This is a genomic window from Stenotrophomonas sp. 05L413 (genome assembly GCF_056397945.1).
In genome coordinates, this window is sequence record NZ_JBFTOL010000004.1 from 173,285 (window position 1) to 229,531 (window position 56,247).

Consider the following 56,247-nt stretch of genomic DNA (forward strand, 5'->3'; position numbering starts at 1 on the left):
CCCCGAACGGCCGCCTGCCGGAGATCTGGATGCCCGATATCGAGGCCATCGCCGACGACACCCGCGCGCTGTTCAACTGGGCGCATGCCGCGCTGACGCAGGTCGCCAAGGGCAAGCCCGAGGATGCCGCGCGCGAACGCCTGCAGCGCAACCTTGGCATGGCGCTGGAGATGATCGAGCAGCAGCACAATCTGTGGACCGGCTGGCGCCGCGAAGACAAGGAGGGCCAGCCGCCGACCGCGCGCTGGATCACCCTCTCGCGCGATGGCGACCTGGTCCTGCATGGCTCGCCGGTCTCGGCCGCGAACGTGCTGCGCAAGCTGCTCTGGGATGAAGTGGATTCGGTGGTGATGACCTCGGCCACGCTCACCGGCGGTGGCGATTTCCAGGCGCTGGCGATCGACAACGGCATTCCGGCCGAAGCCGAGATGGTCTCGCTGGCCTCGCCGTTCGATCTGCCCAACCAGGCCCAGCTGATCGTGCCAGCGTTCCCGGTGACCCCGGATGACAAGGAAGGTCACCCCAAGGAAATCGCGAAGTACCTGGTCAAGGAGCTGGACTGGGGCAAGGGCAGCATCGTGCTGTTCACCTCGCGCTGGAAGATGGAGAAGGTGGCCGAGCTGATGCCGGCCGCGCAGCGCAAGCACGTGCTGGTGCAGGGCGAGACCGCCAAGCAGAAAATGATCGACGAGCACCTGCGGCGCACCTCGGCCGGGGAGGGCTCGGTGCTGTTCGGGCTCAATTCCTTCGGCGAGGGCCTCGATCTGCCCGGCGAGGCCTGCACCACGGTGGTGATCACCCAGGTGCCCTTCGCGGTGCCGACCGACCCGCAGACCTCCACGCTGAGCGAGTGGTTCGAAAGCCGTGGCCTGAACGCCTTCAACCTGATCGCGATCCCGCACGCCCTGCGTACGCTGACCCAGTTCTCCGGCCGCTTGATCCGCACCTCCACCGATACCGGCCGCGTGATCATCCTCGACTCGCGGCTGCTGACCCGCCGCTACGGCAAGCGCATCATCGATTCACTGCCGCCGTTCAAGCGGGTGATCGGGTAGCGGTACACGACACTTGCAACGGGGCGTTGCGTTGCGAAACGGTAGAGCCACGCCATGCGTGGCTGCTCTCCGATCAGAACGCGCCGCAGCCTGAAACTGCACCCATCCACGCGTGGCGTGGAGCTAGTCCTCCAGTTTCGCAAGGTCGCGCACCGCGCCCTTGTCAGCACTGGTGGCCAGCAACGCATACGCCTTCAGTGCACCGGTGACCTTGCGCGGACGCGCCTCGCGCGGCTTCCAGCCGAGCGCGTCCTGTTCGGCGCGGCGTGCGGCCAGCGTGGCGTCATCGAGCAGCAGATCGATGCGCCGTGCGGGAATGTCGATACGGATGCGGTCGCCGTTGCGGACCAGGCCAATGGTGCCGCCCGAGGCCGCTTCCGGCGAGGCATGCCCGATCGACAGGCCCGAGGTGCCACCGGAGAAACGGCCGTCGGTGAGCAGGGCGCATTGCTTGCCCAGGCCCTTGGATTTCAGATAGCTGGTCGGGTACAGCATTTCCTGCATGCCCGGGCCACCGCGCGGTCCTTCGTAGCGGATCACCACCACATCGCCGGCGACCACTTCATCGGCGAGGATGCCCTGTACAGCGGCGTCCTGGCTCTCGAACACGCGCGCGTTGCCTTCGAACACGTGGATGGATTCATCGACGCCGGCGGTCTTCACCACGCAGCCATCAACGGCCAGATTGCCGCGCAGCACCGCCAGCCCGCCTTCGGCCGAATAGGCATGCGCGACGGCGCGGATACAGCCTTCGGCACGGTCCACGTCCAGCGTCGGCCAGCGCGTGGCCTGGCTGAACGCGACCTGGGTCGGGATGCCGGCGGGCCCTGCGCGGAAGAAATCGTGGACCGTCTCATCGGTGCTCACCGCGACATCCCAGCGCGCGATCGCCTCGGCCAGGGTGCGGCTGTGCACGGTCGGCACGTCGGTATGCAGCAGGCCACCGCGCGCGAGCTCGCCGAGGATGCCGAACACACCGCCCGCGCGATGCACATCCTCCATGTGGTACTTCGGTGTGTTCGGCGCAACCTTGCACAGCTGCGGCACACGGCGTGAGAGTTCGTCGATGGCATGCAGATCGAAGTCCACCTCCGCTTCCTGCGCCGCGGCCAGCAGATGCAGGATGGTGTTGGTGGAACCGCCCATGGCGATGTCCAGCGTCATCGCATTCTCGAACGCTTCGCGGGTGGCGATGCCGCGCGGCAATGCACCCGCTTCTTCGCCCCCATACCAGCGATGGCACAGCTCCACGATCAGGCGCCCGGCGCGGCGGAACAGCTGCTCGCGGTCGGCGTGGGTGGCCAGCGTGGAGCCGTTGCCGGGCAGCGACAAGCCCAGTGCTTCGGTCAGGCAGTTCATCGAGTTGGCGGTGAACATGCCCGAGCACGACCCGCACGTGGGACAGGCGCTGCGCTCGTACTCGGCGACCTTCTCGTCGCTGGCGCTTTCATCGGCGGCGATCACCATCGCATCGACCAGGTCCAGCTTGTGCTCGGACAGGCGCGTCTTGCCGGCTTCCATCGGGCCACCGGAGACGAACACCACCGGGATGTTCAGGCGCAGCGCGGCCATCAGCATGCCGGGGGTGATCTTGTCGCAGTTGGAGATGCACACCAGCGCATCGGCGCAATGCGCGTTGACCATGTACTCCACCGAGTCGGCGATGATCTCGCGGCTGGGCAGCGAATACAGCATGCCATCGTGGCCCATGGCGATGCCGTCATCCACCGCGATCGTATTGAACTCCTTGGCCACGCCGCCGACCTGCTCGATCTCGCGCGCCACGAGCTGGCCCAGGTCCTTGAGGTGCACGTGGCCGGGCACGAACTGGGTGAACGAGTTGGCGACGGCGATGATCGGCTTGTGGAAGTCGCCATCGGTCATGCCGGTGGCGCGCCACAGGGCGCGGGCGCCGGCCATGTTGCGGCCGGCGGTGGAGGTGCGGGAGCGGTATTCAGGCATGGTGGCTGGCAGGATCTGGCGGGCCGTGGGGGCGCATTTCAGCTCGATTCTGCCGAAAAATTCCGGTTGCGTTTGCAACCACCTTCGCCGCTGCCGCGGCCCCGCCCAGAGCGAATGCTGAAACGCTGTTCATGTTTTGGACTTTGCCGGTTTTGGTTGTTCGCCCCGATCAGGCATGATTGGGGAGATAACCGTACTAGGGGGCATGACGCCATGAAACGTTCCAGGACTACTGCGCTGCTGCTGATGAGCGCTGCGCCGCTGCTGTTCACCGCCTGCCAGAAGAACGAGGCCGTGCAGGTGCAGGAAGGGCTCTACACCTCGGTGCAGGCCTGTACCGAAGCCACCGGCGATCCGTCCAGCTGCCGCAACGCGTTTGCCGAGGCGCAGAAGCAGTCGGCCGATGCCGCCCCCAAATACGCCACGCGCGAAGCCTGCGAGGCCGAATACAACGCCGAGCAGTGCGTGGAACAGAAGACCTCCACCGGCCATTCGTTCATCGGCCCGATGATGATGGGCTTCTTCATGTCGCAGATGCTCAGCAACCGTGGCGGCGCGGGCCTGGCCCAGCAGCCGGCGGCGAGCCCGGCCTATCAGGACAAGGCCAAGGGCTGGGCACGCCCCGGTCCGTCGACCGGCGGCATGAACACCGCCAGCGGCATCGGCGCCGGCAAGGCCGGCCTGGCCCCGGTCAATGCCACCCCGAACCGGGCGGTCACCGCCAGCCGCGGTGGCTTCGGCAACACCAGCAGCAACCGCAGCAGCGTCGGCGGCTGATCGATGCAGCGCGTGCGTATCGCCGAGCGCAGCCAATGGCGCGCTCGGGCCGAAGAGTCGGGTTTCCGTTTCCACACCATCGATGGCCTGCCGTACTGGGATGAAACCGCGTACTACGCCTTCACCCTGCGCCAGATCGAACAGGACATCGAAGACCCCAGTGCCGAGCTGCATGCGATGGCGATGGACCTGGTGGACGAGGTGGTGGGCAGCCAGCAGTTGATGGACCAGCTGGCGATCCCGCCGCTGTTCCGCGACTGGATCGCTGACAGCTGGCGCCGCCGCGAGCCGCACCTGTATGGGCGGCTGGATTTCGCCTACGACGGCACCGGCCCGGCCAAGCTCTACGAGCTGAATTACGACACGCCCACCTCGCTGTTCGAAGCGTCGTTCTTCCAGTGGCAGTGGCTGGAGGACCAGCGCAACCAGAACCGGCTGCCACCGCATGCCGATCAGTTCAACGCGATCCATGAGGCGCTGGTCGAACGCTTCGGCGAACTGGCCGCGCAGCTGCCGCCGCCGCTGTATTTCAGTGCTGTCGGTGCGTCGGAGGAAGACCAGGGCACGGTCGCCTACCTGCGCGACTGTGCGGCCCAGGCCGGCCTGCGTGGCGACGCGATCGCGATCGAGGATATCGGCCTGTCCGAGGACGGGCGCTTCACCGCGCTCGACGACACCGTGATCGGCAGCCTGTTCAAGCTGTATCCGCTCGAAGACCTGATGACCGAGTCGTTCGGCCAGGCGCTGCCCGCTTCGGGCGTGCAGCTGCTGGAACCGGCATGGAAGGCGATCCTCAGCAACAAGGGCGTGCTGCCGCTGCTGTGGCAGCGTCACCGCGGCCACCCGAACCTGCTCGCCGCCGAGTTCGACGATGGCAGCGAGCTGCCGCGCGGCTGGGTCCGCAAGCCGTTGTTCTCGCGCGAGGGCGCGAACGTGGCGATGCACCTGGCCGATGGCAGCTGGCAGGAAAGCGAAGGCCCGTACACCGGCCCGGCGATCCGCCAGGCCGCGCATCCGCTCACCGCGTTCGATGGCGGTTATCCGCTGATCGGCAGCTGGATCGTGGGCGACCAGGCCTGTGGCATGGGTATCCGCGAAGACAACAGCCGGATCACCCGCGACAGCGCCCGCTTCGTACCGCACGCGATCATCGATGAAGCGCCGACGCGCATCTATCTCTGATCGTTACAACAACCCATCCCGCTTGACCGCCAGGTAGCGTTCCACCAGCGCGCCAGGCAGGGCCTCGGCGGTGACATCCAGCACCATCACCCGGTGGCTGCGCAGCGCGTCATGTGCGTCGCTGCGCTGCTGCAGGTAACGTGCGATCGCACCGGCCTGGGCAGCGTCCTGCAGGCTCTCCACCGGCTGGGCCAGCGCATCGTCCAGCGCGCGCTCGCGCAGGCTGGCCACGCAGACTAGATGCTGGCGCTGCAGCAGGCGCACGGCCGCGAGCAGATCTTCAATGTCCTCATCGCGCACGTTGGTGACCAGCATCACCAGCGAGCGACGGCGCTGACGCAGTGAAAGCTCGGTGGCTGCGGCGAGGTAATCGGTGGCGACCGGCTGCGCCTGCAGATCGTAGCTGGCGCGCAGCAGGGTATCGATGGTGCCCATGCCACGTTTCGGCGCGACCCAGCGGCTGTCGCCCCCGGCCGCGAACAGGCCCACGCCGTCGCCTTGGCGCAGCGCGAGGTAGGACACCACCAGCGCCGCATTGAGCACATGATCGAAGTGCGACAGCCCGCCTTCGCTGGCCATCATGCGCCGGCCGGTGTCGATCATCAGCACCAGCTGCTGGTTTTTCTCGTCCTGGTATTCGCGGGAGATCAGCTTGCGCGCGCGGGCGGTCGCCTTCCAGTCGACCTGGCGCAGGCTGTCGCCGACGCGGTACTCGCGCATCTGGTGGAAATCGGTGCCTTCGCCGCGGCGGCGCTTGAGGTGCGCGCCGACCAGGCGCGAGGCCTGTTCGGCACTGAACAAGGCGAAGCGCGTCAGCGGGGCGAAGTTGGGGTAGACGCGCACCGTCATCGCCGGCGGCAGCTGCCGCCGTTGATGCCACAGCCGCCACGCACTGTGCATGCGCAGGTGCACCCCCTCGAACACGAAACGGCCACGCGCGGTCGGGGTCAGTCGGTACGCCACGCTGCTGGTGACCAACGGTTTGAGCGCCAGTGACCGTGGCAGGCCCTGCAGGCTCCAGCCGCCGGGCACCAGATCGAATACCTCCACGCGCTGGTGCCGGCTCGATTCCAGCCGCAGCGTCGCCTCACGCTCGACATTCAGTGCCAGCGACTCCGGCAGCTCGCGGTGCACACTCGGCGAGGGTTGGCGACGCAGGCGCAGCAGGTCCACCAGCGCGATCAGCGCCACGCCACCACCGATCGCCCACCAGACCGCGTGCGGCCATGCGCCGATCACCACCGGCACGCCGAGCAGGCCCCAGCCGGCCAGCAATGCCAGCAGCAGTGCGCCCGGCCTCATGCCGGTCGCTCGCGATGGAGGACGCGCCCACTCATTTGCGCGGTGCGTCCACCTTGGCCAGCAGCGCGGTCAGCGCGTCGTCGGCGCTCTGTCCTTCGATCTGCAGTTCCGGCGCGAGCGCAATGCGATGGCGCAGCGCCGGCCTGGCGATGTCGCGCACGTCATCGGGGGTGACGAAATCACGGCCGGACAGCACCGCCTGCGCACGCGCCGCACGCACCAGCGCGATGCTCCCGCGCGGGCCGGCACCCAGCGCGATACCCGGCCATTGCCGCGTGGCGGCGACGATCCGTACCGCGTAGTCGATCACTTCCGGGTCGACCGTGATTGCAGCGGTCGCCTGCTGCAACGCGACCACCTCGGCCGCGTTCAGCACGCGTGGCACCTGCGACAGATCGAAATCGGCGGCGCTGCGGCCGGTGGTGATCGCATCGACCATGCGCTTCTCATCGTCCAGCGTCGGGTAGTCGATCAGCACCTTCAGCAGGAAACGGTCCAGCTGCGCTTCGGGCAGCGGGTAGGTACCTTCCTGTTCGACCGGGTTCTGCGTGGCCAGGGTCAGGAACGGCGGGGTCAGCGCGAACGCCTTGCCTTCGATGGTGACCTGGCCTTCCTGCATCACTTCCAGCAGTGCCGACTGGGTCTTGGCCGGGGCGCGGTTGATTTCATCGGCGAGCAGCAGGTTGGTGAACACCGGGCCGCGACGGATCTTGAAGCTCTCGGTCTTCGGGTCATACACCGCATGGCCGCTGACATCGCTGGGCATCAGGTCCGGGGTGAACTGCACACGGCCGTAATCCAGCTCCAGCGCCTGGGCGAGCGCGCGCACCAGCAGGGTCTTGCCCAGCCCGGGCACACCTTCGATCAGCACGTGGCCGCCGGCCAGCAGCGCGATCAGGATCTGGTCCAGCACCTCGGGCTGGCCGATGAAGGCGCGGCCCACGGCCTCGCGCACGGCATCGACGCGCTCGGACAACGGCGACGGCGATGGCGACGGCGTCACGGCGGGAGGGGACAGCGGCGGCGGAAGCGTCGGCTCGGTCATAGCAGGTTTCTCATCTGGATCAGCAGGCGGATGCGGTCGCGCAGGCCGGCGACGTCGTGGGAAGCGGGTGGAGTCAAGGCGGTCTGCACGCGCTCGTTCGACCACTGCAGCAGGCTGGCGACGGCCTGCACCCGGGCCTCGCCGGTCAGTGCGGCCGCACTCGGCGAACGCCGCCGCAGACGCGCCAGGAACGCGCGGCGGACCGCGTCATACAACAGCGGTGCCTTGCCGAAGCGCAGCAGGTGTTCGCCGCTGGCGCGGATGTGTTCGAGCAGCGAGCGGCGTTCCGCGGCAGGCGAGGGCAGCTCACTGCCCAGGCGCTGCGCGCGCTGCCAGAGCCAGCCGAGCAGCGCCAGCAGCAACGGCGCCCACACCGGCCAGCCGAGGTAGAACACGCGGTTCCACAACGACGGCGGGCGCGAGGCGTAGACCAGCCACATCGTGCCCTTGCCATAGTTGGGCGCCAGCACGTAGCGGGTCAGGTCGCGGTGGGCCTTGTCGTGCAGCCCATCAACGAGGGCGTTGGCGGCGTTCGGCGGGGCGGCCGGGTTGGGCCGGCCCTTGCCCTGCATGAAGGCCATGTCGGCCAACACATCGATGTGCCCCCGGCCGTGGCGCAGGCGGGCGAAGACCAGGTCGGCCGCGGTGCCCCACTCGCGCTCGACCGCCATGCCCGCGGCTGGCTCCACCGCGAAGCGACGGCCGGTGCAGAACTCCACATGCTGCGGGTCATCGCGCACGTGGAACTGCTGGCAATAGCTCCCGTAGCCCGCGCTGTCCACGCCGAGCGCGTCCAGCAGCGGGCCATTGCGGGCGGCGTCCTTGCCCACCGGTGGCGTGCGCACGATCAGGTGCCCACCACGCTCCACCCAGGCCATCAGCGTTGCTACGGCAGGTGCGGGCACTTCCGCGCTGTCCTGCAGCAGCACCACGGTATCGCCCGGTTCCAGCGGCATCCGGGTCAGGTCCAGGCGTGGCCGCGACTGCACGGTCAGCCCGTCCGCACGCAGCGCCTGGCCGAGTACGTACAGCGGGTTGTAGCTGGCTTCGCCCTGTGGCGGCAGGTGCTCTGTGTGCGTCACCCGCTCGTGGGTGCGCAGGAACAGGATCGCCAGCGGCACGCCGATCACCAGCAGGCCCAGGACGATCAGCAGCCAGCGCAGACGGACGCTCACGCGCGCCACCCGAACTGGGCCTGCAGAATCGTGGCCAGCGCATTGAAGTCTTCATCGCTGGGCAATCGGCCGGCATACGCCGCGTACTGCCAGATCCGCACGATGCGCGCGAACAGGCTGCGGTCGGCCTCGACCGGCATCCGACGCGAGGCACGCAGGCACTGCGCTTCGGTGGCACCCGGCGGAAGCGTGATCCCGGCGCGCTCGCTCATCGATTCCACACTGGCGCGGTACAGCAGCGCCAGCGCCTGGCGGGGGCGTCCTTCCTGCCACAGGGCACGCGCACGCGACGCCGGATCGGGCGGCACGACGTCCGGTATCCGGATTGGTTCTTCGATGACCGCTGCGGCCTTCGCACGACGGCGCTGGCCGGAGCCGCGCAGCCACGGCAGCCAGCGCGGTGCGGTGGCCAGCAGCAGCAACACCAGGACCCCGACCACCGCCCACAGCGTCCATTCGGCGATCCGGGCCGGCAACAGCGGCCCTTTGCTGCCGCGTTGGCCAGTGGCCTTGGCCGCAGCCTCACGTTTTGCCTTCTCCGCTTCGGTTGCATCGCTTTCGATGCGCGTCCACTCGGTGACCTCGCGGGTCGGGCTCTGCAGCGGGTCTTCATACGCGCGCTGCACGGCTTGTCGGAAGCCAGCCGTATCCACCGCTTCAGCGCCAAAGATGACCGGGGGCGTGTTGTCCGGATCGTTGTCGTACGTACGCGGCGGGTCATCGGCGTCATCGTCTTCGCTACCGTCGGCGTCCGAAGCCGCATCGGCGTCTTGCGCAGGTGACGGAGCGTCCTCGGCCGGCACCGGCAACGCACCCTTGGTGTTCGACTGCGTCGGCGCCTGTTGGGCGTGCAGTGCCGCGCCTGGCCAGACCAGCACGAGGGCCAGGACCAGCAGCGGCGCAGCGCGCTGCAACCGTGCATGCAGGCGCCGGAAGGCGATCTCCACATCCCATGCTTCCATCTGCGTGCGCCGGTCCAGGTACAGGCCGAAGCCGGCACCGACATAGAACGGCCCGATCAGCGTGGCGGCCAACCAGAACAGCAGGTTCACGCCCAGCTGCATCCAGGCCGGCATGTCCTGCTTGGCCAGCTCCCACGCCGCGCGCCAGGACTCGGACAGCAGGTCCACCGGAATGAACAGGAACACCGCGGCGATGCCGCCGACCACCAGCACGATCTCGAAGACCATGCACACCAGCGTCAGCAGGACGGCATGGCCCATCGCACCCCCGGCGATGGCGCGCCGACGTTGGCGACGATGTGCCGGATCCGCGCCTTCCAGCAGATTGACCGGCAGCAGCACCGAACGCAGCGGGCTCAGGCGCCGCCAGCCGAGATAGCCCCAGAAGCCCTCCCAGCCCCACGTGCGCTGCGCGCGCAATGTCTGCGGGGTGGTGGACGCATCGCCGAACACCCCGCGCGAGATCACATACAACGCGATGCGCTCGAACAACGGCTTGAGCCACCACATCGCCAACCAGGCCCAGCCGAAACTGTGGGTCCACCAGGCCAGCGCGTTGAGCAGCACGAATACCGGCAGCGACACGATGACCCAGGGCGCCCAGATCGCCGCGGCATGCCGGCGCACCAGCGCCATGCCCAGCTCCATGGCTTCCCAGCCCGAGCGTGCGCGCAGCACGACGTTGAGGCGATCAATCTGCATCGGCCGCTCCGCGTCCGCCGCGCCACAACCACACGAACACGGTGGTCCACAGCACGGCCGCCACGCTGTATTTGCCCCACGCCGGAACCGCGGCGATCGAGGACCAGAACGCTTCGATGAAGGCGGCGATCAGCAACATCGCCGCGACCCCCACGCACAGCCTGGCCCCGATCACGCCGCCCTCGACCAGCGCATCGATGCGCCGCCGGCGGCCGGGCGCGAGCAGTTTCATGCCCAGCTGCAATCCAGCGCCGCCGGCGATCACGATCGCCGTCAGCTCGAAGGCACCATGACCGGCCACGAAGCGCCAGAACGGATCGCCGTGGCCGACGTGCTGCAGATGGCCGGCGACCGATCCGATGCCGACGCCGTTGAACAGCATCACCAACACGGTGCCGACGCCGGCAATCAGCCCGAAGGCGAACGTGCGCAGGCCGATGCTGATGTTGTTCATGATGTAGTAGCCGAACATCGTCCAGTTGGTGCCGCTGTCGCGGCCCAGGTTCGGTGAGGCCGGGTCGTACATGCGTTCGAATTCGGCGATGCGCGCGTTGTCCATCAGCAGATGGATCAGTTCGGGGCGCCACAGGATCAGCGCGAAGCTGCCCACCAGCGGCACCACGAACAATGCGGCGGCCACCCACATGCTGCGCGCCTGGCTGCGCACCAGCTGCGGGAAATCGGCGAACAGGAAGGCGAGTGCGCGCTGCCACTGCGGACGTGGCGTGCGATAGAGCGACGTGTGGCCCTGCTGCATCAACTGCTGCAGGCGTGCGACCAACTGCGGGCTGTAACCGCGTCGGCGCGCCAGCGCGAGCTGTTGGCACAGGCGGCGGTAGCGCTGCGGGAAATCGCCATCGTCCAGGCCCTCGTGGGCCGGCTGCCGGCGCGCCTGCCGCGGGCGCTCACCGCGCTGGGCCAGCCAGTGTTCCAGCGCCTGCCACTCGGCCTGGTAGCGGGCGACGAACTGCTCCTGTCTCATCGCCGTCCCAGCAGCCAGTTGGCCATCGCATACAGGCGCAGCACGCCGACCTGGCCGTGGCTCCCGGTCAGCGGCGAGGCGATGTCGGCCAGTTCCTGCTGGCGCGGCACCGACAGCCGCGGCGCGCGCTCGGCGAAGGCGACCACGGCGGCCTGTTCGGCCGGCTGCAGGGGCTGCGGCGGGGCCAGCACGCTGCCGACCGGTAGGGTACCCCCCAGCGGCGCTGCGCCCTGGTGGATCACCACGGTTCCCGCGACCAGGTCACCGAGACGGCGGCCATGGGTATCGAACAGACTCGACAGCAGTCCCAGCGCATAGCCGAACGGCAGCATGTCCACGGTGCGCAGCAGGTTGCGGGTGATCGCGCTCATCCAGCCGATGGGGCCGCCATCGCCCGCCACCACGCGCAGGCCCATCGCGCGCTTGCCCAGCGTGCGGCCCCAGCAGGCTTCCTGGACGATGGTGTAGGCCCACATCAGCAGGAACATCAGGCCCAGGTAGAGCCCTTGGCCGAACCCGCCGAGGAACGCCAGCGGAATGCTCAGCATCATCAACGCGCCAATGCGGATCACGAAGTCGATGGCCCAGGCCAGCGCACGCGGCAACGGCCCGGCCACGGGCAGGTGCAGAGGCACGCCTTCGGGGGTGATGACCTCCCGGTAGGTATCCAGCATGGGCGCGCTCATCGGCGGCGCATCACGGTGGATCGTACGGAAGGCCACAGGGGACGCCGGATTCCTCTCCGGTCTGCCAGCGGGGGCATGCGGTTCTCGACTGCTTCCTGGTCGGCTGAGGACTTTACCGCGCACGGATCCCGATGCCCAGCGGGGTGGCCGCAATCAACCCCGGTACTGGTCCTTCAGGCGCACGTAGTGATCGGCCGAGTAATGCAGCGACTCGATCTCCTTGTCGCTGAGCGTGCGCGCCAGCCGTGCCGGGTTGCCCAGCCACAGCTCGCCTTCGCCGACCACCTTGCCCGGGCCAAGCACCGCGCCGGCGCCGAGGAAGCCGTGCGTGCTTACCTGCGCGCCATCCAGGATGCAGGCGCCCATGCCGATCAGGCAGTAATCGCCGATCGTGCAGGCATGGATGATGGTGCCGTGGCCGACCGTGACGCCCTCACCGATGATCGTCGGGTAGCCGCCCTTGTTGAACGGGCTGTGGTGGCTGACGTGGATGATGGTGCCGTCCTGGATGTTGCTGCGCGCTCCGATCCGCACGTGGTTCACATCGCCGCGGATCACCGTGCCCGGCCACACCGAGACGTCATCGCCCAGCACCACATCGCCGATGATCGTGCACGCCGGATCGATGTAGACGCGCTCGCCGAGCATCGGCAGTGTGTCGAGGAAGGGGCGGATCGGGGACATGCGCAAACTCCGGCAACGCAGGGCTGGGACGCCGCCTGCAGCGTTGTCCCGGCCCCCGATGATAGCGCGGGTGCGCCCGCCGCCTGCCGATGGTCCGTACACCACCGGTCGGCTCTACCGGCGGTCGGTGCCGTGTTACGCGGCGCGGGTACGGCGCGCGCGCTCCAGGTGCACCAGCAGCAGCGAGATCGCCGCCGGGGTCATCCCGGGGATGCGCTGGGCCTGGCCGAGGGTCTGCGGCCGCACGCGCTCGAGCTTCTGTTGCACTTCCGCCGAGAGACCGCGTACGCCGGCGTAATCGAAATCGGCCGCGATCGCGGTGTTCTCGTGACGCTGCTGGCGCTCGATCTCGTCGCGCTGGCGGTCCAGGTAGCCGGCGTACTTCACCCCGATTTCAACCTGCTCGGCGACCTTCGCATCGGCCACGGCCGGGCCGAGCGACGGCACCTGCATGAGCGTGGCGTAGTCCAGTTCCGGGCGCTTGATCAGATCCAGCACGTTGGTTTCGCGGCTGACCGCCACCCCCAGCGCAGCTTCCACCTCGCGGCCCAGCGCGTTGCCCGGCGTGGCCCACAGTGCACGCAGCCGTGCGGTTTCCTGCGTCACGGCGTCCTGCTTGGTCTGGAAGGCCGCCCAGCGGCGGTCGTCGACCAGGCCCAGCTCGCGGCCCAGGCCGGTCAGGCGCACATCGGCGTTGTCCTCGCGCAGCTGCAGCCGGTACTCGGCGCGGCTGGTGAACATGCGATACGGCTCGTTGGTGCCGTGGGTGATCAGATCGTCGACCAGCACGCCCAGGTACGCCTCGTCGCGGCGCGGGCACCAGCCGGCATCGTCGCGGGTGTAGCGCGCGGCATTGAGCCCGGCCAGCAGGCCCTGCGCGGCGGCTTCTTCATAGCCGGTGGTGCCGTTGATCTGGCCCGCAAAGAACAGGCCGCTGACGGTCTTGGTCTCCAGCGTGTTCTTCAGCCCGCGCGGATCGAAGAAGTCGTATTCGATCGCGTAGCCGGGGCGGGTGATGTGCGCGTTCTCGAAGCCGCGCATGCTGCGCACCAGCTCCAGCTGCACATCGAAGGGCAGCGAGGTGGAGATGCCGTTGGGATAGATCTCGACCACGTCCAGCCCTTCAGGCTCGACGAAGATCTGGTGGCTGGCCTTTTCGGCGAAGCGCACCACCTTGTCCTCGATGGAGGGGCAGTAACGCGGGCCGATGCCTTCGATCTGGCCGCTGTACAGCGGCGAGCGGTGCAGCGCATTGCGGATGATCTCGTGGGTGCGCTCGCTGGTGTGGGTGATCCAGCAGCTGACCTGCGCCGGGTGCTCGGCCACGCTGCCGAGGAAGGACATCACCGGGCGCGGATCGTCGCCGGGCTGTTCCTCCATGAGGCTGTAGTCCAGCGAGCGGCCATCGATACGCGGCGGGGTGCCGGTCTTGAGGCGGTCGATCACGAACGGACGCTCGCGCAGGCGCGCGGCCAGCGTGGTCGCCGGCGGGTCGCCCATGCGGCCGGCGGCGTACTGGGTCTCACCCACGTGGATCTTGCCGGCCAGGAAGGTGCCGGCGGTCAGCACCACGGCGGCCGCGCTGAAGCGCAGGCCGGTCTGGGTGATCGCACCGCGCACGGCATCGCCTTCGATGATCAGGTCATCCACCGCCGCCTGGAAGACGGTCAGGTTGGGCTGGGCTTCGACGATCTGGCGGATCGCCATCCGGTAGAGATTGCGGTCGGCCTGGCAGCGCGTGGCGCGCACGGCCGGGCCCTTGGAGGCATTGAGCGTGCGCCACTGGATGCCGGCGCGGTCGGCGGCATGCGCCATCGCGCCGCCCAGGGCATCGATCTCCTTGACCAGATGGCCCTTGCCGATCCCGCCGATGGCCGGGTTGCAGCTCATCGCGCCGATGGTTTCCACGTTGTGGGTCAACAGCAGGGTGCGCGCGCCACTGCGCGCGGCCGCCAGCGCCGCTTCGGTGCCGGCGTGGCCGCCGCCGATGACGATGACGTCGTAGCGATAGAAGGAGTCAGTCATTGGCGGGAGGAACTCGGGACGGGGCCGGGCGGCCCAGGGTCAGCCCTGGAGGCAGGGCGCGGGTGGCGATTTTAGCGCCATTCGTCGGGGGCGATGAAATCCACCCTCAAGTTGGCACGTTTTCTGCAGATAACCCAATAGCACCCAGGATGGCATGCGCCTTGTGCGTAACGGACCGGAATTGGAACAGGGGCCGGTCCAAGCGCATCGTGGGGAAGCAGAGGGGCCGGTAGTCGGGGGACTGCCGGCCCTGTTTTTTTGCCGGCGCGCGGCGGCTGGCTGGGCGCCAGATACAAAAGGCCCCGCCATTGGCGGGGCCTTCTGCGTTGTAGGTGCCGACATCCGACAGGGCCGGAACAGGGGGGATCCAGATGTTCCTGGCGGATATCGACATAGAGCCGAATGTGACGTCACTTGTCGCTTTTGGCACTTTGTGACCGTCACTGTCACTGCCCGACTAGAGTGAACTGCCGGGCGCGTGAAAATCAAGCCATCTCACGGCTCAACTGTGCGTTGGTTCGCATTGTTGAGATTCCGCCACGGGGAACCGTTCATCCTCGGCGCAGAGGGACGCGGGGCCTGGGCCGGGCGTGCCTGGGGCGGTGGGGATGGGCGCTGCTGTTGCTGCTGCTGCGGGCGGCGCGGGCCACCCACCGAATCCATGTTCCGCCACGGCGAGCCGCCGTTGTTCGGACGCGGGCGATCCGGCGGACGGGTGGGGTTGCCGTTGCCGTTGCCGGGGCGCGGCGGCGGCCGATGATTGTGCGGCGGGCGATAGTTCGGGTACGGGCGATACACCGGATAGCCGTAACCACCGCCATACCCGCCGTAGCCGTAATAGCCACCGCCGCCGTAATAGCCGCTGCCGTAGCCGTAGGGATAGCCGGCCGGGTAGCGATACTCGACCGAGGGTGCGCCGTGGTAGTAGCCATTGCCGCCGCCACCGCCGACATAGTCGTACGTCGCGCAGCCGGACAGGGCCAATAACAGGCCACCGGCAAGAACAAGGCGCATTTTCATGATGGGGTCCCCCCAAAGGGCTGTAGGGCCAGCTTCAGCCCAGGGCATTGAATCGGCCCTTAACTCAGCCCGATCCGAATGAATGGTTGCCATGCTGACACGTTCATCCGGACGGGTGTGGGCATGGGGCATACGTTAATCTTGCGTCATGAGCGATTCACCCTTGCCCTGTGTTGACGACGTGCTGGCGGCGGCGGCGCGCATTGCCGTGCACGCCTGCGTGACGCCGGTACTGCGCTCGCGCACGCTGGATGCGATGACCGGCGCCACTGTGTTCTTCAAGGCCGAGCATCTGCAGCGCAGCGGGGCGTTCAAGTTCCGCGGTGCCTGCAATGCCGTCTGGGCGCTGGAGGAGGCGCAGGCCCGGCGCGGGGTGGTCACCCACTCCTCCGGCAACCATGGCGCGGCGTTGGCGCTGGCTGCGCGCACCCGCGGCATCGCCTGCCACGTGGTCGTGCCCGAGGGCGCGGTGGCCGCCAAGCTGGCCAACATCGGCCGTCACGGGGCGACGCTGTGGCGCTGCGATGCCTCGATCGCCGCGCGCGAAGCGATGTGCGCCCAGGTCCAGGCCGAAACCGGGGCGACCCTGGTGCATCCGTATACCGACCCGCAGGTGATCGCCGGCCAGGGCACGGCGGCGCTGGAGCTGCTGCACGCCAGCGAGGGCCTGGACATGATGGTGGTGCCGGTGGGCGGCGGCGGCCTGGCCTCGGGCACGCGGCTGGCGCTGCAGGCGGTCGCCCCGGCAACCGGGCTGGTTCTGGCCGAACCGCTGGGCGCGGCCGATACCGCACGCTCGCTGGCGGCTGGCGAGCGCCGCATCGACTTCACCCCCGACACCGTCTGCGATGGCCTGCGCGGGACGCTCGGCGCGCCCAACTTCGCCCTGCTGCAGGGCGCGGCGCAGGTCATCACCGTCGCCGATGAGGCCACCGTCGCCGCAATGCGGCAGATCTGGCAGGTGCTCAAGCAGGTGGTGGAACCGTCCTCGGCCATCGCCCTGGCGGCGATCCTCGCCGAACCGGCGCGCTTTGCCGGCAAACGGGTCGGCGTGGTGCTGTCCGGTGGCAATGTCGATCTGGATGCCCTGCCGTGGGGTGCGGCATGAGCCGGCGCACGCGGGTGGGTGTGTTCGGGTGGCTCTGGCGGCTGTGCATCGTGCTGGCGGTGTGGCTGCTCGGGGTCACCGCGTGGATCGTCTGGATCGGCGAGCGCGACCAGGCGCAGAAAGCCGATGCGATCATCGTGCTCGGCGCGGCGGCCTATGACGCCAAGCCGTCGCCGGTGTTCGAAGAGCGCATCCGGCACGGGTTGGACCTGTACCAGCAGGGCTATGCGCCGCTGCTGATCTTCACCGGTGGCTACGGCGGCACCGGCGCGCGCTTTTCCGAATCGCAGGTGGCGCGCCGCTATGCGCTCAAGCAGGGCGTGCCCGACGATGCGATCCTGATCGAGACCGCCTCACGCACCACGCGGCAGAACCTGATCGAGGCGCGGCGCTTGATGGATCAGCGCAAGCTGCACCGCGTGATCATCGTCAGCGACCCGCTGCACATGGCCCGCGCGCTGCGCCTGTGCCGCGAGCTGGGCATCGATGCGCTGGCCTCGTCCACGCCGAGCACGCGCTTCCGCAGCTTCCACACCAGCTGGCGGTTCCTGGCGCAGGAAATCTACTTCTTCCATCGCGATCTGTTCCCGTCGTAGCGCCGACCCGTGGTCGGCTCTACGCGATCAGTGCGGTCGGCTCAGGGCGTTTTGCGGCGGATCGGAATCGCCGAGACCGGCACCGTGGCAACATCGCGCCCGCGCTCGCGGATCGGCGCGCCGCCTTCCGGCGCCCAGGCGTGTGCGTAGATCACTTCCCAGCTGCTGGGCAGCGTGCCGTCTTCGCGCCGCAGCGGCTCGTAGGCGGCCCGCGCGGCATCGAAGCGCCCGCGCCCGGTCAGGGTGTGGCGGCGGTCCTGGCGCGCGTTGGTGGCGCCGATCGCCTGCAGCTCGCGCATCAGTGCGGTCAGGTCGTCGTAGGTCAGGGTGAACAGGTCGCGGTCCAGCACCGGATCGCGGAAGCCGGACATCATCAGCGCATCGCCGAACTGTGCGATCGGTGCGAAACGGCTGACATGCGGCACCTCGTCGGCGGCGGCGAACGCATCGCGCAGTTCGATCAGGGTCTCCGGCCCGAACGTGGAGACCAGCAGCAGGCCCCCGGGCTTGAGCGCGCGGCGGAACCCGGCGAACACCGCCGGCAGATCCTCCACCCACTGCAGGCACAGGTTGCTGAAGATCACATCCACGCTCTGGTCCAGCACCGGCAGCGCCTGCGCATCGCCGCACACGCGCGAGAACGGCTTCCACCAGCCCGCCTGCTTCTTCGCCTCGCGCAGCATCGGCTGGGCCAGATCCAGCGCGATCACCTGGGCCTTCGGCCAGCGCTTCTTCATTACAGCGCTGGCATGGCCGGTGCCGCTGCCGACATCGAGCACCACCTGCGGCTGGCGGTTTTCCAGGTAATCCAGCGATTCGAGCAGGCGCTTTTCCACCTCGCGCTGCAGTGCCGCGGCGGCGTCGTAACTGCTGGCGGCGCGCGAGAAGGCGCGGCGGACGTGATGGGGATCGAAGCTGGACGTCATGGGGTACTCACGGCTCAAAACGGTGGTGCGGTGGACTCAGAAGGTGCCCGGGTAGGCGCCGCCATCGATCAGCAGGTTCTGCCCGGTGATGTAGCCGGCCTGTGCGCTGCACAGGAAGGCGCAGGCGGCACCGAACTCATCGGCGGTGCCGAAGCGGCCGGCGGGAATATGCGTGCGTTTGCGCTCGGCAAGCTGGCCGGCATCGATGCCCTGCTGCTGCGCCAGGTACGCGAAGTTGCCGCGCAGGCGATCGGTATCGAACTGGCCCGGCAGCAGATTGTTGAGGGTGACGTTGTGGGCGACGGTCTTGCGTGCCAGCCCGGCCACGAACCCGGTCAGGCCGGAGCGCGCGCCGTTGGACAGCCCGAGGATGTCGATGGGGGCCTTCACCGAGGAGGAGGTGATGTTGACCACGCGGCCGAAACCACGCTCGATCATGCCATCCACCGTGGTGCGGATCAGCTCGATCGGGGCCAGCATGTTGGCATCCAGTGCGGCAATCCAGTCCCCGCGGGTGAACTGGCGGAAATCGCCCGCCGGCGGGCCCCCCGCGTTGTTGACCAGGATGTCGACCTGCGGGCAGGCGGCCAGCGCGGCGGTACGGCCTTCCGGCGTGGTGATGTCGGCAACCACGCCGATCACCCTGCGTGCGCCCGGCAGGCCCTGCAGTTCGAGCACGGCGCGTTCCAGGGCCGCTTCACCGCGCGCGGCGATGACCACGTTGACGCCCTCGCGGGCGAGTGCGCGTGCACAGCCCAGCCCGAGGCCTTTGCTGGCGGCGCAGACCAGGGCCCAACGGCCGGCGATTCCAAGATCCATGGGGTCAGTCCTGTGGAGAAAGGCAGGCGTACATGATCGGCGATGCGCGGCCGGAACAGGTCAAGGCAGCGCGGCAACAAAGTGTTGCAGCTGCGCGGCCACCTCGTCGGTATGGCCGAGGAAAGGGGCATGCCCGCCCTGGGCGATCACATGCGCCTGCGCGCCCGGCGCCAGCGCGGCGGCAGCCTGCATGGCGCGCGCCGAGACCAGCCGGTCGCGCTGGCCGGCCAGCCACAGGCTGGGCTTGCCCAGCTGGGCCAGGGCGCCGCGCAGATCGGTGTTCTCCAGCAGGCGCAGGCCTTCCTGCAATGCGCGTGGGGTGGGCTCACCGCGCGCGACGAGCATCCCGCGCAGCGTGCGCAGTTCCTGCCGGGCGTGTTCGGAGCCCATCGCATCCAGCGCGAGGAAGCGCTCCAGCGTGCCGCGATAATCCTGCGCGAGGTCCTGACCGAACTGTTCGAACACCGCCGGCTCCACCGCATGCGGCCAGTCGTCGCCGCGCACGAAACGCGGCGTGGCGGCGATCATCGCCAGCGCACGCACCTGGGGCAGGGTCGCGGCAGCATGCAGCGCGAACAGACCCCCTAGCGACCAGCCGCACCAGACCGCCGGCGGCGTGGCGGCGGCGATGGCATTGACCACGTACGGCAGGCGCAGCGGCGTGGTGTCAGCGCGGCTGGCGCCGTGGCCGGGCAGATCCACCAGGTGCAGCTGGAAGTGCGCCGACAGGCGGTCCACCAACGGTGCGAACACGCCGCCGTGCAGGGCCCAGCCGTGGATGAGGACCAGCGCGGGGCCCTGGCCGATGACATCGATCTGCATGCTCAACCCAGCGCTGTCACGCGGTCACGGCAGTCAGCGATGGCGGCTGCACCACAGTGTCGCGGGCGTGCGCGATCGCATCGACCAGTGCGCGCACCTCGGCAGGTGTGTGCAGGGCGGACAGGGTCACCCGCAGGCGCGCCTTGCCCTCCGGTACGGTGGGCGGACGGATCGCGCTGACCAGGAAACCGGCGGCTTCCAGCGCGGCCGACATGCCCATCACCGTCGATTCGGCGCCGCACAGCAGGGGTTGGATCGGGGTATCCGATGGCATCAGTTCCAGGCCGTGCTGGCGGGCGCCGGTGCGGAAGATGCCAATCAGTTCGGTGAGCTTTTCGCGGCGCCAGTCATCGCGGCGGGCCAGCTTCACCGCGGCCAGGGCGGCGGCCGCCTGCGCCGGCGGCACGGCGGTGGTGTAGATGTAGGGGCGCGCGGTTTCGGCCAGGTGCTGGATCATCGCCTCGTCGCCGAGCACGACCGCGCCGCTGCCGCCGAGCGCCTTGCCGAGCGTGGCCAGCTGCAGCGGCACATCGTTCACGCCCAGGCCCGCATCGGCCACGCAGCCGCGGCCGTGTTCGCCGACCACGCCGATGCCGTGCGCGTCATCGACGTACAGCAGCGCTTCCTGCATGCGCGCCACCAACGACAGGGAACGCAGCGGGGCAATGTCGCCGTCCATGCTGAACACGCCGTCGGTGGCCAGCATCGCCGCGCCGTTGGGCGCGTGCTTGAGCTGACGCAGCGCGCCTTCGGTATCCAGATGCGGGTAGCGGCGCAGGCGGCAACCGGCCAGGCGCGATGCATCGAGCAGGCTGGCGTGGTTGAGGCGGTCCTGTACGCACACATCGTCTTCTTCGCTGAGCAGGGCCTGCTGCACCGCGAGGTTCGCCGCGAAGCCACTGCCGAACAGCAGCGCCCGCGGATAGCCGAGCCAATCGGCCATTTCCTGTTCAAGCGCTTCATGCAGCACGTGGTGGCCGCAGATCAGGTGCGATCCGGTGGCGCCGGTGCCTTCGCGCGCGGCCGCATCCTGCAGTGCGCTGACCACGCCGAACTGCTGCGACAGACCCAGATAGTCATTGCTGCAGAAACCGGTGAGCCACTGGCCATCGACGTCCAGCCGCACGCCATCGCGCCGGCTCACCACGCGGCGCACGCGAAGGCGCCCCTGCGCGTCGCGGAGCTTGCGCAGGGCCTGGATGCGGTCGTGCAGGTCAGGACGGGCCATTGTCGTCAGGGGGTCCGGGTGGGCCGTTAGCGTACCCGGTTGCCGGGCCCGCTGCTCGGGGCTCAGGCCGCCCGCCCGCAGCCGCCGCCGGCGGTGATGTCGGCGTGCACCGTGCCCGGGTGGTCGTGCCCGTCGGCATCCACCGTGACCGGCATCGGGCGCAGGCCCAGCCGCGCGAACAGGGCCAGGTCGCGCCCGGTGTCCGGGTTGCCGGTGGTCAGCAGCTTTTCGCCATGGAAGATGGAGTTGGCCCCGGCCAGGAAGCACAGCGCCTGCAGCTCGTCGCTCATCGCCTCGCGTCCGGCCGAGAGCCGCACCATTGCACGTGGCATCACGATGCGGGCCACCGCGATCATCCGCACGAACTCGAAGGGGTCCAGCTCGGCGGTGCCATGCAGCGGCGTGCCGGCGACCTGTACCAGGCGGTTGATCGGCACCGAATCCGGGTGGGCGGGCAGGGTGGCCAGCGCCAGCAGCAGGCCGGCGCGGTGCTCGCGGGTCTCGCCCATGCCGACGATGCCACCACAGCAGGTCTTCAGGCCGGCATCGCGCACGTGCGCCAGCGTGTCCAGGCGGTCCTGGTACTGGCGCGTGTGGATGATCGAATCGTAGTAGTCCGGCGCGGTGTCCAGGTTGTGGTTGTAGTAGTCCAGCCCGGCCTCGCGCAGGGCGGTGGCCTGCGCGCCGCTGAGCATGCCCAAGGTGGCGCAGGTCTCCAGGCCGAGTGCCTTCACCTCGCGGATCATCGCCGCCACCTTGGGGATATCGCGGTCCTTGGGCGAGCGCCAGGCCGCACCCATGCAGAACCGGGAGGCGCCGGCGGCCTTGGCCTGGCGGGCCTTGGCGACGACATCGTCGGTGGCCATCAGCTTCTGTGCGTCCACCCCGGTGCTGTAGCGCTGCGCCTGCGGGCAGTACGCGCAGTCTTCCGGGCAGCCGCCGGTCTTGACCGAGAGCAGGGTCGAAATCTGGACTTCCGCTGGATCGAACTGCTCGCGGTGCACGCTGGCCGCGCGGTGCAGCAGCGCCGGGAAGGGCAGCGCGAACAGCGCCAGCAGTTCCTCGCGGTGCCAGTCGTGTCGGATGACAGAAGCCATGGGAGTGTCCTGACAGATAGTGGAACGAAAGGGCGGCAGTCTGGTGAGGCCGCCCTCATCTGTCAACCATATGGGCTTATCAAAAGTTTACGGCACCTTGGGCTGGCTGGGCTGGCAGATCCTCCCGCTGCGCTGCCTGGTCTGCGAGTGCCCGGGCGCGGACGGGATGGATCTGTGCCGCGCTTGTCATCAGGCGCTACCGTGGAACGACCGCGCCTGCCGTCGCTGCGCCCTGCCGTTGGCGGCGACTGATCCCGGTGATGCAGCGGGGGACCACTGCGAGCGGTGCGTGGACGAGTATCCCCGCCAGGCGGCGGCCAGTGCCGCGTTCCTGTATGCGCCGCCGATCGACCGGTTGCTGATCCGGTTCAAATTCCATCAGGACCTGGCCGCCGGCCGGCTGCTGTCACAACTGATGCTGCAGCGCGTGCCGCCCTTTCTGGCCGGGCCGCTGCAGCCGATGCCACTGCACCGCCGCCGGTTGCGTCTGCGCGGCTACAACCAGGCGCTGGAGCTGAGCAAGCCGCTGGCGCGCGGGCTGTGCTGCCCGCTCTGGAACGGGCTGCAACGGACCCGCGAGACCGCGGCGCAATCGAACCTGGACGCGGATGCCCGGCGCTGCAACCTGCGCGATGCGTTCGCGGTACGCGGCCATCCACCGGCCGGGCTGACCATCGTCGACGATGTGATGACCACCGGGGCAACCACCGATGCCGCGCTGCGCGCGCTGCAGTACGCCGGTGCCGGCCCGATGCAGGTCTGGGTCTGTGCGCGCGTGCCGTGAGCGCCGTTGCCGCGCCTTGCACGCTGCGAGGACGTACCATCGGGGTGTCATCACCCTCGCAAGGACGTCCCATGAACCTGCCGCCGGATCCGCGCACCTCCCCGCTTCTCACTGCGATCGGCCGCAGCTGGTGGGTGCTGATGCTGTACGGCGTGGTCGCCGTGGTCTTCGGTCTGGTCGCGATCGCACGGCCGCTCTCGGCCGCCACCGCACTGGCCTGGGCGATCGGCGTGATGGCGCTGGTGGAAGGCCTGATCAGCCTGTTCGCGCTGTTCGGCCGCAGTGGCGTGCCGCGCGGGTGGCTGCTGGTCTACGCGCTGGCCTCGGTGGTATTCGGTGTGCTGGCCGTGCTCAACCCGCTGGCCACGGCCAGTGTGCTGATCCTGTTGCTGGCCGCCTGGCTGATCGTCGCCGGTATCTACCGCATCGTGTTCGCGATCCGGGTGCGCAAGGAAATCCAGGGCGAGTGGCTGCTGATCCTCAGTGGCGTGCTGGCGATCGTGCTCGGCGCGATGATGGTGGCCAACCCGATTGCAGGCATTGCCGTCACCACGCTGTGGATCGGCATCGGCAGCCTGCTCTACGGCGTGCTGCAGATCGTGGTCGCCTGGCGCATCCGCCGCCTGCGCTGAGCACGCGCAGCGGCGATACTCGTGTCCTTCCTGATGCAGAGATACGCATGCGCAGCACCCTTTTGATCGTCACGATGGCGCTGGCGTCCGGCCTCAGCGCCTGCACCCAGGCGCCGCCTGCACCCGCCGCGCCCGAGACGCCGGCGGGCGTCGCACCGTTGGCGAACGCACGCATCCAGATGCGGGAGGTGGCCGAGGATGCCCAACGCCCCGGCGTCACCACGCTCAAGGACCGCGACGGCAACGCGCTGCCCTTGATCGAGCCGGCCTTCATCACCACGGCCGACATCGCCACGGTGGCCGTGGGCAGCGACGGTCATACCGGCCACGGGACCCTGATCCTGCGCTTCACGGATGACGCGGCACCACGCATCCTTGCGGCGACCGAAGCGCGCGTCGCCAAGCGTGTGGCGTTTACTGTCGGCGATCAGGTCCTCAATGTCGCCGTCATTGCCGGCCCCTTCGCCCAGACCATGCAGGTGAGCGGGCTGGACAGCACGGAAGAAGCGCACCGGCTGTATACGGAGATCACGGGCAAGGCTCCCTGAGCCCCAAGTCGGGCTGCGGACCGTTCAGCGGAAATTCGCCTCGATCTGCTCCAGCGATTTGCCCTTGGTCTCCGGCAGCCAGAACGCGGCGATCAGGAAGTACAGCAACGTACAGCCGGCCCAGAAGAAGAACATGCTGGCGTAACCATGATGGCCGACCGTGGGCAGGAAGATCGCGGCGATCACGGTGGAGACGAACTGGTTGATCAACAGGGCGATGCTCATGCCGTTGGAGCGGATGCGGGTCGGCATCAGCTCGGACAGCGCCAGCCACACGCACACGCCCGGGCCCACCGCGAAGAACGCGACGAACAGCAGAATGCAGCCGGCGACCAGCCAGCCGTGGGTGGGCGAGGGCACCGGGCCGATCACCGCACGTTCGATCACCAGCGGCGCGTTGGCGGCCTGCGCCGGGTCCGGGAACGGGTTGAGATGCAGCGTGCGGAAGAAACGGCCGATCACGCTGTCGGCCGACACCGCGTCTTCGCGACGGATCTGCAGCGTGGCGTCGATCGGGTTGTCGCTGCGTAGTGAGCGCACGTTGCTGAAGCCGCCGTAGGCATACGACACGGTCAGCTGCTGCGGCGCGGCGCCGGCGTTGCCATCCAGCCGCTGCCATTGCGCGGCATCCAGCGGCAGCGACAGGGTGGTGCCGCTCACCTGCTGCTGAAGCGTGGCGTGCACGTCCAGCCGCCCACGCTCGCTCTGCACGAACAACACTGCAGCCGCCAGCAGCGACAGCGTGATGCCGCCACTGCCCAGCATCAACAGGAACTTGCGGCCTTTGCGGTCCACCAGTACCAGCGCGACCACGGTCATCACCGCGTTGAGCAGCTTGATCGCCACATCGGCGCCGTTGGCCACCGAGCCGGGCAGGCCGGCCTGGTTGAGGATGTTGACGGCGTAGGCCAGCACCGAGTTGATGCCGGTGGCCTGGGTGAAGGCCAGCACCAGGCAGGCCAGCACGAACGGCCACACGTAGCGGCGGCTGAGCAGCGGGTCGCGCTTGCCGTTGCGGCCGATCTGGAGCTCGTCCGGCGCCTGCATGCGCTGCAGGGTCGGCTCCACGTCGCCCGCGGCGACGGTACGCTGCAGGGCGTGGCGCGCCTTGTCGATGCGGCCACGGTGCACCAGCCAGCGCGGGGATTCACTGATCAGCAGCACGCCGCCGGTGAATACCAGGCCGGGCAGCAGGCAGCTCCAGAAAATGGTACGCCACGCATGGTCCTTGACGTCGAACAGCAGGCGCTGCTGCTCCGCACCGGGTAGATGGCGCACGGCGGCGGTCGCGGCATCCACGGCATGCGCGTGGTACAGCCCGATCACCGCGGCCAGCACCAGGCCGATGGTCAGCAGCAGCTGGAACATCGCCGCGCCACGCCCACGTCGTTCCGGGCTGAGCACTTCGGCCAGATACAGCGGTACCACCACGCCGATCAGCCCGCCACTGATGCCCTGCAGCAGGCGCCCCATCAACAGCGCGCCATAGCCATCGGACAGGGCCATCACCGGAATGCTGGCGGTGAACAGCACGCCGGCCAGCAGCATCGCGCCACGGCGGCCGATCAGGTCGGCGAGCATCCCGGCGAACAGTGAAGACAGCACACTGCCGAGCAGCACCGCGGCCACCACGAAACCCAACTGCTGGCTGGTCAGGTGCCAGCTCGCGGTGGCGGTGGCCTCCAGATAGGGCAGGGCGCCGGCGATGATGCCGATGTCGATGCCGTAGAGCAGCCCCCCCATGCCGCCGATGAACAACAGATAGCGTACCGGCCAGCGTGGCGCGGAGGCGCCTGCGTGCACGGGCATGGCTGCGGAAACATCGTTCATCGTGCCGGTCCTGTCTGCAAGTGCGTGCGCCATGGCGGCGCGGGAGTCAACGCTCAGTCGAGCGCGATGTCATCGCCTTCCACCACCACGCCGCGCACGCGCAGGTCGTGATCGAGCACCACAAGGTCTGCCCAGGCACCGGTCGCGATGCGGCCGCGGTCGTCGATGCCGAGGTAGTCGGCCGGGTAGCGCGACAGGCGGTGGGAGGCATCGGCGATGTCCAGGCCGAGCGAGACCAGATTGCGCAGCGCCTGGTCCATGGTCAGTGCACTGCCGGCCAGCGAGCCGCTCGACAGCCGCACGCAGCCCAGGCATTTGTGCACGCGCTGTACGCCAAGCGCGTATTCGCCATCGGGCATGCCAGTCGCCGCAGTCGCATCAGTGACGCAGTACAGGCGCGGGATCGCGCGCAGCGCGGTGCGTATCGCGCCGGGATGCACGTGCTGCAGATCGGGAATGAGTTCAGCGTACTGCGCATGCGCGAGCGCGGCGGTGGCGATGCCGGGTTGGTAGTGATCCACGCCGGTCATGCCGTTGAACAGGTGGGTGAAGCCGGCCGCACCGGCGTTCAATGCAGCCACGCCGTCTTCGTAGCTGCCGGCACTGTGGCCGAGCTGCACGCGGATGCCGAGCGCGCTCAGCGCGGGAATCAGCGCCAGGTGCTGGCCTATCTCCGGAGCAAGGGTAAGCACCTTGATCGGGGCGATCGCATGCAGGCGCTGCACGTCGGCCAGCGTCGCCTCGACCACCAGCGGTGGCTGGGCGCCCAGGCGCTGCGCACTGATGAACGGCCCTTCCAGGTGCACACCGAGCACGCGGGCCATGCCGGGTGCGCGCGTGGCGATCGCGGTGGACAGGCCCTCAAGCGCGCGGGTGATGTCGTCTTCCTGCGCGGTCATGGTAGTGCCCAGCAGCGCCGTGGTGCCGTGCCGGGCATGTGCGCGTGCCACCGTCTGCGCAGTCGTCCCGCCCTGCATGATGTCCACGCCGGCACCGCCATGCACATGCAGGTCGATGAAGCCGGGCAGGATCAGCGGGACTTCGTCGTCATTCCGCGGATCGGCGTGCGCGGTATCGATGGCGGTGATGCGCTGGTCGAAATGGAGATCGCCGCGGACCCAACCGGTGTCGGTGAGCAGGCGGCCGTGCAGGGAGCGGGACTCGGTCAAGGCGGGGACTCGGCAATGATCACTTCGACGCCCAGCCGTTGCAGCCCTTCCAGGTACTCAGGCTCGATGCTGCCGTCGGTGATGATGGTATGGACCTGGTCCAGCCGCGCGATGCGGTGCAGGCTGACCCGGCCGAACTTGGACGCGTCGGTCAGCACCACGATGCGGCGCGCGCGCTCGACCATGCGGTGATTGAGGCTGGCTTCGGCCTCATGGTGGGTGGTGAGGCCGAACTGCAGGTCCAGGCCATCCACGCCCAGGAACAGCGTGTCGAAGCTGTAGGTGTTGAGGCTCGCCTCGGCCTGGGTGCCATGCAGTGAGAGCGACTGCTTGCGCAGCAGCCCGCCGGTGAGCAGCAGCTCCACCCCGGGCGCGTTGGCCAGCTCCCAGGCGATGTTGAGTCCGTTGGTCATGACCGTGACATCGCGATGCCCGCGCAGGTGCCGCGCCAGGGTCATCGTGGTCGAGCCGGAGTCGATGATGATGTTGTCGCCGGCTTTGACCAGCTTGGCCGCCTCGATACCGATACGGTCCTTCATCGGCAGGTTCAGGGCGTCCTTTTCATGGATGTCCTGTTCCTGCGGCGGCGTACGCACCAGCGTCGCGCCCCCGTGGGTGCGCGTGGCCAGCCCCTGCGATTCGATGTGGGTCAGGTCGGCGCGGATGGTGACCGCCGAGACCGCAAAGCGCGCCACCAGCTCGCTGACCTGCACGTTGCCGTGCTCGACCAGGGTCTGGAGGATCTGCTGGCGGCGCTGCCGTGTGTTTCGCATGGGGGCGATTCCGTTCGAAAGGGAAAGCCGAAGCTTACCGTTCCGAAAGCTCCTTGGCCTGCCGGGTTTCGTTATCCGCCCCTGAGCGGTTGCGATTGCAGGCCCGGGCATACTCGGCCAGGCGCAGCGCCACCTTGTGCTGGATCAGCGCCAACGGCGACGGCTGCAGCTCACCGGCCTCGATCGCCTTGAGCTGCTCGGGCATGAACTGGCTGAGCAGCATCTGCGGCGGCGCGTGCGCGGTGAGATTGGCGACCAGCGTGTCCAGCGCCGCCTGTACCGCCGGCTCGCCCCAGTAATAGCGGCTGCGGTCGCTGAGCGAGTACGCGCGCAGCAGGCGCAGTTCGTGTTCGTCGCCCTGGTAGTAGCTGCGCCAGCTGGCGGGCTTGTCGACCATGCAGCGGTCCAGCACCTCGATCAGATGCGAGCATTGCGCGGCGGGCAGCAGTTCGCGCTCGATCATCGCCAGCGCGAACACCGCCTCGCGGAACGCATAGGTCGCCGCCGGGCCGACTTTCAGGATCGCGAAGTGATCACGGACCAGTGCATGCAGGCCGGCTTCGGTCTGGTAATCGGTGGAGTGTGCTTCGAACACGATGCCCGGCTGCTGCTCGACGAAGGCCGACAGCTCCGCGGCGGCGGCCGGGTCGTAGTAGTGCACGCTGCTGTGGTCGAAATCCACGCCGGGCTGCACCACCATCGCGATCACGCGCTCCCAGGCCGGCAGCAGGTCCGGGGCGGAGAACGCCTCGCGGTGAATTGCCAACGTGGTCGCTGCGGCCGCCGGCGTGGTCACCTGCAGGCCGCCGGCCAGCGAGGCTTCACCGCCGGGAATCGGTACCTCGGTGCCGATCACGTAGACCGGTGGCGGCAGCCCGTGCTCGGCGGCCGTGCGCTCGGCAATCCGCGCCAGTTCGGCCGAGCGTGCGGCGACGATGGCGTCCGGCAACGGGGTCGGGTCATCGGCGCAGGACATGCTGCAGTCCAGGTGGATCTTGTGGAAACCGGCGGCGACATAGGCGGCGATCAGGTCACGCGCGTTCGCCATCGCCGTTGCTGCCGGGCCCTTCTGCCAGGCGTTGGGACCGAGGTGGTCGCCACCGAGCACCAGCCGCTCGGCCGGGAAGCCGGCATCGCGCGCCAGCTGCAGCACGTAGTCGCGGTACTGCGGCGGGGTCATGCCGGTGTAACCGCCGAACTGATCGACCTGGTTGGAGGTTGCCTCGATCAGCAGCAGGGTGTCGTAACGCTGCGCGACCTGCATCGCCGCCAGCAGCACCTGCGCGTTGCTGCAGCACACGCTGTACAGCCCGACGGGGTGGCCCTGGCGATGGGCGGCGATCAACGATTGGACGGCGGACATGGCAACTCCAGTAACAACGGTGTTCAGGGGGAGGGAGGGTGCTGGCGCGCGAGCAGGGCCGCGCCCCGCGCACCGCCGGCATCGCCGAAGGTGGGCGGCAGGATCGGCGGCACGCGTATGCCGTCGAACAGGTAGGGCGCGATCGCGGCCGGCAGATCGCGGTACAGCTGCTCCAGTTTGGACAGCCCGCCGCCGAGCACGATCACGTGTGGGTCCAGCGCGAGGATCAAGCTGGCGAAGCTGTAGCCCAGTAGATCGCGGTGGATGACCAGCGCCTGCTGCGCGATGGCATCGCCGGCCTGCGCGCGTGCGACCACCTCGGCGGCATCCAGCGCGTCGCCACCGCGGCGTTCATGGATCATCGCCAGGCCGCTGCCGGACACGTAACGCTCCAGGCAGCCGCGCAGGCCGCAGCCACAGTCCAGCACCGGCAGGTCGTGGCGCTGCTGCAGCGTGGCGGGCAGGCTCCAGTGGCCCCACTCGCCGGCGATGCCGTTGTGCCCGGCGATCAGCCGGCCGCCGACGCAGAAGCCACCGCCCGCCCCCGTGCCGAGGATCGCCCCGAACATACTGGGGTAGCCTGCGGCGGCGCCGTCATGGGCTTCGGACAAGGCGAAACACTGCAGGTCATTGCCCAGCTCCAACGGGCGCTGCAGGCGTGCCTGCAGGTCCGCACCGACCGTCTGACCGGTCAGGCTGGGCACGTTGGCACTGAGCTGGCGGCCGCTGACGCGATCACGCACGCCGGGCAGGCCGATGCCGACCCCCAGGCCGCGCAGGCCGAGTGCGGCGTCTGCCGCCTCGACCAGATCGACGATCGCCTGCAGGAACGCGGCGTAGTCGCGGGTCGGCGTCGCCACGCGTTGGCGGTGATGGACCCCCAGCGCGGCGTCGCACGCGACCAGTTCGATCTTGGTGCCGCCGATGTCGATGCCGTACCAGGTCTGCATGCGTGCTCAGCCGTGGGGGTGGATGGTCACGCCCTGCACCACACGGTTGACCGTGCCGTCGGGGAAGGGATTGTCCGGGGTCATGCCGAGCGCGGCCGAACGCTGCAGCGCATAGCACTGCGGCACCAGCAGCCACAGCGGGGCCAGCCACGGATCCGGCAAGGCGGGTGCGGCGAGGACGAAGTCGCCGTCGGCGCGGTCCGCATCCTCCGGCCCGATCGACAGCACGCGTCCGGCGATGCCGTCGCGGCGCAGTTCGTTCAACAGGTCCTGCTCGTAACGGCGGGCCAGCGGCTGCGCGCTGCGCAGCATCACCACCAGGGTCTCGCCGTTGAGGGTGGACTTGGGCCCATGGCGGAACCCCAGCGGCGTATTGGCCAGCGCCAGCAAGCGGCCGGCGGTGAGTTCGAGCACCTTCAGCGCGGCCTCGCGGGCAACCGCTTCGAGGGGACCGCTGCCGAGATAGATGACACGCGAATACGGCGCCTGGGCGAGGGTGGCCACCGCGCCATCCCAGGCATCCAGCGCACGCTCGCCCTGGCTGGCCAACGTGCGAAGACGCTCCAGGCGCGTTGCCCACGGGGCGCTGTCGAACGCACTCAGCGCGGCCAACAGCATGCAGCTCAGGCTGCTGGTCATGGCGAAGGCGCGATCACAGCTGGCCGGCGGCATCAGCAGCGAAAACGTATCGCTGCGGCCGTGGCCACGCGTGGCGAGTTCGCCTTCGGCATTGCAGGTGATATCGACGAAGCGCGCGTGCTCCACCTGGTCGCGGACCAGATCCACCGCGGCCACGCTCTCCGGGCTGGAGCCGCTGCGCCCGAACGACACCAGCAGGGTCGGGCGGTCGCGGCGCAGGTACAGCGCCGGATGGGTCAGCAGGCTGGTGGTATGCACGGCGCGCACCTCGGCAGGCCACTGCGCATTGATCTGGTCGGCCACCATCTCGGCAATGAAGCCCGAGCTGCCGGCACCGGTGAAGATCACCAACTGGCTGGGATCGCGCAGGGCCTCCCCGAGGAAGCCATCGATGCGCACCTGCGCAGCCTCCAGCAGGCTGGCCAGCGCGGCCCACACGCGGGGCTGCTGGGCGATTTCTTCGGCGGTATAGGCGCCACCGAGGCGCTGCCACGTGGGCAAATCAGGGAGCAGAGAAGCGTCCATTCGCAATTCCTGTTGGGCGACCGCACCTTCTTCGTTTTCTTTCGAAATGTCAAATATCGAAAGATAAAGAAAAGGTCGGTGGGTCACAGTTTTCGCTGTTCGATCGGTGTCTGAACGCCATGGGTGGCCGTGGATGCCGCGCTGCACCAAGGTTTCAGGCGGCAACAAACGCGTATTCAGGTGGCGTTTGGAAAGTGTCGCGCCGCCACATCTTTCGTTTATGTTTAAATATCCTTCCTTTTTCTTTGCAATTTGTTGACATCTTTCGAGACCCTGCCCTAGAGTCGGCCGCACTGGTTTCAGTTTCCCGCTGACCGCGGGCTTGGGGGCAAGGTGGACTTCCGGTTTCGACGCACTGGTCTGACGATCGCACTGCTTACCGCAGTAGCTCTGGCTGCCACTGCCAACGCTGAGCCGGTGGGCAACCTGCGTGCGATCAGCGCCGCCCCCGCCAACGACGGCACCGCCGGCTGGACACTCAGCACGGATACCGGCGCCACCCTGCGCGTGGAGTTGCTGCGCGATGACGTGCTGCGTGTGCGCGCCGGCCGCAACGGCACGCTCACCGATGCCAGCGACAAGGCTGCCCCGATCGTACTGCCGCAGCCGGCCGCGAAGGTCGCCTTCGAGGTGGAGGAAGATGGCAACGAGGTGCGTATCCGTACCGACGCCCTGGTGCTGCGCATCCAGCGCCAGCCACTGCGCCTGTCGCTGGATCGCCGCGACGGCGAACGCGATGTCGCGTTGTGGCACGAACTGCAGCCGCTGGACCTGGACAAGGACCAGAGCGTGCAGGTGCTCTCCAGCGAAGGCGATGAGCACTTCTACGGCGGCGGCCAGCAGAACGGTCGCTTCGAGTTCAAGGGCCGCGAACTGGAGGTCTCGTATTCCGGTGGCTGGGAAGAAGGCGATCGCCCCAACCCGGCGCCGATGCTGCTGAGCTCGCGGGGCTGGGGCATGCTGCGCAACACGTGGAGCGACGGCACCTATGATCTGCGCCAGGCCGACCAGGCCACGCTGCTGCACCGCGAAGACCGCTTCGATGCGTACTACTTCGTCGGGCCCAGCCTGCACACGCTGCTGGACCGCTATACCACGCTGACCGGCCGCGCCGGCCTGCTGCCGCGCTGGGCGTTCTCCTATGGCGACGCCGACTGCTACAACGATGGCGACAACATCAAGAAGCCCGGCAGCGTGCCCGAGGGCTGGAGCGACGGCCCGACCGGCACCACGCCGGATGTGGTGGACAGCGTGGCCCGGCAGTACCGCGACCACGACATGCCCGGCGGCTGGATCCTGCCCAACGATGGCTACGGCTGCGGCTACAAGAAGCTGCCCGAGACCGTGCAGGGCCTGGCCAAGTACGGCTTCAAGACCGGCCTGTGGACCGAGAACGGCGTCGACAAGATCGCCTGGGAAGTCGGTACTGCGGGCAGCCGCGTGCAGAAGCTGGACGTGGCCTGGACCGGCAAGGGCTATCAGTTCGCGATGGATGCCAACCAGTCCGCGTTCAACGGCATCCTGAACAATTCCGACTCGCGCCCGTTCCTGTGGACGGTGATGGGCTGGGGCGGCATCCAGCGTTACGCGGTGGCCTGGACTGGCGACCAGAGCAGCAGCTGGGATTACATCCGCTGGCACATCCCGACCCTGATCGGCTCGGGCCTGTCCGGCATGGCCTACGCCAGTGGCGACGTGGACGCGATCTTTGGCGGCAGCGCTGAGACGTTCACCCGCGACCTGCAGTGGAAGAGCTTCACCCCTGTGCTGATGGGCATGTCCGGCTGGTCCGGCAATGCGCGCAAGCACCCGTGGTGGTTCGATGAGCCCTACCGCAGCGTCAACCGCGACTACCTCAAGCTGAAGATGCGCATGACCCCGTACATGTACGGGCTGGCACACGATGCGGCGACCAGCGGCGCGCCGCTGCTGCGCGCGCTGATGTGGGACTACCCGCAGGACCCGCAGGCCTATACCGAAGCACACAAGTACCAGTTCCTGCTCGGCCGCGAGCTGCTGATCGCGCCGGTGTACCGCAGCCAGGCCGCGAGCCGTGGCTGGCGCCGCGACATCCACCTGCCGCAGGGCCGCTGGATCGACTACTGGGACGGCCGCCAGCTGCTCGCCGGCGCCGAGGGGCGCTCGCTGGATCGCCCGGTCGACCTGGCCACGATCCCGGTGTTCGTGCGCGCCGGGGCGATCATTCCGATGTACCCGGCGATGCTCTACGACGGTGAGAAGCCGCTCGACGAAGTGACCTTCGATCTGTACCCGCAGGGCACCTCGCAGTACACGCTGTACGAAGATGATGGTGCCACCCGCCGCTATGAGAAGGGCGAATCGAGCACGCAGGCGATCACGGTGCAGGCCCCGGCACAGGGGACTGGCCCGGTGCAGGTGCGCATCGAGGCGGTGCAGGGCCAGTACGCCGGCCAGCTGCCGCAGCGCCGGTATGCGCTGCGCGTGCTCAGCCGCCAGCGCCCGGCGGCGGTGACGCTGGACGGCCGCGCGCTGCCGATGCTGGCCGACCCGGCGGCGTGGCAGGCCGCGGGCGAGGGCTGGTACTTCGATGCGGCCGAGCGCCGCGGCACCCTGCACGTGCGCACCGCACCGACCGACATCCGTCAGCCGCTCGCACTGCAGCTGGAGCTGCCGATCGCTGCCGCACCGGCCGACGATGCCTTCCCGGCCGCACCGGAACTGGGCCGCGCGCTGCCCTCGGACAGCCTGCTGGTGGTCAACCGCCCGGCCGAGGAGCAGGGCTACGAGATGGAGAAGGCCTTCGACGATGACCCGGCCACGTGGTTCCGCACTGTGCGCAACCAGGCGGTCAAGACCGGTGCGCACGAGTGGGTGCTCGGCTTCGGCGAACGCAAGCTGATCGACGGCATCGAACTGGCGCCACGCAACGACCAGCATTGGAAGAGCGGGCAGATCCGCGATTACGAAATCTACATGGCCGACAGCAATGGCGAGTGGGGTGAGCCGATCAAGCGTGGCCGCCTGACCCTGCAGCAAGGCATGCAGCAGATCGATTTCCCCGCCCATGCCGGCCGCCTGCTGCGCTTCCGCGTGCTCAGCACGCAGAACCCGGAAGGCGACGGTGCCAGCGCTGCCGACCCGATGGTGACCGCGGCGCAGGGCAGCGTGGCGCGTGCGGTGGATGCGCTGCAGCCCCGCGATGTCGGCCCGATCGTGCTGTCCACCTTCCACGTGCTGGAGCATCCGCAGCCGGAGGGTCCCGCGCAGCAGCTGTATCTCTCCGCGCTGCGCATGCCGGCCCCGGTGAAGGCCAGCGTGGCTGCCGACCGCGCCCTCGGTGGGCAGGCGGAGATGCGCATGAACGGGCTGCATTTCCGCCGCGGCCTGGGCGTCAACGCCAACAGCCGGATCGATCTGAAACTGACGGGCAGCTGGCGCCTGCTGCGTGCCGACCTGGGGATCGATGATCAGTGCCGCACCGCCGGCGGCATGCAGTTCCAGGTGTGGGGTGACGGTCGGCTGCTGTACGACAGCGGGCTGGTCACCGCACCCGGCGTGGTCAAACCGGAGCTGGACGTGCGCGGCCTGCAGCGGCTGAGTCTGCGCACGCTCGGGGCGCAGGGCGATCACCCCGCGCAGGTCTGTGGCAACTGGGCCAATGCCGCCCTGATCGGACAGGAGGGCGATACCGCCAGCATCGTGTCGCCGTAACCGAACCGCCTGTCGAAACACCGCTCTCTCCCGTTTCCCGTCTGCGGCCGTCTGGCCGCGGCACGGGGGACGTTTGCCCGAAAACACCCATCCACCGCCAGCCCCACGCTGCGGATCGAACAAGGAGCCAAAGATGTTGACCGAACGCCATCGCCATCGCCGCATCACCGCCACCCCCTTGTCCATCGCACTCGGCCTGGCCGTCGCGGTGGTCGGCAGTGCCAGCGCCCAGGACGCATCACCCGATACGAAAGCCACCGAGCTGTCGCGCATCGAGGTGACCGGCTCCAACATCCGCCGCAGTGATGTGGAAACCGCCTCGCCGGTGCAGGTGATCAGCAAGCAGGACATCGAGAACATGGGCGCGCGCACCCTGCTGCAGGTGCTCGACAACCTGCCCGCCGCGCGGCCGGGCCAGCAGGACTCGCGCTCGCTGTTCACCGGTTCGGATGGTGCCTCGCAGGCCAACCTGCGTGGCCTCGGCGCACAGGGCACGCTGGTGCTGCTCAATGGCCGCCGTCTGTCCTACTACGGCGCGCCGGCCGGCTTCCAGACCCAGTTCGTCAACATCGATGCGATCCCTGCCGCAGCGATCGAACGCATGGAAGTGCTGACCGACGGCGCCTCGGCCGTCTATGGCACCGATGCGGTGGCCGGCGTGATCAACGTGATCACCAAACGCTCCTACCAGGGCGCGGAGATCAACCTCACCACGGACAAATCCTCGCGGATCAGCTCCTACGGCGAGCACCAGGGCAGCATCACCGCCGGCTTCGGCGATCTGGATGAAGACCGCTACAACGTCTACGCCTCGGTCAACCTGTATCGGCGCGATGCGATCCCGCTGAGCGACTTCTACGACAAGCGGCCCGACCAGTACTACGTCAACAACCCCAACTACCTGCCCAACCTGCGCCTGGGCACCGGCAGCAAGCCGGGTGAGTTCAACCCGGGCAGCTACTTCGCCTTCGATCCGGTCACCGGCCGCCGTGTGCAGGAGGCCGCGCCGGGCTGCAACAACGTGCTCACCAGCGAAGCGGCCGGACCCCGCTGTATCTGGGAAACTTGGATGAACAACGAGATCGACGCCGGCGCCAAATCCGAGCGCAACACCGCGTACGTCAACGCCCACTTCCTGATCGGCGACAGCACCGAAGCCTTCGCCGAAGCGACCTACACCGACATCGACCTGACCGCCAACGGCGGTACGCCGCGCGCCTACGGCACCACCACCGGCAACCCGACCAGCTGGTTCTCGCGCAACACCGGCACCACGGTCAACCAGTTCCTGTATCCCTACCTGGGCCCGAACAACGAATACAACAACGCCTCGCCCGAACTGAAGGCACTGATGGGCGGCGTGGTCGGCCTGCAGTACCTGCTGCAGGACGTGGGTGCCAACCACTTCGGCCAGCGCAACACCGACCAGAGCTACCGCGTGGTGGCCGGGCTGCGCGGTGACATCGGCGACTGGAACTGGGAAACCGCGTTTGCCACGGCCGGCAGCCACTCGGTCACCTACCAGACCACCAACGTCAACCTGGCCGGCTTCGAGAAGGCCTTCGGCCCGTACTCGGTCGATCCGGGCACCGGCCGTGTGATCATTTCCGATCACCCGGCGTACAAGTTCGGTGAGATCAGCGAAGCCAACGCCGCCCTGATCCGTGAAGCATTCCCGACCTTCGACATCCAGTCCTGGACGCGCCTGCATACGCTGGACGGCAAGATCGAAGGCCCGCTGTTCCAGATGCCGGCCGGTGAAGTGCGTGCGGCCTTCGGCTTCAACGCCAGCCGCGAAACCTTCTACACCCCGGGCAACCCGGATGCGGCCAACGGCCTGATCACCCAGCAGGGCGGCTCGTGGTTCGACGGCAAGCGCAATACCTATGCGCTGTTCGCCGAGACGGTGGCGCCGCTCACCGAGAAGCTGGAGCTGGACGCCGCGCTGCGCGTGGACAAGTACCCGGACTTCAGCGCCAACCTGGCCCCGAAGATCGGCCTGAAGTACCAGATGTTCGATCAGCTGATGCTGCGCGGCACCTACTCCACCGGCTTCCGCGCCCCCAGCCTGGCCGAGTCCGGCAACGGTGGCGTGTTCGCCCAGTTGGGGGGCTACCGTGATGAAGTGCGCTGCAACGAGACCAACGCCATCGCCAACCTCCTGCTGCGGTCGCAGCGCGGCGGGGACGTCGACCTCGGCAACTCCCTGCTCAATACTGATTGCAGCCGCACGGTGGCGCGCATGACCCAGCCCAACCCGGACCTCAAGCCGGAGAAGGCCAAGATCACCACGCTCGGTTTCGTCTACGAGCCGACCCAATGGTTGTCGGTGTCGGCCGATTACTGGTTCATCTACCGCAGCAATGAAATCGTCGCCCCGGATTTCACCCGCGACGAAGACATCATTTCCTCCACGCGTTCGCCGATCACCGAAAGCGACCGCGCCAACCTGGCCGCCCTGGCGGCGATGTGCGCCGACCCGGCCAGCGGCGTGGCCTGTCCCGGCACGCTGCCCGGCTACAGCGTGGGCAACGTGGCCAGCGTGGTGGGCCAGTACAAGAACCGTGGCAAGACCCTGATCGACGGCTTCGACATCGATGCGCGCAGCCGCTTCTCGCTGGGCGAGTGGGGCAACCTCAATATCGGTGTGGCCGCCACCATCGCCAACCGCAACCGCTCCTACCTGGATGATGAAAGCGGCTGGTACTACGGCGACCTGGTCGGCTATTACAACAACCCGAGGCTGCGCGCCACGTTGAACGCGGACTGGAGCTACAAGCAGGTCACCACCAGCGTCTTCGTCAACTACGTGGGTGGCACCAAGTGGGCGCTGCAGCAGATCGACGAGGAGGACAACAATCCGCAGACCTGCACCGCCGGCTACCTGCCGGTGGAGCAGAGCAAGTGCGATGGCGCCCCGTCGTGGTGGACCGCCAACCTGAGCGTGGCCTGGCGCCCGGATGCGCATTGGAACGTCGGCTTCACCATCAAGAACCTGTTCGACCGCCTGCCGTTCTATGACCCGAACAGCTTCCTCGGCGATTCCAGCGATTACGCCACCATCTTCGGTCGCGGCTACAGTCTCACCGTCGGCTATAAGTTCTGATGCTTCCCCCGCGCCGGTCCCGGCCGGCGCGATCTTCACACGAGGTACTGTCCATGAAACGCAGAGAATTCATCGCCGCCAGCGCGGCCGTCGCCGCCACCAGCCTGCTGCCCAACACGCCCGCCTGGGCACGCGCGCGCAAGGTGCGGCTGGGCCTGATCGGCACCGGCATGCGCGGCCAGGTATTGCTGAAGGAACTGGTCCGCCGCGATGACGTGGAGGTGGTCGCGCTGTGCGACATCGAGCCGATCATGCTCAAGCGCGGCATGGACATGGTCGCCAAGGCCGGCAAGCCGGCGCCCAAGGCGTACGGCCAGGACGGCGACGTCAACGCCTGGAAGCGGCTGATCGAGCAGCGCGGCCTGGACGGCGTGATCATCGCCACGCCCTGGGAATACCACGCGCCGATGGCGATCGCGGCGATGCAGGCCAAGGTCGCGGTGGGCTGCGAAGTGGTCGCCGGCATCACCCTGCAGGACCACTGGGACGTGCTCAAGACCCAGCTGTCCACCGGCACGCCGTACATGCTGCTGGAGAACGTCTGCTATCGCCGCGATGTGATGGCGGCGCTGCAGATGGTGCGCCAGGGCTTGTTCGGGGAACTGGTGCACCTGCAGGGCGGTTACCAGCACGACCTGCGCGGGGTGAAGTTCAATTCCGGCGATCCCAGCCAGCCGTATGACAGCGGCGTGGAGTTCGGTGCCAAGGGCTGGTCCGAAGCACGCTGGCGCACCGAGCATTCGGTGAAGCGCAACGGTGAGCTGTACCCCAGCCACGGCATCGGCCCGTGTGCGATGTACACCGGCATCAACCGTGGCAACCGTTTCACCCACATCAACGCGTTTGCCAGCAAGGCGCGTGGCCTGCACGAGTACACCGTGGCCAAGAGCGGGGGCACGACCCACCCGAGCACCAAGGTGGCCTTCAAGCTCGGCGACATCGTCACCACCACGCTGGCCTGCGAGAACGGCGAGACCATCCTGCTGCAGCACGACACCTCGCTGCCGCGGCCGTACTCGATGGGCTTCCGCGTGCAGGGCACCAAGGGCCTGTGGATGGACGTGAACCAGTCCATCCACATCGAAGGCCGCAGCCCGCCGCACAAGTGGGAACCGTTCCAGACCTACCAGGACCAGTACGAGCACCCGCTGTGGAAGCAGCATGCCGATACCGCCGCCAGCGCCGGCCACGGTGGCATGGACTGGTTCGTCATCCATGCCTTCGTGGAAGCCCTCAAGGCCAAGGCACCGATGCCGATCGACATCTACGACGCGATCACCTGGAGCGCGATCACGCCGCTGTCCGAGCAGTCCATCGCCAACAGTTTCCAGACGCTGGAATTCCCGGATTTCACCGCCGGGCTGTGGAAACAGCGCAAGCCGATCTTCGCGTTTGATGGGACGTACTGAGGAAGGCTGACGTCCCAGGGCCGGTACCGATGTGTACCGGCCATTCCGTGCGCGCGTTCACCCGGTCGGCCAGGCGATGGCGCGGCCCAGCCTGGGCGCGGTCAGCGCAGGCAAAGCAATGAACACGGGGAAGTGGCGAGGATGGTGCGCCCGGAGGGATTCGAACCCCCGACCAATGGCTTCGGAAGCCACTACTCTATCCGGCTGAGCTACGAGCGCGTTGTGTCCTGCGTCCCGCCGGGCCGCCTGATGGGGCCACGAACCGCCAAAGCGGCGCGGGAGGAGCATTCTATCCGTAAACGCCGCGCAGGTCTGCCCCCTGCACCGATGCGCCGGGCGGCGGCGCGCCCGGCCAGCCCAGGCGGTATCCTTTACCGATGGCTTACGAACGTTTTGAAGCGCCCGAGGCGGCGCCCCCGTCGCGCTGGCGGCACTACTGGAAGTTGATGCGCGCCGACCGCCCGATCGGCACCCTGCTGCTGCTCTGGCCCACCTGGTGGGCGCTGTGGCTGGCCTCCGGCGGGCTGCCGCCGCTGTGGACGCTGTTCGTGTTCACCGCCGGCGTGTGGCTGACCCGCTCGGCCGGTTGTGTGATCAACGATTACGCCGACCGCTGGCTGGACCCGCACGTCAAGCGCACCAAGGACCGCCCGCTGGCCAGTGGGGCCGTGTCCGGCCGTGAGGCGCTGGCCCTGTTCGCCGGGTTGATGATCGTCGCCTTCGCCCTGGTGCTGACCCTGAACTGGCTCACCATCGGCATGAGCTTCATCGGTGTGTTCCTGGCCGCCAGCTACCCCTACCTCAAGCGCTACACCCACCTGCCGCAGGTCTACCTCGGCATGGCCTTCGGCTGGGGCATCCCGATGGCCTTCGCCGCGGTGCAGGGCGAGGTGCCGGTGATCGGCTGGCTGCTGTACGGCGCCAACATCCTGTGGTCCACCGCGTATGACACCTGGTACGCCATGGTCGACCGCGATGACGACCTGAAGATGGGCTCGCATTCCACCGCGATCCTGTTCGGGGATCTGGACCTGATCATCCAGGGGATTCTCTACGCGCTGTTCCTGGGCACGATGGCGCTGGTCGGCCTGCGCGCCGGGCTGGGCGTTTACTACGGCCTGGGCGTCGGCGTGGCCGCCGGGCTGATCGCCTACGAGTTCTGGATCGCCCGCAAGCGCGAGCGCGACCCGTGCTTCAAGGCCTTCCTGCACAACAACTGGGTCGGCGCCGCGCTGTTCGCCGGTATCGCGGTGTCGTTGGGGGTGCGCTGAGGTGGCCACCCGACCAACGGTCGGGTGCTACCCGTAACGCGCGCAGTGGTAGTGCCGGCCGTTGGCCAGCTCCCGATCACCTCGCAGAGCCGGGCAGCGCCCGGCACTACGACCATTAGGCGACTGACAGCGCCGTTCCCAACGCCCAGAATCGCTCCCATTGAATGATCGGGGAGGGCGGGGCAATGAGCACATCGACAGTGGTGCAGGACGGCTGGATGGCGCGCGCGGCACTGCGCTCGGCCGCCTGGGCGGAAAAATGGTTCCCCGATGCCTATGTGTTCGCGGTGCTCGGCGTGGTCATCGTCGCGGCCGCCGCGATGGGCTTCGGCGCGACCCCGCAGGCCACCGCCACGGCCTTCGGTGAGGGCTTCTGGAGCCTGATTCCCTTCACCATGCAGATGGCCTTCGTGGTCATCGGCGGCTATGCGGTCGCCACTGCACCGATCGTCGCGCGCTTCATCAATCTGCTGGCCCGTGTGCCCAAGACCGGCCGTGGCGCGGTGGTCTATGTCGGCCTGATCAGCATGCTCGCCTCGCTGCTCAGCTGGGGCTTCTCGCTGGTGTTCGGTGGGCTGCTGGTCCGCGCGCTGGCCCGTCGTGAATCACTCAACATGGACTACCGCGCCGCCGGTGCCTCGGCCTACCTCGGCCTCGGTGCGGTCTGGGCGATGGGCCTGAGCTCCTCGGCCGCCCAGCTGCAGGCCAACCCGGCCAGCATGCCGCCCGGCCTGGTCGAGATCACCGGCGTGCTGCCTTTCACCGAGACCATCTTCCTGTGGCAGTCGATCGCGCTGACATCCGCGCTGATCCTGGTGTCGCTGCTGATTGCCTGGCTGACCGCGCCCGGCGCCGCCACTGCGCGCACCGCCAAGGACTTCGAAGGCGCCGCCCGCGCCGAGGCCGAGCCGCTGCAGCCGCGCACCCGCCCCGGCGAGTGGCTGGAGTACAGCCCGCTGCTGACCGTGCTGCTCTCGCTGCTCGCCTTCGGCTGGCTGTTCGGCGAGTTCGCCAGCAAGCCGGTGGTCACCGCCATCGCCAACCTCAATACCTACAACTTCCTGTTCATCTCGCTCGGCCTGCTGCTGCACTGGCGCCCGCGCAGCTTCCTCAACGCGGTGGCCAAGGCCGTCCCCAGCACCACCGGCGTGCTGATCCAGTTCCCGCTGTATGGCGGCATCGCGATGATCCTCACCCACGCCACCGGCAGTGGCGATGAGACCCTCGCCCATCGCCTCTCCACCTTGTTCGTGCATATCGCCACCACCGACACCTTCGCGCTGGTGATGGGCGTGTACTCGGCGGTGCTCGGCTTCTTCGTGCCCTCCGGCGGCGGCAAGTGGATCATTGAAGCTCCGTACGTGATGCAGGCCGCCAACGAACTCAAGGCCCACCTGGGCTGGGCGGTGCAGGTCTACAACGCCGCCGAGGCACTGCCGAACCTGATCAACCCGTTCTGGATGCTGCCGCTGCTGGGGGTGCTCGGCCTGAAGGCGCGCGACATCGTCGGCTTCACCTTCATCCAGCTGCTGGTGCACATCCCGCTGGTGCTTGGCCTGCTGTGGCTGCTCGGCATGACGCTGACCTACGTGCCGCCAGTGATGCCGTGATCGTCATCTGCGCGTCATCTCCACCCGCAGGATCGGGGATGCCCTGTTCAGTCACGCTCCGGGGTGTTTGGGGGATGGTGGCATAAGGGAATTCGAACCGTTCATATGCGGGCCAACGCTTACTGCGACATGGGGTTTGTACCTGCAGAAAACGTTGGCGTGGAGACGTTGACGAATTCGTATACAAACCCCCACACGTCGTTAACCTCGCGCTGCAGAGGATGGCCCCGACCGCGACATTCCGTTTGCGGCGACCGGAGAACCGAGATGGCTCAGCAGAACCAGCAGAACCCGAATCAGCGCGGTGAACAGCAGGAACGTGGTCGCGACCAGCAGCAGCAACAGCAGCAGGAACAGCAGCAGGAACAGCAGCAGCGCAACCAGAACCAGCAGCAGGGCGGCCAGCAGGACGAGGAAGAGTGAGCCCATCCGGCTGTTGGGTGAACTGAAGCCCCGCTCCGGCGGGGCTTCATTCGTCTGCGGCCTGCTCAGGCCGAGCGCAGGTGCCAGCCCAGCGCGTCGTCTGCGACCACCGCGCCAGGCATGACGTCATGCAACACGACGCGGAGGCCGCGCGCATTCGGCAGCACTTTCTGCTCCGGGAACCAGCGGCGCGTCGCATCGACCACGATCAACAGGCCTTCGTCATCGCCGAGCGGTGCGAAGTGCGGCGTGGGCTGTGACAAGGGATTCAACCCGAAGGCCGCCTCGGCCTTCGCCTGCACTTCGCCCACGTGTTCAGCGGGCAGGCCGACCTCGCTGATGCAGGTCATCTCGCTGCCATGGAACGCGCCCTGGCGCTCGCCGGCAGGCAGGCGCCGGCGCGCGATCAGCTCCAGGATCAGGCCGTCCGGACCGGGGAAATAAATCGATTCGGAATCCCAGCGGCCATCGAAGGTGAAGTGGTCATGGCCCTTCAGATCGCGCTGCAGGGTGGCGCGTGCTTTCAGCCAGTCGGTGGCCGCTTCGAATCGATTGGCTGGGACGTTGAAGGCCAGGTGCGCACCGCCGACCGGATTCGATCCTGCGGGTTGCAGCTGCAGGGTGCTCCAGCCGATGCGCACGGCCGAGCCCTCAACCGGCAGCTGAAGTTCATCGCGGAAGTACGCCACGGTGGCGGCGACATCGGACACGGGAAGATCGATCTGGTGGATACGCATGATGGTGGGAGTCTCGCGTAAATACATCGACATTCTGCCGCAGCTGCGTGTGCTGCGGTGATGAACGCGATGAAACATGCACCCGCTGCGAGGGCCCATCACCGGGCATTGCCGATGCGTTTGCTACAACCCGCTGTAGAAGCCGGCACGCACCACCGGCATCACACACCGCTATCAGAGGAGTACTCCCGCGATGGGCATGCTGGTCGATGGAACATGGCAGGAAGGCACCGCGGGTGCCGCTGACAAGGATGGTCATTTCAAGCGCGAGGAATCCACCTTCCGCGATTGGTTGAGCGCTGACGGCAGCGCTGGCCCGAATGGCGAGCCTGGTGTCAAAGCCGCGCCTGGGGAGTTTCGCCTGTACGTGAGTCTCGCCTGCCCGTGGGCACACCGCGCGCTGATCGTGCGCGCGCTGAAGGGCCTGGAAGATCTGGTGCCGGTGTCGGTGGTCAACTGGCACATGGGTGATCAGGGCTGGACCTTTGAGCCCGGCCCGCAGGTAACGCCGGAGCCCGAACGCGGTGCACGCTATCTGCATGAACTGTATGCCGCCGCCAAACCTGGGATGACCGGCAAGGTGACCGTGCCGGTGCTGTGGGATCGCGAGCGCGGGACGATCGTCAGCAATGAATCGGCGGATATCATCCGGATGTTCAACACCGCCTACGACGGGCTGGGCGCGAAAGCCGGTGACTTCTATCCGGCTGCATCGCGTGCTGAGATCGATGCGGTCAACGAACGGGTCTATGCCACCGTCAACAACGGTGTGTACCAGGCGGGCTTTGCTTCAACGCAGCAGGCGTACGAAGAGGCTGTTGGACCGTTGTTCGATTCACTCAGCTGGTTGGACGGGCGCCTTCAGCAACGCGAGTGGCTGGTGGGCGATGCCATGACCGAAGCTGATATCCGTCTGTTCACCACCTTGATCCGCTTCGATTCGGTCTACTACGTGCACTTCAAGTGCAACGTGCGGCGCATTGCAGACTTCGCTGGTCTGCATGCGTTCGTGGCGCGGATGATGGCGATTCGCGAGGTGGCGAATACGGTGAACTTTGAGCACATCAAGCACCACTATTACGGGAGTCATCGGCATCTCAATCCGTCGGGGATCGTGCCGGTGGGGCCGGAGTGCGCATACTGAGCCAGCATTCCGGGCATCACGGCGTCTCGCCTCACCCGCTACCGCCCCGATCCAACTGCCGATACCCGATCGCTTCCGCCAAATGCGCGGTCGCGATGTCCTGCGCATGCCCCAGATCCGCCAACGTCCGCGCCACCCGCAGGATGCGATGCATCGAACGCGCCGACAGCTGCAACCGTTCCACAGCATCCTCCAGCAATTGCTGATCCTCCGGTGACAACCGGCAATGCTCACTCAGCTCGAACGGCAGCAGCTGTGCATTGGCCTTGCCACTTCGCAGCAGCTGCACTTCCCGCGCGGCCACCACACGTGCGCGAACACTCGCGCTGTCCTCGCCGAGCGGCGCGTCATCCCGCAGCTCGCGCGGGTCAAGCCGAGGCACTTCCACATGCAGATCGATGCGGTCCATCAACGGTCCGGAGACACGCCCGCGGTAGCGACGGATGACATCCTCGGTGCAGAGACAGCGTCCGCGGCGATCCCCGGCCCAGCCGCAGGGGCAGGGGTTCATCGCCGCAACGAGCTGAAACCGCGCAGGAAAACGCTCGGTACGCGCAGCGCGGCTGACGACGGCAACCCCGGATTCGATCGGCTCGCGCATGACCTCCAGCGCGTGTCGACTCCACTCCGGGAGTTCATCCAGGAACAAGACGCCGTTGTGCGCCAGCGATATCTCGCCAGGGCGAGGATGCGAGCCGCCCCCGATAAGCGCGACCGCGCTGGCTGTGTGGTGCGGCGCTCTGTAGGGCCGCTGTCTCCAGCGCCCCGCATCAAGGCCCTGGCCACTGCAGGAGGCGATGGTGGCCGCTTCCAGTGCTTCAAGCTCGCTGGCCGCGGGCAGGATGCCGGGCAGGCGCGAGGCCAGCAGGGTCTTTCCGCAGCCGGGCGTGCCGAGCAGCAACAGGTGATGCCCGCCGGCCGCCGCCACCTCCAGCGCCCGGCGCGCCTGCAGCTGGCCGCGCACGTCGCGCAGGTCGGGAATGCCGGCCGGGAGTGGGTCAGCCGCCACGGCAGGTGGCAGCGTGCCGCTCTCAAGGGCGCTGCAGACCTCCAGCAGGGTGCGGGCGACGCGTACGTCGGCGTGCTGGGCCAGCGCGGCTTCCTCGCTGTTCGCGGCGGCCACGATGAGGCTGCGACCGTCCCGGGCGGCAGCGATCGCCGCAGGCAGGACGCCGTCGACACCGCGCAGTTCGCCGGTCAGGGCCAGTTCGCCGAGGAACTCGTACTTGTCCAAGGACTGCGCATCGATCTGGCCACTGGCGGCGAGAATGCCCAGCGCGATGGCCAGATCGAATCGCCCACCCTCCTTGGGCAGATCGGCCGGGGCCAGGTTGATGGTGATGCGCCGCTGCGGAAACTCGAAGCGTGCGCAGATCAGGGCGGCGCGCACGCGGTCGCGCGATTCCCGCACGGCGGCGGCCGGCAGCCCCACGATCTGGGTATGCGGCAACCCGCCGGACAGGAATACCTCGATCCTTACGGCCGGCGCTTTGACGCCGGCACGGGCACGGCTGTGCACCAGTGCAAGGCTCATGCGGTTGTTTCCGGGGTCTGCGGCATGCCAAGCACAATGGCAGCACACGGAGCACCTGATCCATCAGCACTTGCCGCGCCGTGGGGTAGGCAATCGCCGCCACCGTGTCCGGTAGTGCCGCTAGACTGGATGCCCCCACGCTCCACGCCGTCGAACACCATGGATATGCACCACCGCTCCGGTCCCATCGAACTGGTCGCCATCGATATGGACGGGACCCTGCTCGATCCGTCCCACACGCTCACGCCCCGGGTCATGCACGCCATCGCGCGCGCCCGCGCGCAGGGCGTCCAGGTGGTGCTGGCCAGCGGCCGTCCGGTGTCGGGGATGGCGCCGTTCCTGCAGCAGTTGGGTATCGAGAGCGAGCAGGACTATTGCATCGCCTGCAATGGCGCCGTGGTCCAGAACATCGGCAGCGGCCAGCGCGTCATCGAGTTTCCGCTGAGTTTCGAGGACTTCGTGTTCTGTGAGCGGATCTCACGCGAACTCGGTATCCACTTCCAGGCGCTCGATGGCCGCCGCATGTACACGCCCAACCAGGACATCAGTATCTACACGGTGGCCGATTCGCACCTGTCGAATGTGCCACTGTCGTATCGCCGGGTGGCGGACATGGACCCTGCGATGCAGTTCATCAAACTGATGATGATCGATGAGCCGGACGTGCTGGATGCGGCCATCCAGCGTCTGCCGTCCGAACTGACCGACCGCTTCGCGGTGCTCAAGAGCGCGCCGTTCTTCCTGGAAGTATTCGATCACCGGGCCGGGAAAGGGCCGAGCCTGGAGAAGCTGGCCGCGCACCTCGGCGTGGACCGTGCCAACGTGATGGCGGTGGGCGATCAGGAGAACGACCTGACCATGCTGCAGTTCGCCGGGACCAGCGTGGCCATGGGCAACGCGATTCCGGCGGTGAAGCAGACGGCGCGCTTCGAGACGGCGAGCAACGCCGAGGATGGCGTAGCGTTGGCGATCGAGCGGTTCGTGCTGCAGGACGTGTAAGAAACGCGCCGTCCGAGACTGGCTTATTCGCGAGGCGCAGCGGCCCCACGCGCTTCCAGCTCGGACACCACCTTCTCCAGCGCCTCCAGCTTCTCGCGGGTGCGCAGCAGCACGGCACGCTGCACGTCGAACTCCTCGCGGGTCACCAGGTCCAGCTTGCCCAGCCCGGCCTGCAGCGCGGTCTTGAAAGTAGCCTGCAGTTCTTCGCGCGACTGGCGCAGGCCCGGGGGGACTATATCGCTCAGGCGACGGGCGAGGTCATCGAGGTGGTTGAGGTCGATCATGCTGCGGCTCCGCGGGGTATGTGCCAAGGATAAGCCGCCACGCTGCCGGCGGCACGGACTGCGCGCATCGCGTTCACCGGCGGACAGGCGTTATCCTCGCAGCCTGGAACACAGGAGTGCAGACGGATGAAGATGGTCATGGCGGTGGTCAAGCCGTTCAAGCTCGACGACGTGCGCGAAGCGCTGGCCGAGCGCGGCGTCACCGGGATCACGGTCACCGAGGTCAAGGGCTTCGGGCGGCAGAAGGGCCACACCGAGCTCTACCGCGGGGCGGAGTATGTGGTCGATTTCCTGCCCAAGGTGAAGATCGAAGTGGCCGTCGTCGACAACCAGGTCGAGGAGGTGGTGGAAGCCATCGTCAAAGCCGCCGGCACCGGCAAGATCGGTGACGGCAAGGTCTTCGTGTACGACCTGGGCACCGTGGTGCGCATCCGCACCGGTGAGCTGGACGCCGACGCGCTGTAACGCGCGCCGGCTTTCCCGAGAGTACCCGCGATCAGGCGTGGCCCTTGAACCAGCGGTAGAAGCGCTTCCAGGCCACGCGCACGCCGGCCACCCAGCGCGGGTCGGCCACCTGGGCCGCCTCGGAAGCGCTGGGGCGCTCGCCGGTCAGGCGCTGGCGCATCTTCAGCAGGTTCTTCATGTCGCTGCGGCGCAGCTGGCGCGAGACCGGGTGCACCGGCAGCCAGCGCGGGCTGCGCCAGGCCGAGGTGAAGTCCACCAGCACCGGCACGCCCCCGCTGACCATCACGTTGGTGCCATGCAGATCGTTGTGGGTGATGCCGGCGGCATGCAGGCGGGTGAGCGCGTACTGCAGCTGCTCGAAGACTTCGATGCCGACCGACTGGGCCGCGCTCAGGGTCTGGCCGGGAATGAACTCCATGCCCAGCGCGAGGCCACCGATGGTGCCGAGCAGGGCCGGGGCGTGCTTCCAGCCGCTCAGGCGCTGCAGGATGCGCGCTTCGCGGCGGACCAGCAGGCGCGCGATCGGCGACAGCGGGGTGCCGCGATACCGGGTGTAATCCTTGACCACCGCGGGCTGGCCATTGAGGCAGGTGCGGTAGACGTCGGGTTCCAAGAGGCGTTCACCGCGCTTGAGCAGCTCGGCGGGGGCGGTGTCATCGACACACGGGGCAACAATTGTGTTCATAGGGGTCTGTGCGACCCGGCGGTCGGCGCAATGCGTCAGGCGTACCGGTGCTGCTTACTGTGGGGAACTAAAGATTTCGTTAATTTTAGTACTCGCCAGTACACGAATCCAGATGATGTCGGAGAAATGTCGTCGCCCAGCGTGGAACAGTTCGTCACGCTGAAGCGGACAATCTTGTATCGATTGGAAGAATTTCGTTTTCAATCAGCGGGTTGGCTGCCATTGCTGGAGAGTGCAGGGCAGGCACGGCTGCCGTGCGCCCCGTGCAGGAGGCCGTTCGATGGACCTCAGGGGCTCCGCGCGCCCGCCTGCTCCCAGCGCAGGCAAGCACCCGCAGGCTTCCGCTGGGGGGGCCGTTGAGCCACGCCGCGCTGAACATCGCTCAGCCCATGCTTGACCGCGACGCAGGCGCTGCCGACCATATGCTGTTGCTCGCGACATCGGCGGCCGCCCCTCTCCGGCACGTCCCCGCCTTCTGCCGCCCTTTCGATGCCGGTCGCTACCGTGCATCGCCCCCACCATTTCGGGTCCGGCCATGCCGGAGGAAGACTGATGATCAAGATCGTGCTGGCAGGGCTGTTCATCGCCTGCGTGCTGTACATCCATTACCGCGGCAAGGTGCGCGCGCGCTGGTCGCGCCAGCTGCTGGACCACTCCAGCTTCATGGCCCCGATCAACGTGATCATGTACGCGTTCTCGAAGGTGCCGACCACGCCGTTCCTGGATCCGGGCAAGGAATTTCCGCAGCTGGAGCCGCTGCGCCAGAACTGGCAGATGATCCGCGATGAGGCACTGGCGCTGCGCGATGCGGACAAGATCGCCGCCTCCAGCACCTTCAACGATGCCGGCTTCAACTCGTTCTTCCGCCGCGGCTGGAAGCGCTTCTACCTGAAGTGGTATGGCCCGTCGCACCCGTCGGCCAAGGCGCTGTGCCCGAAGACCACCGCGCTGCTGGAATCGCTGCCGGACGTGCGCGCGGCGATGTTCGCCCAGCTGCCCTCCGGCAGCGAACTGCGCCCGCACCGCGATCCCTTTGCCGGCTCGCTGCGCCTGCACCTGGGCCTGGCCACGCCGAACGACGACGCCTGCTATATCGAAGTGGACGGCATCCGAAAGAGCTGGCGCGATGGCGAGTGGATGATGTTCGATGAGACCTACATCCACCATGCGCACAACGAGACGCCGGACGACCGCGTGATCCTGTTCTGCGATATCGCCCGCCCGCTGCGCTTCGGCCTGCCGGGCCTGTTCAACCGCGCGGTGGCCTCCACGCTGCTGGCCGGTGGTGCCTCGCCGAACCTGCCGGGTGACCCGACCGGTGGCGTCAACAAGGCCTTCGGCAGCGTCTACAAGGTGCGCCTGAAGGCCAAGGCGCTGCGCGAGCGCAGCGTGGTGGCCTACCAGGTGATCAAGTGGGGCCTGGTGGTGGCGGTGATCGCGGGGATCTGGGCGATCTGAGCCGTTGGTTTGATGGGGTTGCCGGCCAGCGGCCGGCACTACCAGGCATAAAAAACCCGCGCTGTTGCCAGCGCGGGTTTTTTGTTGCCGCATCCTATACCGGTAGGTGCCGACCGTTGGTCGGCACGCCTTCGATCAGCCCTTAAGGGCTGAAGCCACGAACGGCGGGGTCACCAGCACACCGGTGTGCAGCGCGGCGGTGTAGTACAGCGTCTCGAACGACTTGGCGGCCGAATCGGCCTGGCGGAAATCGAAGCTGCTCTCGCCCTTGCGGGCCAGGGTCACGCTCCACCAGCCGGTCGGGTAGCACGGCTGCGGGAACGGCAGGGTCTTGAACGAGCCGAAGCCGGCCTTGCCCATCTCGGCGCGCATTTCGTTGATCAGGTCCAGCTGCATCAGCGGCGATTCGGACTGCTGCACCAGGATGCCGTCATCCTTCAGGGCCTTGAAGCAGCTCTCGTAGAACGCCTTGTTGAACAGGCCTTCGCCCGGGCCGACCGGATCGGTGGAGTCCACGATAACCACGTCCACGCTGCCGGCCGGGCAGTTGGCCATGTAGGCCACGCCGTCGTCGAACATCAGCTCGGCGCGCGGATCGTCGTTGGAATCGCACAGTTCCGGGAAATGCTTGCGGGCCATCACGGTGACCTGCTCGTCGATGTCGCACTGGGTCACGCTCTCCACGCCTTCGTGCTTGAGCACTTCGCGCAGGGTGCCGCAGTCGCCGCCGCCGATGATCACCACGCGCTTGGGCGCGGCATGGGTGAACAGCACGGGGTGGCTGATCATCTCGTGATAGAAGAAGTTGTCCTTGCTGGTCAACATGATGGCGCCATCGATGGTCATCAGGTTGCCCCAATCGGTGGTCGCGAAGATCTCGATCTTCTGGAACGGCGACTGCACTTCATCCAGCTTGCCGGTCAGGCGGTAGCCGATGGCCGAGCCGGTGCGCTCGAAGTGTTCGATGTACCAGTTGTTGTTGTCAGTCATGGAGGAGCAGTCCTGTTCGGAAGGGTGTTGGAGCCGGGCTGGCGGCGGTGCCGCGTGGCGCAAGCCACGTCCGGACGGGTTGGCCCGTTCAGGTTTCAAGCCTGAGCACGGGCGCGGGCGCGCATGATAACGGAGCTGTCGCCACATAGGCGTTATCATGCACCCCCTTTTTTACCAACCAGGCCCACTGAAATGACCGATTGGTCCCTCGACCAAGCCCGCAAGACCTACTCGATTCCGCATTGGGCGGATGGTTACTTCGACGTGGATCAGGCAGGACACATGGTGGTGAGACCGACTGGCCAGGACGGCCCGGTGGTATCGCTGCCGAAAATCGTCGATGCCGCCCGCGAGGCCGGCGCCAAGCTGCCGCTGCTGGTGCGTTTCCCGGACATCCTGGGCCAGCGCCTGGGCAAGCTGCAGGCCGCGTTCGCGCAGGCGCAGACCGACTGGGACTACCCGGGTGGCTACACCGCCGTCTACCCGATCAAGGTCAACCAGCACCGTGGCGTGGCCGGCACCCTGGCCAGCCACCACGGCGAGGGCTTCGGCCTGGAAGCGGGCAGCAAGCCCGAGCTGATGGCCGTGCTGGCGCTGTCGCGCCCGGGCGGGCTGATCGTCTGCAATGGCTACAAGGACCGCGAGTACATCCGCCTGGCCCTGATCGGCCGCAAGCTGGGCCTGCAGACCTTCATCGTGATCGAGAAGCCCTCCGAGCTGAAGCTGGTGCTGGAGGAATCCAAGGCGCTGGACGTGAAGCCGGGTCTGGGCGTGCGCATGCGCCTGGCCTCGCTGGGCGCGGGCAAGTGGCAGAACAGCGGTGGCGACAAGGCCAAGTTCGGTCTTTCGCCGCGCCAGCTGCTGGACCTGTGGAAGTCGCTGCGCGATACCGAGTACGCCGACTGCCTGAGCCTGCTGCATTTCCACATGGGCTCGCAGATCTCCAACGTGCGCGACATCGCCAATGGCATGCGCGAAGCCACCCGCTACTTTGTGGAGCTCTCGCGCCTGGGCGCGAAGATCACCCACGTGGACGTCGGCGGTGGCCTGGGTGTGGATTACGAAGGCACCCGCTCGCGCAGCTTCTGCTCGATCAATTACGGCCTGAACTCCTACGCCAGCAACATCGTGCAGCCGCTGGCCAATGCCTGCGAAGAGCATGGTCTGACCCCGCCGCGGATCGTCACCGAGTGTGGCCGCGCGATGACCGCGCACCACGCGGTGCTGATCGCCAATGTCTCCGAGGTGGAAGAGGCGCAGGAAGGCCGCGTGCCGGACCAGCACGACGACGAGCCGGCGGCGATCCGCCACCTGCGCGAGATCCACGCCGAGCTCGACGAGCGCCCGGCGGTGGAGCTGTTCCAGGAAGCGCAGCACTTCCATGCCGAAGGCCTGTCCAGCTACGCGCTGGGCCAGATCGACCTGCCGCAGCGCGCCCGCATCGACGACCTGTTCTACGCCATCGCCCATGCCGTGCGTGCCCGCCTGAGCTATGACGAGAAGAGCCATCGCCCGGCGCTGGACGAGTTGAACGAGCGCCTGGTCGACAAGTACTTCGTCAACTTCAGCGTGTTCGAATCGATCCCGGATGCCTGGGCGATCGACCAGGTGTTCCCGATCGTGCCGATCGAGCGCCTGAACGAGCAGCCCGAGCGCCGCGGCATCATCGCGGACATGACCTGCGATTCGGACGGCATGGTGAAAACCTATGTCGAGAACGAAAGCCTGGACACGTCGCTGCCGCTGCATGCGCTGAAGTCCGGTGAGAGCTACCGCATCGCGTTCTTCATGGTCGGTGCGTACCAGGAAATCCTGGGCGACATCCACAACCTGTTCGGCGACACCGACGCGGTGGAAGTGCTGGCCGATGCCGATGGCTACGCGATCACCCAGCAGCGCCGCGGTGATACCACCGATGTGATGCTGGACTACGTGGGCTACAGCTTGGCCGATCTGCGCGCCAGCTACGCCGAGCGCGTGGCGGCGGCGAAGCTCTCGCCCGAGCGCGCGCAGGAACTGTCCGAGGCACTGGAAGCCGGTCTGACCGGCTACACCTACCTGTCCGACGAGCCCCTGGCGTAAACCGGTGGCGACGGGTGATGGCCTTCGGGCCTCACCCGGTCGCCCGTCGCGCCGGGCACCGCCTGGCGGTCCTTCGAAGGCACCCGGAATCCCCATGAGCGCCCGCGCGATCTTTCATCTGTTCCTGCATGCGGCCGTACCGGCGGTGCTGGCGTGGATGTTCTGGCGCAAGCGTTTCATGTCCGCCTGGGTGCTGATGCTGCTGGGCTGGATCATCGATCTGGACCATCTGCTGGCCGACCCGATCTACGCCCCTAACCGCTGCAGCATCGGTTTCCATCCGCTGCACACTGCACCGGCGATCGCGGTATACGCGGGGTTGTGTGTGCCGAAGAAGACGCGGCTGTTCGGTATCGGTCTGATCATCCACATCGTGCTGGATGCGATCGACTGTTGGTGGATGCACGCCGGCAGGTGAATCCACGCTACGCGTGGATGTCGTGCAGCCTCCGATCCGCTACGCATGACCGGTAGTGCCGGGCCCGGGGCGGCGCCCCCCAACGTCAACGTCGCCTGCAACCCCGGCGCGGCGTTGGCCAGCACCAGCGTGCCGCCGTAACTCTCGGCGATGTCCGCCACGATCGACAATCCCAGCCCACTCCCGGCCGCGCGCTCATCCAGCCGCACGCCGCGTTCCAGCACGTGCTGCAGCTGCTCCGCAGGAAGCCCGGGACCGTCATCACTCACCGTGATGCGCAGCTGACCCTCCCGTGGTGCCACCTCCACCCGCACTGCGTGACTGGCCCACTTGCCCGCATTGTCGAGCAGGTTGCCCAGCATCTCTTCCAGATCCTCGCGCGCACCGGCGAATACCCCCGTGGTGTCGCTGTCGCACGTAAAACGCAGCCCACGCGCGGCATGCACGCGCTGCATCAGCCCGCACAGCGCACTCACCACCGGCGCCACCGGCGTGCGCTGCTGGCTGTCGGCGCCCAGGCCTGCAGCGAGGTAACGATCGATGCTGGCCTGCATGCGCGCGGTCTCGCTGCGCAGGGTCTGGCGCCAGTCGCTGCCGTCGCCCTCGGCCTCGGTGGTGAGCACGGTCAGCGGCGTCTTCAGCGCGTGCGCCAGGTCTTCGGCGCTGCGGCGTGCGCGTACCACCATGCGCTGATGATGGTCGAGCAGCGCGTTGAGCTGGCCGGCCAGCGGCGCGACTTCTTTCACCAGGCCCTGCTGCGGGAAGCGCACGTTCTCGCCGTTGCGGACCTGCCCGGCAATGCGGCCCAGTTCGGCCAGCGGCCGCAGGCCGTAATGCACCTGGGTCACCAGTACGCCGAACCACACAGCGATGAGCACGGCCAGCGCGAGCGCGGTGCGTTGCCGGAAACTGGCGACCTGGGCATCCAACGGGCTGCGGTCGGTGGCGACCATCACGATCACCGGCGCGGCGGCGCGGGGCAGGGTGACCTGCTGGGCCAGCACGCGCAGGGATTGCTGCAGCGGGCCGGGAGCATCGAAGGCCTGCGCCGGACCCGGTCGCAGTGCGCTTGGCGCGGCCAGCGAGCCGTCCCACAGCGAGCGCGATTGCCCGAGCGGGCGGCCTTGTTGGTCCAGCACCTGCCAGTAGTCGCCGGAGAACACGCGGCGGTAGCGCTCGTCAGCCAGCGTGTCGCGCCACTGCAGCTGGCCGTTGGCATCGCTTTCGGCCAGTGCCAGCACCGCGATCAGATCGTTGCCCAGGCGCTCATCCATCGCGGTCCGCGCTGAACGCTCGAACATCGCGCCCAGCCACCAGGTCGCCAAGGCCGACACCAGCACCAGGCCCAGGCCACCGGCCACCAGCAGGCGGGTGCGCAGCGAGCCGGTGGTCATGGCGTTGCCGAGAGGCGGAAGCCCTGGCCGCGATGCGTGTGGATCAGCTCGCTGCCGAGCTTGCGGCGGATGCGGCCGATCAGCACATCCAGCGTGTTGGAGTCTGGATCGAAGCCGTCTTCGTAGACGTTCTCGCCCAGCCGCGAGCGGCTCAACACGGTATCAGGGTGATGCATGAAGTAGCTGAGGATGCGGTGCTCCTGCGCGCTGAGCGCCAGCGGCGCGCCGTCCAGCTCGAAGCGGCCGGCGTTGACGTCCAGCACCAGCGGACCGCACTGCAGGCGCGGATGCGCGTGGCCGGCGCTGCGGCGGATCAGGGCGCGCAGGCGCAGCAGCAGTTCTTCGGGCTGGAAGGGTTTGGTCAGGTAGTCATCGGCGCCGGCATCGAAGCCGGCCAGTTTGTCGTGCCAGCGGGCGCGGGCGGTCAGCACCAGCACCGGGAAATCGCGCCCGGCCTGGCGCCAGCGTTCGATCACGCTCAGCCCGTCCAGGCCCGGCAGGCCCAGATCGACCACGGCAGCGGCGATGTCCTCGATCTGCCCCTGGTACTCGGCATCCCGCCCCTCCGCACTGTGGATGACCACATAGCCGGCCTCTTCCAGCAGCGTCTGCAATCGGCTGGCGAGCAGGGCGTCATCTTCGGCGAGCAGCACGCGCATCAGTCTTTTTCCATCTTCAGCAGGCGGCCGGTGGCGGCATCGTAATCCAACTCCATCACCACGCCATCCGGGCCAAGGATCTCGATCTCGTATTTCCCGTCATCCAGTTCCACCTCGATCAGCTTGCCGGGGTAGCGACGCAGCGCGTCGGCGACCACCTGCTCCAGCGGCACGAAGCGACCCTGGCGCACCGCCTGGCGAACGCTGTCCTGCTGACGGCTGCCACCGTCGAGGACCCGCATCGGGTCCTGCGGGGCGAGGGTCAGCAGCAGGGGCAGCATCAGGGACAGGGCAGACATGCGGGCACGCAGGCGAAGGGCAGGCCACCGGTATACCGGGGCGGTCTAAACAGTATCTAACAGTCGCCCTCATGGTCCGGTTAGGGGCGGTGGCCAGACTGGCGGTGCCGGAATGGACCGGTGCCCCCTCAAGGATTCCCATGAAGACGATGATTGCCGCTACCGCCCTGGCCGCTGCGCTGTTCGCCACTCCGGCCTTTGCCGCCAACCTGTCGGCCG

49 protein-coding genes, 1 tRNA gene and 1 pseudogene (2 of these 51 only partly in view) are annotated in these 56,247 nt (G+C 67.8%); 21 read left to right on the top strand and 30 right to left on the bottom strand.

Going from position 1 to position 56,247, the window contains the following annotated elements; genetic code table 11:
- Positions 1–1,055, top strand: partial view of an ATP-dependent DNA helicase DinG gene (gene dinG / locus AC1DIQ_RS10060; RefSeq protein WP_152152166.1) — the 3' portion only. It extends 1,048 nt beyond the left edge of the window; only the last 1,055 of its 2,103 coding nucleotides appear in the window; the start codon falls outside the window, past its left edge; the stop codon is at positions 1,053–1,055.
- A gap of 123 nt (positions 1,056–1,178) precedes the next feature.
- Here the strand turns inward: dinG and ilvD are convergent, their stop codons facing one another.
- Positions 1,179–3,017 (bottom strand): dihydroxy-acid dehydratase, encoded by a 1,839-nt coding sequence (gene ilvD, locus AC1DIQ_RS10065; RefSeq protein ID WP_282258049.1) that lies wholly within the window; start codon positions 3,015–3,017, stop codon positions 1,179–1,181.
- Positions 3,018–3,230: 213 nt separating this feature from the next.
- Here ilvD and AC1DIQ_RS10070 point away from each other — a divergent pair, with 213 nt between their 5' ends.
- The gene (locus tag AC1DIQ_RS10070) at positions 3,231–3,794 is read left to right on the top strand and encodes a DUF1190 domain-containing protein (RefSeq protein ID WP_121040776.1); all 564 of its coding nucleotides are present in this window, start codon (positions 3,231–3,233) and stop codon (positions 3,792–3,794) included.
- 3 nt (positions 3,795–3,797) lie between these two features.
- A complete protein-coding gene (locus AC1DIQ_RS10075) occupies positions 3,798–4,976 on the top strand; it encodes a glutathionylspermidine synthase family protein (RefSeq protein WP_121040774.1) in 1,179 nt (392 codons plus the stop codon).
- Positions 4,977–4,979: 3 nt separating this feature from the next.
- Here AC1DIQ_RS10075 and AC1DIQ_RS10080 read toward each other — a convergent pair whose 3' ends face one another.
- The 9 genes from AC1DIQ_RS10080 to AC1DIQ_RS10120 form a co-directional block, all read right to left on the bottom strand.
- Positions 4,980–6,278: a DUF58 domain-containing protein gene (locus tag AC1DIQ_RS10080; RefSeq protein ID WP_461769663.1), complete on the bottom strand. Its 1,299-nt coding sequence runs from the start codon at positions 6,276–6,278 to the stop codon at positions 4,980–4,982.
- Positions 6,279–6,309: 31 nt separating this feature from the next.
- On the bottom strand, positions 6,310–7,323 hold the full coding sequence (locus tag AC1DIQ_RS10085) for an AAA family ATPase (RefSeq protein ID WP_121040770.1): 1,014 nt from the start codon (positions 7,321–7,323) through the stop codon (positions 6,310–6,312).
- Positions 7,320–8,498 carry a DUF4350 domain-containing protein gene (locus AC1DIQ_RS10090; RefSeq protein WP_121041326.1) on the bottom strand — a complete coding sequence of 393 codons (1,179 nt, stop codon included), beginning with the start codon at positions 8,496–8,498 and terminating at the stop codon, positions 7,320–7,322. The genes AC1DIQ_RS10085 and AC1DIQ_RS10090 overlap by 4 nt, the downstream gene beginning before the upstream one ends.
- Positions 8,495–10,162: a DUF4129 domain-containing protein gene (locus tag AC1DIQ_RS10095; protein WP_478049961.1), complete on the bottom strand. Its 1,668-nt coding sequence runs from the start codon at positions 10,160–10,162 to the stop codon at positions 8,495–8,497. The genes AC1DIQ_RS10090 and AC1DIQ_RS10095 overlap by 4 nt, the downstream gene beginning before the upstream one ends.
- Complete coding sequence (locus tag AC1DIQ_RS10100) at positions 10,152–11,144, bottom strand: stage II sporulation protein M (protein ID WP_478049962.1); 993 nt, start codon at positions 11,142–11,144, stop codon at positions 10,152–10,154. Before AC1DIQ_RS10100 ends, AC1DIQ_RS10095 begins: the two co-directional genes overlap by 11 nt.
- On the bottom strand, positions 11,141–11,830 hold the full coding sequence (locus tag AC1DIQ_RS10105; RefSeq protein ID WP_478049963.1) for an RDD family protein: 690 nt from the start codon (positions 11,828–11,830) through the stop codon (positions 11,141–11,143). The genes AC1DIQ_RS10100 and AC1DIQ_RS10105 overlap by 4 nt, the downstream gene beginning before the upstream one ends.
- A gap of 153 nt (positions 11,831–11,983) precedes the next feature.
- On the bottom strand, positions 11,984–12,514 hold the full coding sequence (locus tag AC1DIQ_RS10110) for a gamma carbonic anhydrase family protein (protein WP_121040764.1): 531 nt from the start codon (positions 12,512–12,514) through the stop codon (positions 11,984–11,986).
- Positions 12,515–12,649: 135 nt separating this feature from the next.
- Positions 12,650–14,539 carry a tRNA uridine-5-carboxymethylaminomethyl(34) synthesis enzyme MnmG gene (mnmG, locus tag AC1DIQ_RS10115; protein WP_152152173.1) on the bottom strand — a complete coding sequence of 630 codons (1,890 nt, stop codon included), beginning with the start codon at positions 14,537–14,539 and terminating at the stop codon, positions 12,650–12,652.
- Positions 14,540–15,034: 495 nt separating this feature from the next.
- Positions 15,035–15,559: a hypothetical protein gene (locus AC1DIQ_RS10120; RefSeq protein ID WP_121040757.1), complete on the bottom strand. Its 525-nt coding sequence runs from the start codon at positions 15,557–15,559 to the stop codon at positions 15,035–15,037.
- A gap of 148 nt (positions 15,560–15,707) precedes the next feature.
- Between AC1DIQ_RS10120 and AC1DIQ_RS10125 the strand changes: the two genes are divergently transcribed.
- The gene (locus AC1DIQ_RS10125; RefSeq protein ID WP_121040755.1) at positions 15,708–16,667 is read left to right on the top strand and encodes a pyridoxal-phosphate dependent enzyme; all 960 of its coding nucleotides are present in this window, start codon (positions 15,708–15,710) and stop codon (positions 16,665–16,667) included.
- The gene (locus AC1DIQ_RS10130; RefSeq protein WP_183073725.1) at positions 16,652–17,263 is read left to right on the top strand and encodes a YdcF family protein; all 612 of its coding nucleotides are present in this window, start codon (positions 16,652–16,654) and stop codon (positions 17,261–17,263) included. The genes AC1DIQ_RS10125 and AC1DIQ_RS10130 overlap by 16 nt, the downstream gene beginning before the upstream one ends.
- A gap of 41 nt (positions 17,264–17,304) precedes the next feature.
- Here AC1DIQ_RS10130 and bioC read toward each other — a convergent pair whose 3' ends face one another.
- From bioC to bioB, 5 genes are all read right to left on the bottom strand, one after another.
- Positions 17,305–18,189, bottom strand: coding sequence for a malonyl-ACP O-methyltransferase BioC (gene bioC, locus AC1DIQ_RS10135; protein WP_478049964.1), 885 nt, complete (start codon positions 18,187–18,189; stop codon positions 17,305–17,307).
- A 36-nt stretch (positions 18,190–18,225) separates the two neighbouring features.
- Complete coding sequence (locus AC1DIQ_RS10140; protein ID WP_121040749.1) at positions 18,226–19,008, bottom strand: SDR family oxidoreductase; 783 nt, start codon at positions 19,006–19,008, stop codon at positions 18,226–18,228.
- Positions 19,009–19,068: 60 nt separating this feature from the next.
- A complete protein-coding gene (gene bioH / locus AC1DIQ_RS10145) occupies positions 19,069–19,830 on the bottom strand; it encodes a pimeloyl-ACP methyl ester esterase BioH (protein WP_282257907.1) in 762 nt (253 codons plus the stop codon).
- 16 nt (positions 19,831–19,846) lie between these two features.
- The gene (gene bioF / locus AC1DIQ_RS10150; RefSeq protein WP_478049965.1) at positions 19,847–21,058 is read right to left on the bottom strand and encodes an 8-amino-7-oxononanoate synthase; all 1,212 of its coding nucleotides are present in this window, start codon (positions 21,056–21,058) and stop codon (positions 19,847–19,849) included.
- A 62-nt stretch (positions 21,059–21,120) separates the two neighbouring features.
- A complete protein-coding gene (bioB, locus tag AC1DIQ_RS10155) occupies positions 21,121–22,155 on the bottom strand; it encodes a biotin synthase BioB (RefSeq protein ID WP_121040743.1) in 1,035 nt (344 codons plus the stop codon).
- Positions 22,156–22,225: 70 nt separating this feature from the next.
- Here bioB and AC1DIQ_RS10160 point away from each other — a divergent pair, with 70 nt between their 5' ends.
- The 3 genes from AC1DIQ_RS10160 (at position 22,226) to AC1DIQ_RS10170 (ending at position 24,119) form a co-directional block, all read left to right on the top strand.
- Entirely contained in the window at positions 22,226–22,939 is a 714-nt protein-coding gene (locus AC1DIQ_RS10160) for a double zinc ribbon domain-containing protein (protein ID WP_478049966.1), read from the top strand.
- 71 nt (positions 22,940–23,010) lie between these two features.
- Positions 23,011–23,571, top strand: a complete 561-nt coding sequence (locus AC1DIQ_RS10165; RefSeq protein ID WP_121040739.1) for an HdeD family acid-resistance protein — start codon at positions 23,011–23,013, stop codon at positions 23,569–23,571.
- Positions 23,572–23,618: 47 nt separating this feature from the next.
- Positions 23,619–24,119, top strand: a complete 501-nt coding sequence (locus tag AC1DIQ_RS10170; RefSeq protein ID WP_478049967.1) for a SecDF P1 head subdomain-containing protein — start codon at positions 23,619–23,621, stop codon at positions 24,117–24,119.
- A 24-nt stretch (positions 24,120–24,143) separates the two neighbouring features.
- Here the strand turns inward: AC1DIQ_RS10170 and AC1DIQ_RS10175 are convergent, their stop codons facing one another.
- From AC1DIQ_RS10175 to AC1DIQ_RS10200, 6 genes are read right to left on the bottom strand one after another with little or no spacing between them, the layout of a single operon-like run.
- Positions 24,144–25,949, bottom strand: coding sequence for an MFS transporter (locus AC1DIQ_RS10175; protein WP_478049968.1), 1,806 nt, complete (start codon positions 25,947–25,949; stop codon positions 24,144–24,146).
- Between the two features lie 53 nt (positions 25,950–26,002).
- Positions 26,003–27,118 carry an N-acetylglucosamine-6-phosphate deacetylase gene (nagA, locus tag AC1DIQ_RS10180; RefSeq protein ID WP_259262033.1) on the bottom strand — a complete coding sequence of 372 codons (1,116 nt, stop codon included), beginning with the start codon at positions 27,116–27,118 and terminating at the stop codon, positions 26,003–26,005.
- Complete coding sequence (locus AC1DIQ_RS10185; protein ID WP_121040731.1) at positions 27,115–27,891, bottom strand: DeoR family transcriptional regulator; 777 nt, start codon at positions 27,889–27,891, stop codon at positions 27,115–27,117. Before AC1DIQ_RS10185 ends, nagA begins: the two co-directional genes overlap by 4 nt.
- Before the next feature lie 34 nt (positions 27,892–27,925).
- Positions 27,926–29,254: a D-tagatose-bisphosphate aldolase, class II, non-catalytic subunit gene (locus AC1DIQ_RS10190; RefSeq protein WP_152150841.1), complete on the bottom strand. Its 1,329-nt coding sequence runs from the start codon at positions 29,252–29,254 to the stop codon at positions 27,926–27,928.
- 23 nt (positions 29,255–29,277) lie between these two features.
- The gene (locus tag AC1DIQ_RS10195; RefSeq protein ID WP_478049969.1) at positions 29,278–30,204 is read right to left on the bottom strand and encodes an ROK family protein; all 927 of its coding nucleotides are present in this window, start codon (positions 30,202–30,204) and stop codon (positions 29,278–29,280) included.
- A gap of 6 nt (positions 30,205–30,210) precedes the next feature.
- A complete protein-coding gene (locus AC1DIQ_RS10200) occupies positions 30,211–31,368 on the bottom strand; it encodes an SIS domain-containing protein (protein WP_478049970.1) in 1,158 nt (385 codons plus the stop codon).
- 333 nt (positions 31,369–31,701) lie between these two features.
- On the opposite strand from AC1DIQ_RS10200, the gene AC1DIQ_RS10205 reads away from it, so the two are divergent.
- The 3 genes from AC1DIQ_RS10205 to AC1DIQ_RS10215 all read left to right on the top strand — a co-directional run bounded on the left by AC1DIQ_RS10205 (position 31,702) and on the right by AC1DIQ_RS10215 (position 39,576).
- Positions 31,702–35,061, top strand: coding sequence for a TIM-barrel domain-containing protein (locus tag AC1DIQ_RS10205; protein WP_478049971.1), 3,360 nt, complete (start codon positions 31,702–31,704; stop codon positions 35,059–35,061).
- Between the two features lie 133 nt (positions 35,062–35,194).
- Positions 35,195–38,167, top strand: coding sequence for a TonB-dependent receptor plug domain-containing protein (locus AC1DIQ_RS10210; protein ID WP_121040720.1), 2,973 nt, complete (start codon positions 35,195–35,197; stop codon positions 38,165–38,167).
- Positions 38,168–38,220: 53 nt separating this feature from the next.
- Positions 38,221–39,576 (top strand): Gfo/Idh/MocA family protein, encoded by a 1,356-nt coding sequence (locus AC1DIQ_RS10215; RefSeq protein WP_478049972.1) that lies wholly within the window; start codon positions 38,221–38,223, stop codon positions 39,574–39,576.
- Positions 39,577–39,718: 142 nt separating this feature from the next.
- Here AC1DIQ_RS10215 and AC1DIQ_RS10220 read toward each other — a convergent pair.
- Positions 39,719–39,795: transfer RNA gene (locus AC1DIQ_RS10220), tRNA-Arg, on the bottom strand.
- A 158-nt stretch (positions 39,796–39,953) separates the two neighbouring features.
- Between AC1DIQ_RS10220 and ubiA the strand changes: the two genes are divergently transcribed.
- The 3 genes from ubiA to AC1DIQ_RS10235 all read left to right on the top strand — a co-directional run bounded on the left by ubiA (position 39,954) and on the right by AC1DIQ_RS10235 (position 42,880).
- Entirely contained in the window at positions 39,954–40,847 is an 894-nt protein-coding gene (gene ubiA / locus AC1DIQ_RS10225; RefSeq protein WP_152150853.1) for a 4-hydroxybenzoate octaprenyltransferase, read from the top strand.
- A 218-nt stretch (positions 40,848–41,065) separates the two neighbouring features.
- Positions 41,066–42,457, top strand: a complete 1,392-nt coding sequence (locus AC1DIQ_RS10230) for a short-chain fatty acid transporter (RefSeq protein ID WP_478050107.1) — start codon at positions 41,066–41,068, stop codon at positions 42,455–42,457.
- Between the two features lie 267 nt (positions 42,458–42,724).
- On the top strand, positions 42,725–42,880 hold the full coding sequence (locus AC1DIQ_RS10235; protein ID WP_455947471.1) for a hypothetical protein: 156 nt from the start codon (positions 42,725–42,727) through the stop codon (positions 42,878–42,880).
- 65 nt (positions 42,881–42,945) lie between these two features.
- Here the strand turns inward: AC1DIQ_RS10235 and AC1DIQ_RS10240 are convergent, their stop codons facing one another.
- The gene (locus AC1DIQ_RS10240; protein ID WP_478049973.1) at positions 42,946–43,617 is read right to left on the bottom strand and encodes a VOC family protein; all 672 of its coding nucleotides are present in this window, start codon (positions 43,615–43,617) and stop codon (positions 42,946–42,948) included.
- Between the two features lie 193 nt (positions 43,618–43,810).
- Between AC1DIQ_RS10240 and AC1DIQ_RS10245 the strand changes: the two genes are divergently transcribed.
- Positions 43,811–44,761 carry a glutathione S-transferase family protein gene (locus tag AC1DIQ_RS10245; protein WP_478049974.1) on the top strand — a complete coding sequence of 317 codons (951 nt, stop codon included), beginning with the start codon at positions 43,811–43,813 and terminating at the stop codon, positions 44,759–44,761.
- Positions 44,762–44,792: 31 nt separating this feature from the next.
- Here AC1DIQ_RS10245 and AC1DIQ_RS10250 read toward each other — a convergent pair whose 3' ends face one another.
- Complete coding sequence (locus AC1DIQ_RS10250) at positions 44,793–46,295, bottom strand: YifB family Mg chelatase-like AAA ATPase (RefSeq protein WP_478049975.1); 1,503 nt, start codon at positions 46,293–46,295, stop codon at positions 44,793–44,795.
- A 159-nt stretch (positions 46,296–46,454) separates the two neighbouring features.
- On the opposite strand from AC1DIQ_RS10250, the gene yidA reads away from it, so the two are divergent.
- Positions 46,455–47,294 (top strand): sugar-phosphatase, encoded by an 840-nt coding sequence (yidA, locus tag AC1DIQ_RS10255; protein ID WP_478049976.1) that lies wholly within the window; start codon positions 46,455–46,457, stop codon positions 47,292–47,294.
- A 23-nt stretch (positions 47,295–47,317) separates the two neighbouring features.
- On the opposite strand, the gene ubiK is transcribed toward yidA, so the two are convergent.
- The gene (gene ubiK / locus AC1DIQ_RS10260; RefSeq protein ID WP_478049977.1) at positions 47,318–47,578 is read right to left on the bottom strand and encodes a ubiquinone biosynthesis accessory factor UbiK; all 261 of its coding nucleotides are present in this window, start codon (positions 47,576–47,578) and stop codon (positions 47,318–47,320) included.
- A gap of 126 nt (positions 47,579–47,704) precedes the next feature.
- On the opposite strand from ubiK, the gene AC1DIQ_RS10265 reads away from it, so the two are divergent.
- Positions 47,705–48,043 carry a P-II family nitrogen regulator gene (locus AC1DIQ_RS10265; RefSeq protein WP_123729924.1) on the top strand — a complete coding sequence of 113 codons (339 nt, stop codon included), beginning with the start codon at positions 47,705–47,707 and terminating at the stop codon, positions 48,041–48,043.
- A gap of 31 nt (positions 48,044–48,074) precedes the next feature.
- Here the strand turns inward: AC1DIQ_RS10265 and AC1DIQ_RS10270 are convergent, their stop codons facing one another.
- Entirely contained in the window at positions 48,075–48,728 is a 654-nt protein-coding gene (locus AC1DIQ_RS10270) for an RIO1 family regulatory kinase/ATPase domain-containing protein (protein ID WP_121040694.1), read from the bottom strand.
- Positions 48,729–49,280: 552 nt separating this feature from the next.
- On the opposite strand from AC1DIQ_RS10270, the gene AC1DIQ_RS10275 reads away from it, so the two are divergent.
- Positions 49,281–50,186 carry an aspartyl/asparaginyl beta-hydroxylase domain-containing protein gene (locus AC1DIQ_RS10275; RefSeq protein WP_176987925.1) on the top strand — a complete coding sequence of 302 codons (906 nt, stop codon included), beginning with the start codon at positions 49,281–49,283 and terminating at the stop codon, positions 50,184–50,186.
- Positions 50,187–50,321: 135 nt separating this feature from the next.
- Here the strand turns inward: AC1DIQ_RS10275 and speE are convergent, their stop codons facing one another.
- A complete protein-coding gene (speE, locus tag AC1DIQ_RS10280; RefSeq protein ID WP_478049978.1) occupies positions 50,322–51,176 on the bottom strand; it encodes a polyamine aminopropyltransferase in 855 nt (284 codons plus the stop codon).
- Between the two features lie 192 nt (positions 51,177–51,368).
- Between speE and speA the strand changes: the two genes are divergently transcribed.
- The gene (speA, locus tag AC1DIQ_RS10285; RefSeq protein WP_313219397.1) at positions 51,369–53,258 is read left to right on the top strand and encodes an arginine decarboxylase; all 1,890 of its coding nucleotides are present in this window, start codon (positions 51,369–51,371) and stop codon (positions 53,256–53,258) included.
- Between the two features lie 94 nt (positions 53,259–53,352).
- Complete coding sequence (locus AC1DIQ_RS10290; RefSeq protein ID WP_121040688.1) at positions 53,353–53,676, top strand: DUF6122 family protein; 324 nt, start codon at positions 53,353–53,355, stop codon at positions 53,674–53,676.
- Positions 53,677–53,756: 80 nt separating this feature from the next.
- On the opposite strand, the pseudogene AC1DIQ_RS10295 reads toward AC1DIQ_RS10290, so the two are convergent.
- The 3 genes and pseudogenes from AC1DIQ_RS10295 to AC1DIQ_RS10305 form a co-directional block, all read right to left on the bottom strand.
- Positions 53,757–55,070: pseudogene (locus AC1DIQ_RS10295) on the bottom strand (sensor histidine kinase); the annotation flags it as partial.
- A complete protein-coding gene (locus AC1DIQ_RS10300) occupies positions 55,067–55,729 on the bottom strand; it encodes a response regulator transcription factor (protein WP_123729931.1) in 663 nt (220 codons plus the stop codon). The pseudogene AC1DIQ_RS10295 and the gene AC1DIQ_RS10300, both read right to left, overlap by 4 nt.
- Positions 55,729–56,028 carry a PepSY domain-containing protein gene (locus AC1DIQ_RS10305; RefSeq protein ID WP_123729932.1) on the bottom strand — a complete coding sequence of 100 codons (300 nt, stop codon included), beginning with the start codon at positions 56,026–56,028 and terminating at the stop codon, positions 55,729–55,731. Before AC1DIQ_RS10305 ends, AC1DIQ_RS10300 begins: the two co-directional genes overlap by 1 nt.
- 140 nt (positions 56,029–56,168) lie before the next feature.
- Here AC1DIQ_RS10305 and AC1DIQ_RS10310 point away from each other — a divergent pair, with 140 nt between their 5' ends.
- Positions 56,169–56,247 carry the 5' end (the start) of a PepSY domain-containing protein gene (locus AC1DIQ_RS10310; protein WP_259258801.1) on the top strand. 356 nt of this gene lie beyond the right edge of the window, so only the first 79 of its 435 coding nucleotides appear in the window; the start codon lies at positions 56,169–56,171; the stop codon falls past the right edge of the window.

Excerpts from the sequence above, each read along its gene's own strand:
- ilvD (WP_282258049.1), bottom strand. The coding sequence starts at position 3,017 with ATGCCTGAATACCGCTCCCGCACCTCCACCGCCGGCCGCAACATGGCC.
- AC1DIQ_RS10070 (WP_121040776.1), top strand. The coding sequence starts at position 3,231 with ATGAAACGTTCCAGGACTACTGCGCTGCTGCTGATGAGCGCTGCGCCG.
- AC1DIQ_RS10075 (WP_121040774.1), top strand. The coding sequence starts at position 3,798 with ATGCAGCGCGTGCGTATCGCCGAGCGCAGCCAATGGCGCGCTCGGGCC.
- AC1DIQ_RS10080 (WP_461769663.1), bottom strand. The coding sequence starts at position 6,278 with ATGAGGCCGGGCGCACTGCTGCTGGCATTGCTGGCCGGCTGGGGCCTG.
- AC1DIQ_RS10085 (WP_121040770.1), bottom strand. The coding sequence starts at position 7,323 with ATGACCGAGCCGACGCTTCCGCCGCCGCTGTCCCCTCCCGCCGTGACG.
- AC1DIQ_RS10095 (WP_478049961.1), bottom strand. The coding sequence starts at position 10,162 with ATGCAGATTGATCGCCTCAACGTCGTGCTGCGCGCACGCTCGGGCTGG.
- AC1DIQ_RS10100 (WP_478049962.1), bottom strand. The coding sequence starts at position 11,144 with ATGAGACAGGAGCAGTTCGTCGCCCGCTACCAGGCCGAGTGGCAGGCG.
- AC1DIQ_RS10105 (WP_478049963.1), bottom strand. The coding sequence starts at position 11,830 with ATGAGCGCGCCCATGCTGGATACCTACCGGGAGGTCATCACCCCCGAA.
- AC1DIQ_RS10110 (WP_121040764.1), bottom strand. The coding sequence starts at position 12,514 with ATGTCCCCGATCCGCCCCTTCCTCGACACACTGCCGATGCTCGGCGAG.
- mnmG (WP_152152173.1), bottom strand. The coding sequence starts at position 14,539 with ATGACTGACTCCTTCTATCGCTACGACGTCATCGTCATCGGCGGCGGC.
- AC1DIQ_RS10120 (WP_121040757.1), bottom strand. The coding sequence starts at position 15,559 with ATGAAAATGCGCCTTGTTCTTGCCGGTGGCCTGTTATTGGCCCTGTCC.
- AC1DIQ_RS10125 (WP_121040755.1), top strand. The coding sequence starts at position 15,708 with ATGAGCGATTCACCCTTGCCCTGTGTTGACGACGTGCTGGCGGCGGCG.
- bioC (WP_478049964.1), bottom strand. The coding sequence starts at position 18,189 with ATGACGTCCAGCTTCGATCCCCATCACGTCCGCCGCGCCTTCTCGCGC.
- AC1DIQ_RS10140 (WP_121040749.1), bottom strand. The coding sequence starts at position 19,008 with ATGGATCTTGGAATCGCCGGCCGTTGGGCCCTGGTCTGCGCCGCCAGC.
- bioH (WP_282257907.1), bottom strand. The coding sequence starts at position 19,830 with ATGCAGATCGATGTCATCGGCCAGGGCCCCGCGCTGGTCCTCATCCAC.
- bioF (WP_478049965.1), bottom strand. The coding sequence starts at position 21,058 with ATGGCCCGTCCTGACCTGCACGACCGCATCCAGGCCCTGCGCAAGCTC.
- bioB (WP_121040743.1), bottom strand. The coding sequence starts at position 22,155 with ATGGCTTCTGTCATCCGACACGACTGGCACCGCGAGGAACTGCTGGCG.
- AC1DIQ_RS10160 (WP_478049966.1), top strand. The coding sequence starts at position 22,226 with ATGGGCTTATCAAAAGTTTACGGCACCTTGGGCTGGCTGGGCTGGCAG.
- AC1DIQ_RS10165 (WP_121040739.1), top strand. The coding sequence starts at position 23,011 with ATGAACCTGCCGCCGGATCCGCGCACCTCCCCGCTTCTCACTGCGATC.
- AC1DIQ_RS10170 (WP_478049967.1), top strand. The coding sequence starts at position 23,619 with ATGCGCAGCACCCTTTTGATCGTCACGATGGCGCTGGCGTCCGGCCTC.
- AC1DIQ_RS10175 (WP_478049968.1), bottom strand. The coding sequence starts at position 25,949 with ATGAACGATGTTTCCGCAGCCATGCCCGTGCACGCAGGCGCCTCCGCG.
- AC1DIQ_RS10185 (WP_121040731.1), bottom strand. The coding sequence starts at position 27,891 with ATGCGAAACACACGGCAGCGCCGCCAGCAGATCCTCCAGACCCTGGTC.
- AC1DIQ_RS10190 (WP_152150841.1), bottom strand. The coding sequence starts at position 29,254 with ATGTCCGCCGTCCAATCGTTGATCGCCGCCCATCGCCAGGGCCACCCC.
- AC1DIQ_RS10195 (WP_478049969.1), bottom strand. The coding sequence starts at position 30,204 with ATGCAGACCTGGTACGGCATCGACATCGGCGGCACCAAGATCGAACTG.
- AC1DIQ_RS10200 (WP_478049970.1), bottom strand. The coding sequence starts at position 31,368 with ATGGACGCTTCTCTGCTCCCTGATTTGCCCACGTGGCAGCGCCTCGGT.
- AC1DIQ_RS10210 (WP_121040720.1), top strand. The coding sequence starts at position 35,195 with ATGTTGACCGAACGCCATCGCCATCGCCGCATCACCGCCACCCCCTTG.
- AC1DIQ_RS10215 (WP_478049972.1), top strand. The coding sequence starts at position 38,221 with ATGAAACGCAGAGAATTCATCGCCGCCAGCGCGGCCGTCGCCGCCACC.
- ubiA (WP_152150853.1), top strand. The coding sequence starts at position 39,954 with ATGGCTTACGAACGTTTTGAAGCGCCCGAGGCGGCGCCCCCGTCGCGC.
- AC1DIQ_RS10230 (WP_478050107.1), top strand. The coding sequence starts at position 41,066 with ATGGCGCGCGCGGCACTGCGCTCGGCCGCCTGGGCGGAAAAATGGTTC.
- AC1DIQ_RS10235 (WP_455947471.1), top strand. The coding sequence starts at position 42,725 with ATGGCTCAGCAGAACCAGCAGAACCCGAATCAGCGCGGTGAACAGCAG.
- AC1DIQ_RS10240 (WP_478049973.1), bottom strand. The coding sequence starts at position 43,617 with ATGCGTATCCACCAGATCGATCTTCCCGTGTCCGATGTCGCCGCCACC.
- AC1DIQ_RS10245 (WP_478049974.1), top strand. The coding sequence starts at position 43,811 with ATGGGCATGCTGGTCGATGGAACATGGCAGGAAGGCACCGCGGGTGCC.
- AC1DIQ_RS10250 (WP_478049975.1), bottom strand. The coding sequence starts at position 46,295 with ATGAGCCTTGCACTGGTGCACAGCCGTGCCCGTGCCGGCGTCAAAGCG.
- yidA (WP_478049976.1), top strand. The coding sequence starts at position 46,455 with ATGGATATGCACCACCGCTCCGGTCCCATCGAACTGGTCGCCATCGAT.
- ubiK (WP_478049977.1), bottom strand. The coding sequence starts at position 47,578 with ATGATCGACCTCAACCACCTCGATGACCTCGCCCGTCGCCTGAGCGAT.
- AC1DIQ_RS10265 (WP_123729924.1), top strand. The coding sequence starts at position 47,705 with ATGAAGATGGTCATGGCGGTGGTCAAGCCGTTCAAGCTCGACGACGTG.
- AC1DIQ_RS10270 (WP_121040694.1), bottom strand. The coding sequence starts at position 48,728 with ATGAACACAATTGTTGCCCCGTGTGTCGATGACACCGCCCCCGCCGAG.
- AC1DIQ_RS10275 (WP_176987925.1), top strand. The coding sequence starts at position 49,281 with ATGATCAAGATCGTGCTGGCAGGGCTGTTCATCGCCTGCGTGCTGTAC.
- speE (WP_478049978.1), bottom strand. The coding sequence starts at position 51,176 with ATGACTGACAACAACAACTGGTACATCGAACACTTCGAGCGCACCGGC.
- speA (WP_313219397.1), top strand. The coding sequence starts at position 51,369 with ATGACCGATTGGTCCCTCGACCAAGCCCGCAAGACCTACTCGATTCCG.
- AC1DIQ_RS10290 (WP_121040688.1), top strand. The coding sequence starts at position 53,353 with ATGAGCGCCCGCGCGATCTTTCATCTGTTCCTGCATGCGGCCGTACCG.
- AC1DIQ_RS10300 (WP_123729931.1), bottom strand. The coding sequence starts at position 55,729 with ATGCGCGTGCTGCTCGCCGAAGATGACGCCCTGCTCGCCAGCCGATTG.
- AC1DIQ_RS10305 (WP_123729932.1), bottom strand. The coding sequence starts at position 56,028 with ATGTCTGCCCTGTCCCTGATGCTGCCCCTGCTGCTGACCCTCGCCCCG.